This is a genomic window from Undibacterium pigrum, assembly GCF_003201815.1.
GTDB classification, from domain to species: Bacteria; Pseudomonadota; Gammaproteobacteria; order Burkholderiales; family Burkholderiaceae_D; genus Undibacterium; species Undibacterium pigrum.
In genome coordinates, this window is the sequence record NZ_QJKB01000001.1 from 922,743 (window position 1) to 980,413 (window position 57,671).

A 57,671-nucleotide genomic window follows, 5' to 3' on the forward strand; every position below is an offset into this window, starting at 1 on the left:
GATGAAACCATCTGACGCATTCGCCATGATGGCCCACCGCGAAACTGAGCGCGTTTCGATTGATGAACTTGAAGGTCGCGTTACGGCAATTCTGTTGACACCTTATCCACCAGGTATTCCACTGTTGATTCCAGGAGAACGTTTCAATCAGACTATTGTTGATTATCTGCGCTTCGTGCGCGACTTTAATGAACGTTTCCCTGGCTTCGAAACTGATTGCCATGGCCTGGTCAAAGCAGAAGTCGATGGCAAACGTGGCTATTTTGTTGATTGCGTTAAATCCACAGCAGAAGCCGGAAAGTAAGCAAGCCACTGCAATTTAGTTGTCAGATTTGTGTTTTGAAAAAGCACTTATTGTCAGAGAAAGATAATAAGTGCTTTTTATTATACAAAGGAGCAACATCGCACTTAATTTGCCCTGATTTTCGATATACAATCAGTCCGATACTTCACGTTACGGAAACAGGACATGGGTGGTGCATCAGGACTAATGCCAATCAAGCACGCAGAAATCAGCGTAGGTCAGGCCGTACCTTGGGCTATCTATGATGAGCAAGGTCATTTGCTGATGGCATCTGGTGTCAAGGTGGAAAGCCAGCATCAACTGGAAGGTTTGCTGGAGCATGGCTATTGCAATCCCGATGCCATGTGGGACACCATACCGTCGAAGATGACTCCCATTTCAAAACCTGTATCATCCCAATCAGCCTCTCCTGGCAGTAGCCCATCCGCGCAGGACGCGCATAAAGATGTGCTGATGGAACTGGACAGTGTGCGCTGGAATGTAGGTGAAACGCTATACCTGCAAGTCCATGATCACACCGCTGTACGCTACACCGTAAAATTGATCGGTTTTGTCAAAAATATGTCTATCATGGTGACTGCGCCTACGATGGATGGCAAGGCCGTCATCATTCGTGACGGCCAGACTTTTATCGTGCGCGCATTCCCAGGCAAAAAAGCGTATGCGTTTACGGCATCCGCAATCAAGTCGGTGTATTCCCCCCACCCTTACCTGCATATTTCTTACCCCAAACAAGTACGTTGCACCACGATACGCCAGGGTTCCCGTGCCACGGTTAAAATTATTGCCTCATTGACCATTGGCGACCCTGAACAAACCGCAGCAGCAACCATAGGCGACCTCAGCATGGGCGGCGCATCTGGTGTCATCAAAAAAGCGGTTGGCAAAAAAGGGGACGTAGGTGTCATCAAATTCAAAGTCAGTGCTGCTGGCAATGACGAATATTTAAGCCTGAATGTGATCTTGCGCTCACAAGCTCCGACTGAAAATGGACTAGAATACAGACATGGCTTTGAATTTATTGATGTTACAGCCCAGTCCAAGCTCATCCTTTCTGCCTTCGTTCACCAAACCCTGGCTGAAATGGATTAAGGCAAAACTTTTCAGGGAAGCAAGTGGATTGCCGCTTGCACAAGCCTCTGAATTGATTGGCAATATCAATCATTTAAGTTAATTACATCTGCTTACTTTTTAAGCAGCATATGTGCCCTGCCTCACCGTTTGTTACACTTTATGGTGATTGATGCCTGAATGCTTGGATTAGAATTCACTTTCCCAAACGAAATTTACTGGGAACGTCTATTAGGAGTCCCCATGTCAATTCTCAGGCTCACCGCACTCAAGCAATTCTTGATTGTCTTCTCCGTTTTCGCACTCAGCTCTTGTGGCGGTGACGAAAAAACCAGTGCATCCACCGCACCCTCCGGTGCACCAGCACCTGCCCCTGTTTCAGCATTACGGCGCTTGTTCGCACCTGCGCCCAACATCAGCAGCACTGTGACGACTTTTAATGGCAATCGCTCCAATTACACCATTACCAACACCAGTTCTGGCTACACGGTGAAAGACAATGTAGGAACTGATGGTACGGTCAATCTTGATGCCACTACCCAGCAGTTGGTGTTTAAGGATGTGTCAGTCAATCTGCAAATTGCCAGCCTGGCTTCCAGCATTGCAGCCAGTGATTTAAATGCGATCATAGAACTGTATATTTCCTATTTCAATCGTGTACCAGATGCTAATGGACTCGCCTACTGGATTAATCAATTCAAGAGCGGTGTATCAATAGACAAAATAGGCGAATCCTTTTACATTGCCGCCATTCAGGACGCTGCGCTGACAGGCTATGCGCCCAATGCCAACAATGTCGATTTTGTGACCAATGTCTATCGCAATGTGTTGAGCCGCACACCACCAGACAAGGCTGGCCTGGATTACTGGACGGCCGGTCTGGCCAACGGGACGGTAACACGCGGCATCGTGGTGCGCTCCATGCTGATTGCGACGCATGGCTATGCGGGTGATCCCGTGTATGGCTGGGTAAACAGCCTGTTCGAGAATAAGGTAAGTGTTGCCAAGAACTTTGCTATTCAGCAAGGCTTAACCTATTTGCGCACAGAAGATTCCATCACCAAGGGCATGGCACTTGCATCTACTGTCACGCCTACAGATACCAGCATTGCCAATGGTTTGATACAGGCACTGGTTGGCTTTCAGTCCAGTAATGCGAATGCCCCCACCCCTGCTCAGGCTTCCCGCTTTCTTGCGCAGGTCAGCTTTGGTGCAAATAATGCTGAGATCAATAGCCTGACCAGCAGTAGCTACAGTGCCTGGATAGACAAGCAGTTTGCCATGCCGCAGAAGCTGCATCGCACTTATATGGAGACACAAGCCGCAGGCTTTATCAATGGTCTGAAAGACCTCAGTCAGAATAATTTCTTTGAATCATTCTGGCAGCAGGCGATCAAGGGCGATGACCAGTTAAGGCAACGTGTCACCTTTGCCTTGTCACAAATATTTGTGGTCTCCTTCCAGGATAGCAATGTCGCCAACTATCCACGCGGGGTTGCCAGCTATTACGATACTCTCGGAGCCAATGCATTTGGCAATTTCCGCAATTTGCTGGAGGCTGTCAGCCTGCACCCCATGATGGGCACTTATCTGACTTCATTGCGCAACCAGAAGGAATCCGGCACCCAGGTGCCAGATGAAAACTATGCGCGCGAAGTCATGCAGCTCTTCACCATAGGGCTGTATCAATTGAATCAGGACGGCACTTATGTCCTGAGCGGCGGCAAACCTGTAGAAACCTATGGCATCCCCGACATCACTGGCCTGGCCAAGGTATTTACCGGCTGGAGCTGGGCTGGCCCTGACAAGAGTGATACACGCTTCTTTGGTGGCAATGCAGACGCCAACCGCGAATGGCTGCCTATGCAGAGCTATCCAAAATACCATTCCGTGAGTGCCAAGACTTTCCTGGGTGTGACCATACCTGCGCAGTCACCAGCCAATCCTGAGGCCAGTCTGAAAATTGCCCTGGATACACTTTTCAACCACCCCAATGTAGGCCCATTCATTGGCAAACAGTTGATACAGCGCCTGGTCACCAGCAACCCCAGCCCACAATATATTTCCAGGGTTGCGGCGGCATTCAACAACAATGGCTCTGGTGTAAGGGGCGATATGCGTGCAGTCGTCAAGGCAATTTTGCTGGACAACGAAGCGCGCAATGATACGACCCTGGCTTTTGCCAACACTGGCAAACTCAGGGAACCTGTACTGCGATTGGCGAACTGGATGCGCGCATTCAATGTGGTTTCGACTTCTGGCCGTTTCCTGATGACCAGCACGGATGATCCGTTGAGTGGCCTGGCTGAGACTCCGATGCGCTCACAAACAGTTTTCAATTTTTACCGTCCAGGATATGTACCGCCCAACTCAGGCATCGCCAATGCAGGCCTGGTGTCACCAGAAATGCAAATTACCGGCGAAACGTCCGTGGTAGGCTATCTGAACTTCATGCGCGATGTCATTCCAAACGGAACGGGCTCGTCACGCGATGTCAAAGCTGATTACACCAACCTGATCGCATTGGCGGCAACGCCAGATCAGTTAATCGACCAACTGAATTTGACATTGATGGCCAACCAGATGAGCAACGGTTTGCGTAGTCAGATTTTGACAGCGGTCAATTCCGTCACCATACCGACCAACAACACAGCCAACGCAGATGCAGCGAAAAAGAACCGCGTCTATTTGTCAGTCTTCCTGACGATGGCGTCACCAGAATATCTGGTACAGAAATAAACGGAGTCCGACATGACTAAAGTTAATGCTTCACGCCGCGAATTTTTGCGTGTCTCTACTGCTCTGGGTGCGATGGGTGCTGCTGGTAGCGCCAGCCTGCCTTTCGCCCTGAATCTGGCAGCCATGGGCTCTGCAGCTGCACAAACTTCATCGGGCGGCTACAAGGCCCTGGTGTGCCTGTTCCTGTACGGTGCCAATGATCATGCAAACACCATATTGGCAACGGACACGACATCGTGGAATCAGTACACCACAGTGCGAACCACCAATGAGGCTGGTTCAATAGCCCTGCCTCCTGCAGGTAATAGTGGTGGTGTACTGCCTATCAGCCCGACCACGACACAGGCTGGTCGCAGTTTTGCACTACATCCTCAACTGGGGCCATTGAAAACCTTGTTTGACGGTGGCCGCGCAGCCATCATCAGCAATGTAGGTCCATTGATCGTACCCACTACACTTGCACAGTACAAGGCTGCAAGCGTACCCATTCCTCCCAAGCTGTTTTCTCACAATGACCAACAATCCTTGTGGCAAGCATATGCGCCGGAAGGTGCAATTTATGGCTGGGGTGGTCGCATGGGCGATATGCTGGCTTCCAGTAATGCCTATCCGGTATTTACAGCAATATCAGCTTCCGGTAATGCAGTTTTCCTCGCTGGCCGCACAGTTAATCAATATCAGGTCAGCGGCTCCGGTGCAGTGCCTATTGGTGGTTTAACTGGCACCTTGTTTGGCTCCAGTGCAGCCGGCAACCCCTTGAAAAACATCATCGCTTCGGACAGTGCCAACCTGTTTCAGAAAGAACATGCCGCTGTCACCAACCGCTCCATCAACGCGCAAAGTCTGCTCAGTCCGGCAATGGCGCCGGCTGGCGGTACTGGTGTACCCAACCCCACCACATACACCAATCCAAATACAGGCAATCAGGCCACTAATGGGCTGGCAACGCAGTTACAAACCATCGCCAGGATCATCGCTGGACGCAGTACTCTGGGCGCACAGAGACAAGTATTTTTTGTTGCTCTGAATGGTTTCGATACACACGATGCACAGCGTACCGCCCATGCTGACCTGATGGCACGACTTGCTCACGCACTCAGCTACTTTGATGGCGTTATGGGAAATCTGCAAGGTACGGACATGCGCAAGCAAGTTACCCTGTTTACGGCATCCGACTTTGGCAGAACATTTACCAGCAATGGGGATGGCACTGATCATGGCTGGGGCTCACATCACTTTATCGTGGGTGGCGCAGTCAAGGGCAACAATATTTATGGCGAGTTCCCAGTCACCGGACTCAAGCACAATCTGGATGTAGGTTCAGGCAGCCTGCTCCCACAAATTTCTGTTGATCAGTATGGTGCAACACTGGCGAACTGGTTTGGCTTGAGCACAACACAGATCAATGATGTTTTTCCCAACATCGTGAACTTTTCAAATCGCAACCTGGGATTTATGGCGTAGTCCACAATGCGGCACTGCGCGCCTGACAGCGTGCAGTGCCGTAAATCAAAATATCGATCTGGCTGTCAATGTTGTGAAACGCTCCAGAGCATAAGTGCCTGCCAGCGAATTACCGGTTGCATCCAATCCCGGCGACCAAACGGCCACCGCCAGCTCACCTGGCACCAGCGCCAGAATGCCACCACCTACTCCACTCTTGGCTGGCAAACCCACACGATAAGCAAAGTCCCCTGCCGCATCATAGGTGCCACAAGTCAGCATCAATGCATTCAGACGTTTGGATGAACTTGCATCAAGGATTCGCTGCCCACTCCAGGGCACGCTGCCATGATTAGCAAGGAAGCCACCTGCCTTGGCCAATTCAGCACAAGTCATGGTCAGCGAACATTGACGGCAATAACTGTCGATGACGGTCTTGACCGGGTTGTGCAGATTGCCAAAATCTTTCATCAAATGCGCGATCGCATAATTGCGATGTGCAGTCTGACGTTCAGACTGGGCAACCGCCATATCAAAATCGATGGTGGGTTCGCCCGATATGGTTCTGGCAAACTGCTGGACTGCAATGTCTGATTGTACAAAGCGGGCCGACAAGATGTCAGCAATGACCAGAGCACCGGCATTGATGAAAGGATTGCGTGGCTTGCCACGTTCATATTCCAGCTGCACCAGGGAGTTGAAAGGATTGCCGGAAGGCTCACGCCCTACCCGCTCCCAGATCGCATCCCCCTCACGGGAAAACGCCAGCGCCAGCGCAAACAGCTTGGTGACGCTTTGCAATGAGAATTTTTGCTGACTATCACCAATACTATAGGTGCTGCCATCCAGGCAATACACAGCCATACCAAAATGCTGTGTCGACACTTTGGATAACTCAGGAATATAGGAAGCTACTTTCCCTTGAGACAATAAAGGCTGGACTTCAGCAAAAATAGTCTGAAGTATGGCTGCGTAATCCGGCTGCATGAATTTCTTGTATCGAGTCTTGGATTCAGTCTTGAATTCAGGTTTTCGGCAAAGTTACGCCAACTTGGCCCTGATATTTGCCGCCACGGTCTTTGTAGGATGTTTCGCAAATTTCATCACTTTCAAAGAACAAGACCTGAGCACAACCTTCACCTGCATAAATCTTGGCTGGCAATGGTGTGGTATTTGAAAATTCCAGCGTCACATAACCTTCCCATTCAGGCTCGAACGGCGTGACATTAACGATAATGCCGCAACGCGCATAAGTGGACTTACCCAGGCAGATGGTCAATACGCTGCGTGGAATACGGAAATATTCCATCGTGCGAGCCAGCGCAAAAGAATTTGGTGGAATGATGCAAACATCACCTTTGAAATCGACAAAAGATTTTTCATCAAAATTTTTGGGGTCAACAATGGTGCTGTTGATATTCGTGAAAATCTTGAATTCGTCGGCGCAGCGTATATCGTAACCGTAGGAAGAAGTGCCATAGCTGACAATGCGGTTACCATCACGTTCACGCACCTGACCCGGTTCAAACGGCTCTATCATGCCGTGTTGCTCTGCCATGCGGCGTATCCACTTGTCTGATTTGATACTCATATACCTCTCCTGCCAAATTAATATTGGCGCGATTTTACGCGAAAACAGCTATATCTAATATGGAATTAGCTCTTGAAAATACAAACAAATTCGATGAAATTTCTGCTAAGGAGCTGTCATGACAGGCTGCCGTCAATTCGCAACCCCGCCAGGTATGCGACCTGACAGCAGAAATTGTTAATTAAAAAGTCATATCAATTTCATGCAAGCTTTTGATTTTTCAGAAGAATTTCCTTATCGCCGCGCAAAACCAGCCGCTTTCCGGTACAATTCCGCCAATGAACGCTCAGCCTAAAAATCTATTCTCTTTTCCTCGCTTCCGCCCTGAAGTCGGTGGAAAAAATACTGCACCCTTCCTCCCCATGTCACGCGCCGAAATGGATGCGCTGGGATGGGACAGTTGCGACGTTATCCTCGTCACTGGCGATGCCTATATCGACCACCCCAGCTTTGGCATGGCCCTGATAGGTCGCTTGCTGGAACATCATGGCTTTCGTGTTGGCATCATCAGCCAGCCAGACTGGCAGTCTGCCGACGCCTTCCGCGCTTTAGGCAAACCCAATCTGTATTTTGGCGTCACTGCTGGCAATATGGATTCTATGGTGAACCGCTACACCGCTGACCGCAAAATACGCTCTGAAGATGCCTATACGCCAGATGGTGACCGCACCAAGCGCCCTGACCGTGCCTTGGTGGTTTATGCCCAACGCGCCCGCGAAGCTTACCCAGATGCCAATGTCGTCGCCGGCAGCATAGAAGCCAGTTTGCGTCGTATTGCGCATTATGATTATTGGTCTGACAAGGTAAGGCGCTCCGTCCTGCCTGACTCGAAAGCCGACATCCTGTTGTTTGGCAATGCCGAACGCGCCCTCATTGACCTGACGCACCGACTCGCTCAGGGTGAAGCGATCAAGGACATCCGCGATTTGCGCGGTACTGCCTTCATGACACCAAAAGGCTGGTTGCCAGACGAAGAATGGACAGAAATCAACTCTGTCAAAATTGATACTCCGGGTAAGATAGAAGCGCATACTGACCCGTATGCCATGGTGCCCGAAAAAGAAGCAAAATGCGCCACGGGCGATGCGCCTGCGACTACTGCCGTCTCTGCGGAAGCCAAGTCTGAAGTCAAAGTCGAAACCAAGGCCGACGTTGTGCAGTTACAAGCCATACGCATCATGAGCCGTGAAGAACGCCAGCTCATGCTACGAAATAAGCAGCACAAGTCCGTGATACGCCTGCCTTCCTTTGACGAAGTCAAGGAAGATGCTGTCCTGTACGCCCACGCCTCGCGCGTATTCCATCTGGAAGCCAATCCAGGCAATGCCAAGGCACTGGTGCAAGGCCACGGCGACCGTGATGTCTGGCTGAACCCGCCACCGTTGCCACTGGCTATGGATGAGATGGATGGCGTGTATGACCGCGCCTATGCACGTGCGCCCCACCCTGCTTATGGCAAGGCACGCATACCAGCCTGGGAAATGATACGTTTCTCGGTGAATATCATGCGTGGCTGCTTTGGTGGCTGTACTTTCTGCTCCATTACCGAGCATGAAGGCCGCATCATACAGAGTCGCTCCGAACCTTCAATTTTGCGCGAGATAGAAGAAATCCGCGACAAGGTCAAAGGCTTTACTGGCACCATCTCTGATCTGGGTGGCCCAACAGCCAACATGTATCGCTTGGCCTGCAAGGACAAGAAGATAGAAGAATCCTGTCGCCGCCTGTCCTGCGTCTACCCAAGCATCTGCTCAAACCTGGGCACAGACCACAGCAAACTGATTTCGATTTACCGCAAGGCACGTGCCCTGCCCGGCATCAAGAAGATACTGGTCAGCTCTGGTCTGCGCTATGACCTGGCAGTGCGCTCACCTGAATATGTCAAAGAGCTGGTCACTCATCACGTCGGCGGCTTATTGAAGATCGCGCCTGAACATACTGAAGCTGATACTTTGTCCAAAATGATGAAGCCCGGCATAGGCAGTTACGATGAGTTCAAGGCCATGTTCCAGAAGTACTCGAAAGAAGCCGGCAAGGAACAGTACCTGATCCCTTACTTTATCGCCGCCCATCCGGGCTCTACCGATGAAGACATGGTGAATCTGGCTGTCTGGCTCAAGAAAAATGATTTCAAGCTGGACCAGGTGCAAACCTTCATGCCTACTCCTATGGCGCTGGCAACCACCATGTACCATACGCGCAAGAATCCGCTGAAGAAAGTGACAGCTGATTCTGAAGTGGTAGAGACTGCACGCTCTGGCAAGATACGCAAACTGCACAAGGCGCTGCTGCGCTATCACGCACCAGAAAACTGGGAAATCATTCATGAGGCTCTGGTACGCATGGGCAGACGCGACTTGATAGGTAGCGGGCCCAAACACTTGATCCCACTGCGTCAGCCACATATCCCGATTACCATCGATGAAAGTGGTGTCGCCAATGGCAAGCGCGTAGCTGCACCAAGGATTGATACCTTTGGCAAAAAATCGTATGCACGTGCTGCTGCAAATGCAAAAACAACACCTGGCAAACCTGCAGCTGCCAGTTCTGCACGACCGGCATTGGCCTATAAGTCAGCAAAGCCTAAAGCTGCACCCAGCAAGACAGGCAGGCGCTAGCAAATTAACAAGCAACAATGTTCTGCAATAAATGAAAGCTGTGTTGGCCCGCACCGGACTACACAGCTTTTTTTCAAGCTGGCCCTTTTCATGTTCTGCCACTGATGTAGAATCAAATCATCACTTGCCACCAAATCCAGGTCATCAACACCACAGGGAGGAAGTATGAAACACATGAAAACAGTATTAATACTTGAGCATACTGAAGAGGTTTTCGACAAGCTCACCTGTGATGTCTGTGGTGCAGAATCCAAATGGGATGAAAACTGGGCGGCCAAAGAGCATGAAAAGTCCATCACCACCCTGCAGCTGGAAGAGGAAGAATCTTTCCCTCATGGTGGCCAATCTACCCAGACGCAATACCATATATGTCCATCCTGCTTCAAAACTCACCTGGCAAAGTGGATGGAAAGCCACAGAGAGTCGAAGCCTACCGTCACCAACTCTGTCTGGTAACGATAAGCGTGCTGTACTAACGATCACTTTTGGCAAGTAATCAATAAACCCTGACAAATCTGTCGGGGCTTAGTCGGAATTTAATATCATTTAAACATATCCACGTGAGCAAATTACATCAAGCGTCCTGCAGCAAGGTATAATGCAAGGTTTGATTGCATTAGAAAAGTATAAAATCATGGAAGCTGAACGCCTCAATAGCCTGTCCGCCCTGCTCGCCGACCTGACAGTCCGCGAAGCCGAACTCCGGAGGTATCTTTGACTTCGATATCAAGTCAGAGAAACTAGAACAAGTCAACGCCGAACTGGAAGACCCTGCCGTCTGGAATGATCCCAAACGCGCCCAGGAACTAGGCAAAGAAAAAAAATCCCTGGAAAACGTCGTCAATACGCTCGTCAAAGCGGATAGCGGCCTGCGCGACGCCAATGACCTGTTCGCCATGGCGCGTGAAGAAAATGATGACGACACACTGGAAGCCATAGAAGTCGACGCGCAAGCTTTGCGCGAACTGGTGGAAGGCATGGAATTCCGCCGCATGTTCAACAATCCTATGGACCCGAACAACTGCTTTATCGATATCCAGGCTGGTGCTGGTGGTACTGAAGCACAGGATTGGGCATCCATGCTGTTGCGTCAATATTTGCGTTATTGCGAACGCAAGGGCTTCAAAGTCGAAATCATGGAACAGTCTGACGGCGATATCGCTGGTATCAAGACAGCCACTTTGAAAGTGGAAGGTGAATATGCCTATGGCTTCCTGCGTACTGAAACCGGCGTACACCGCCTGGTACGCAAGTCACCATTTGATTCCAACAATGGACGCCATACTTCTTTCTCCAGCCTGTTTGTCTACCCTGAAGTAGATGACTCGTTTGAGATCGATATCAATCCAGCAGATGTGCGTACAGATACTTACCGCGCCTCTGGTGCCGGTGGTCAGCATATTAATAAAACCGACTCTGCCGTTCGTTTGACGCACGGCCCTTCCGGCATCGTCGTCCAATGTCAGAATGACCGCAGCCAGCACAGGAACCGTGCAGAAGCATGGGAAATGTTGAAGGCCAAGCTGTTTGAGCTTGAGTTGCGCAAGCGCATGAGTGAAAAGCAGAATCTGGAAGATTCCAAGACCGATGTCGGCTGGGGTCATCAAATTCGCTCTTATGTACTGGATCAATCCCGCATTAAGGATTTACGCACGAATTTTGAATCAGGCAACACCAAGGCAATTCTGGATGGTGACCTGGATGAATTCATCGCGGCATCCTTAAAGCAAGGCGTGTAATTATTTTGTACAGTGCGCAGGCGACTGCCTGCGCAGCCTTAAAGAATCAAAACCCGCAGGCCAGATGCCTGCCCTCCCTTAGGGAAAATTATGTCTGATATCAATAACACGACAGCAGGTGAATTGCCTGTTGATGAAAACTCCATCATCGCCGAACGTCGCGCCAAACTTGATGCTATCCGCTCTAAAGGCGTAGCATTTCCCAATGATTTCCGCCCACAACACAAGGCAGCGGAACTGGCAGAGAAATACAGCGCAATGAGCCGCGAAGAACTGGAAGCACTGAATATTGAAGTCAGTGTCGCTGGCCGTATGATGCTGAAACGTGAAGCTGGCAAAAAAGCCGCCTTCGCGACATTGCAAGATGCTTCAGGCATCAAGGCTGATGGCCGCATACAGTTGTATGTCACCACGGACAAAACCGGCGAAGCCGAAATGGAAGCCTTCCGTCACTATGACCTGGGTGATATCCTGGGCATAGAAGGCGTACTGTTCAAAACAAAAACTGACGAATTGACAGTCAAGGTCACGACCTTGCGCATGCTGACCAAGTCCCTGCGCCCATTGCCTGACAAATTTCATGGTCTGGCCAATCAGGAAACCAAATACCGTCAGCGCTATGTCGACCTCATCATGAGCGAAGACACGCGCCGCACCTTCAAGGCGCGCACGGCAGCCATGAACTCTATTCGCACATTCATGAACAGCAATGATTTCATGGAAGTGGAAACGCCAATGCTGCACGTGATACCTGGCGGCGCTGCTGCCAAGCCTTTCATCACCCATCACAATGCGCTGGACATGCAGATGTATTTGCGTATCGCACCTGAGCTGTATCTGAAGCGCCTGGTAGTCGGTGGCTTTGACCGCGTGTTTGAAGTGAACCGCAACTTCCGCAACGAAGGTGTATCACCACGCCACAATCCAGAATTCACGATGATGGAATTCTATGCGGCCTATGTCGATTACAAATGGCTCATGGACTTTACTGAACAAGTCATCCGCAAAGCCGCTGAAGATGCACACGGCACAGCCGTATTGACCTATCAGGGTCGCGAACTGGATTTGAGTAAGCCTTTCCAGCGTCTGACTATCGTTGGCGCCATCAACAAATACGCACCAGGCTATACCGATGAGCAATTGCATGATGCAGAATTCATCAAGAAAGAACTGTTGAAATTTGGCGTCAAACCTTTCGCTACAGCCGGTCTGGGTGCATTACAACTGGCCCTGTTTGAAGAAACTGCCGAAGCACAATTGTGGGACCCGACTTATATCATTGACTACCCAGTCGAAGTCTCGCCACTGGCACGTGCCTCTGACACAGTTACTGGCATCACCGAGCGCTTTGAGTTGTTCATGACAGGTCGTGAAATCGCCAATGGCTTCTCGGAATTGAATGACGCAGAAGACCAGGCAGCGCGCTTCCAGGCTCAGGTTGCGGCAAAAGATGCGGGCGATGAAGAAGCCATGTACTACGACGCAGATTACATCCGTGCTCTGGAATATGGCCTGCCACCGACTGGCGGTTGCGGCATAGGTATAGACCGTTTGATGATGTTGATTACTGACTCACCTAATATCCGTGACGTGATCCTGTTCCCGCATTTGCGCCGGGAAGATTAATAATTGACATAGTCAAGCATAAATAACGAAGGGACTGTAAAATTTGCAGTCCCTTTTGTTTTTTGCCATCTTCTGCTATTAAGTAAATCTCTGCCATGCCACCAGTCCACCCGCTTAAAAAACTCCTGAATTACGCCAAGGCCTATAAGAAAGATTTTCGCCTGGCGACCATTTATTCGATATTAAACAAATTCTTTGATGTCCTGCCAGAGGTTTTGATTGGTGTCGCAGTCGATATCGTCATCAATGGCGACAAGAGTTTTTTGGCAAAGCGGGTGCTTGGCGGTTTCGGTATTACCGACACCTGGCATCAACTGATGTTCCTTGGCGCGGTGAATGCACTGATCTGGGCTGGTGAATCCTGGTTTGAATATCTGCTGTCCATCAAATGGCGCAAGCTGGCGCAAAACCTGCAGCATGATCTGCGCCTCGATACTTACGACCATGTGCAAAAGCTGGAGATGGCTTATTTTGAAAACCAGCGCACTGGCAATCTGATGTCCATCCTCAATGAAGATATCAACCAGATGGAACGTTTCCTCAATGGCGGTGCGAACCAGATCATCCAGGTTATCTGCTCTTCCATCATGGTTAGTGCAGTGTTTTTCACCTTACAACCATCTCTCGCAGTTATCTCCTTATTGCCAGTACCGTTGATATTGATAGGTGCATTCTGGTTTCAAAAACGCCTGGCACCACGCTATTCTGAAGTACGTGAAGCGGCTGGCGATGTCAGTGCCCGCCTGAATAATAATTTACTAGGCCTGGCAACCATCAAAGCCTTTGCGACGGAGACTTTTGAAAAAAATCATATCGCCGAGGCAAGCAATACTTATCGCGAGGCAAACAGCAATGCAATTGCCATCAGTGCTGCTATCACACCTGTCATACGCATGGCGATTCTGGCTGGCTTTACCGCAACCCTGGTCTACGGTGGTTGGCTGACTTTGCAGGGCGACCTGGCTGTCGGCGCTTATTCTGTATTGGTGTACCTGACGCAGCGCCTGCTGTGGCCCATGACAGGCCTGGCAGAAGTCGCAGACATGTACCAACGTTCAATGTCCGCCATAGACCGCGCCATGGGCTTGCTGGATACCAAAATCAATATCCCCTACGAAGGCAAACATGTTGCACCTTCACAGATCAAGGGTGAGCTGCAGTTTGACAAGGTTGATTTTGCTTACGGCGACCAGAAAACCTTGCAGCAAATCAGCTTGCATATTCCAGCTGGGAAAACGGTTGCCTTTGTCGGTTCCACAGGTTCAGGCAAATCAACATTGGTTAAATTGCTTTTGCGCTTCTATTCTGCACAAGCTGGGAAAATCACTCTGGATGGCACGGAGATCAATGATATCAACCTGCAAGACCTGCGTCGCTGCATAGGTTATGTTGCGCAAGACAGTTTCCTGACCGATGGCACGATAGCAGACAATATCGCCTATGGCATGCAGGATGCTGATGACGCATCCATCAGGGATGCCGCACAAGCAGCCGAAGCCATGGAATTCATTTCAAAGCTGCCACTGGGTTTTGCCACACGCATAGGTGAACGCGGACAAAAACTGTCTGGCGGCCAGCGCCAGCGCCTGGCACTGGCAAGGGCAATTTTGAAAAATCCTCCTATACTGATACTGGACGAAGCCACCAGTGCCGTCGATAATGAAACCGAAGCAGCAATACAGCGCAGCCTGGATGTTGTCAGCCGCAACCGCACCACGATCGTCATCGCCCATCGCTTATCTACAGTACGCCAGGCAGATTGCATACACTTGCTGGAAGCTGGCAATATCATGGAAAGTGGCACACATGACGAATTGCTGGCATTGGATGCTGGTTATGCAGCCCTGTGGCGCTTGCAGACTGGTGAACGCGCTCATGTATAATTTGAGTGGGCACCAAAATTAGAAAATGTAGATAGTTGCCTATTTAACTTTGTTTTTCATACTGGATTAAAATTCAGTGCTACTCTTACAATATGGGAGAGTATAAAGCATGAAAAAATCACTGACGACAGGCTTGGCTGCCGCTTTAGTCACCTTGCTGGGGGTTACATCCTACCAGGCTATCGCCTATGTCACACAGGCGCAGCCCCCAAGTACAAGCGCAGTCAATTTGCCAGTAAAACCTTTTGAAGTTGATCCCTCCTGGATCAAGGAAGGCAAGCCCAATTTCCGTGCGGCAGAGTTTTTCAAATCACACGATGGCGAAACCAGCTCAGGCATTTTTGAATGCGATGGACCATCTACTTTTGAATGGCATTACCAGCTTGATGAAAGTATCTACGTGCTTGAGGGTGGCGTAGATATTGAATATGAAGGGAAAAAGTTTTCCCTGAAGCCGGGTGATACCGTGCTCTTCCGCGCTGGCACGACAGCACTCTGGCACGTACCTAAAGGCATACGCAAGAGCTGGACTCTGCATGATGCTGGCAAACCCGCACGCGGGCTTGCCAGCTTACTTAAATGAGTTCATTTAAACCCAAATAAGCACAGCAATAAGCTGACAACCGATCAGGAAATAGCCTTCGCCAGTGCCAGCGCACTAAGGAAGGCATTTTCCACCTTGCCTGCACCTTCAAGGCCGGCAGCAAACCAGTCGCCGCAAACACCTATGCCCTGCTTGCCATTCCACAAAAAATCAGAATCCACTGGCTTTACTGCCTCGGCATAGCGCCAGCGATGTACAACAGCATGGATAGGTTGTATCCATGAACCGGTGGCTTCATGGAAAGCCTTGGTCAGTTTTTCTTTAACCCTTTCATCATCATCTTCCAGATGCTCGATGCTCCATGCCTGGGTAGCATGACAAACCCAGCGTTCGCCAGCCCTGTGTAAAGGCTTGGCATCATCATGTGCTATCCAGCCAAGGCGGGAATTATTAATCCATGCACCGTCATAAGGTAGATCCAGTGAAGTCTGAAAGCCCAGCATCAGCGTCCAGCATGGAGCCAAGTGGGCCTGCTTGGCCTGTTTGGCCAGAGCTGGAGCTACGCTCAGCAGGGGTTCTGCCTGGTCGGCTGGAATAGCCAGTATCACTGCGTCAAACGGCCCGGCAGTTGCCGCGATTGGTACCGTGGCTGAACGGATGGACAGCAGCCATTGCTTGCCATGCGCTTCCAGGGAACTCACATGTTGCTCTGCACGCACGTCCAGGCCGTGCGCCAGTTGCTTGCCCAGCGAACTCATGCCAGGCACAGCAATATAACGCGTACCACTGCGCCCTGCTGGCTTACTGTTGCCAGCTTCTAGCGTTGCCAGCTTGGCCGTCCAGGGAACGACCCAGCCAAATTTTTTCCAATCTGCAATTTCTTTTTTGAAGCGGTCCGAGCTAGCGGTGAAGTATTGCGCCCCATGATCAAAACCGCCTAACTCTGTGTGCCTGGTACTCATGCGGCCACTGACGCCCATGCTCTTTTCGTACACAGTGACATGATGACCCTGCGCCTGCAGCTGACGCGCAACTGTCAACCCTGCTAATCCGGCACCAACAACAGCGATATGCATATTATTTTCCTTATATAGCGTCCAAACAGACAATAAAAAACGCCCGCTATACAAGCTTGCGGGCGTCAATTGGTTTAGTGCATATTGATATCTACTTTAGGAACAGCGTTCTCACGGCCATGCAGGCTGGCGCGGCGTGCTGTACAGTCAGGGATGCTGCCTCTGACCAGACGCAACACCCTGCAAACCCGGGAATCAAGTTCGCGCGGCATGACTTTCATACGACGGGGGCCGTACAAGCCTGGCTTTGCTGTGCAACTGTCTGGCTTCATTCGCTATCCTGAAATAGAGATCAAGGTACTGTAATCAATCCATTGCTTCAATGACTTCAGTCACTGGTGATGTCAATGATGATTACTGCTCATTTTCTTCAACCGGCCAGTCGCGAATATAGGCTTTCAACATCTTGTTCTCAAAGCTTTGCGCCTCCAGTACAGCCCTGGCTACGTCATAGAACGAGATCACGCCCAGCAGGGTTTTGGCATCCATGACAGGCAGGTAACGTGAGTGCTTCTCCAGCATCATGCGGCGCACTTCATTGACTTCAGTTTCTGGAGTCACGGTGAGCGGATGATCATCCATGTATTTGCGTACCGTACCAGTGCCCAGCGAGCCCTGGTTTTTATGAATTGCACGTATGACTTCACGGAAAGTCAGTATGCCAACCAGATCGCCGTACTCCATCACGACCAGAGAACCTATGTCTTTCTCTTCCATGACGCTGACGGCTTCGGTGATAGGGATATCAGGTGTGATCGTGAAAAGGATATTACCTTTCACTTGAAGTATCTCTGAAACTTTCATGATGCCCCTCCTCTTATACATTTATGTGGACCTTCATTGCAATGTATCGCAAGCCTTGCAAAAAATCCAGCATGTAAAATATTTTATTCTCGAATTCACCTGCATTTTGCATGCTTGGCATCAGCGATGGTAGCATTGCTGCCTCACAATATGGAGACTCTCACCAATGAGCGGCCCTAAATACCACGGCTTTGATACCCTGTCCCTGCATGCAGGCGCTACGCCTGATCCAGCCACAGGCGCACGTGCCACCCCTATTTACCTGACATCCTCTTTTGTATTCAAGGATTCAGATCATGCTGCATCGCTTTTCAATATGGAAAGAGCGGGCCATGTCTATTCACGCATCTCCAATCCCACCAATGCTGTTTTGGAAGAAAGAATTGCAGCACTCGAAGGTGGGGTTGCCGGCATTGCCGTTGCCAGTGGGCAAGCTGCCATGCACCTGGGCCTGACAACCATAGCCGGTGCAGGTTCTCATGTGGTTGCGTCGCGCGCCTTGTACGGCGGCTCGCAAAACCTGCTGGCCTATACGATGAAGCGCTTTGGCATCGAAACGACTTTCGTGGACCCGCGTGATCTGGATGCCTGGCGTGCTGCGATACGCCCGAATACCAAGGTGCTGTTTGCCGAAACACTGGGTAACCCGGGACTGGACGTGTTGAACATCCCCGCAGTTGCAGAAATTGCGCATGAGCATCATTTGCCGCTGATGCTGGACTCGACCTTTACCACACCTTATCTGCTGAAACCATTTGATCACGGTGCTGATCTGGTGTTCCACTCGGCTACCAAGTTCCTGTGCGGCCATGGTACGGCCATAGGGGGCTTGCTGGTTGACGGAGGCACGTTTGACTGGCAGGCAGCCTATGAAAAGACAGGGCGCTTCGCTGAACTCTGCGAGCCTTATGATGGCTTCCATGGCATGGTATTCAGCGAAGAGTCAACAGTCGCCGCATTTTCACTCAGGGCCAGGCGTGAAGGTTTGCGCGACTTTGGTGCCTGCATGAGCCCGCACAATGCCTTCACTATTCTTCAAGGTATAGAAACCCTGGGCATGCGTATGGACAGGCATGTGGCGAATACCCGCAAAGTAGTCGAATTTCTGGTAGCGCATCCGGCAGTCGATTCAGTTTCCTACCCTGAGCTGGAAAATCACCCTGACTATCAACTGGCAAAGACCTTGTTACCCAAAGGTTGCGGTGCAGTATTTTCATTCAATATCAAAGGTAACCGCGCCGCCGGACAGCGCTTTATTGAATCGCTGAATATTTTTTCTCATCTGGCCAATGTCGGCGATGCCAAGTCCCTGGCCATCCATCCAGCTTCAACCACGCATTTCCGCGTGCCTGCAGAGCAGTTGCTGGCTTCTGGCATTACCGAGGGAACCATGCGTCTGTCGATAGGACTGGAAAATGTCGAAGACCTGATTGAAGACCTGTCACGTGCTCTCAAAGCTGCACAGAAAGGAGCCTGAGATGTTATTTAAAGTCAATGGCCAGACAGTCTATTGCTATACCGGTGGCAAGGCTTACAATCCTGTCCTGCCTACGCTGGTGTTCATCCATGGTGCACAAAACGATCACTCGGTCTGGGGCTTGCAGACCCGCTACCTGGCACATCACGGTTTTAATGTGCTGGCAGTCGACTTACCCGGCCATGGCCGCAGCAAAGGGCAGGCACTGACCAGCGTAGAACAAATGGCAGACTGGCTGCTTGCTTTGCTGGATGTAGCAGGCATAGCGCAAGCCACGCTGATCGGACACAGCATGGGTTCCCTGATCGCACTGGAGAGCTGCTTTAAAGCGAACTCACGTGTCAGCAAGCTCATCATGGTTGGTACAGCCTACCCCATGAAAGTATCCGACACTCTGCTTAATGCCGCCCGTGATGAAGAGCAGACCGCAATTGATATGGTGAATATCTGGTCGCACACTTCCATTGCACATAAGCCATCCTGCCCTGGCCCAGGGTTTTATGTCATGGGTGTCAGTCAGCGCCTGATGCAGCGTATTTCTGCCATCAATCCTGACAAGGTTTTTTATACTGATTTTGCTGCGTGTAACGCCTATGCCAATGGCGAAGCAGCCGCGCAATCAGTGAGCTGCCCCAGCCTGTTCATACTCGGCAAAAAAGACATGATGACACCAGCAAAGGCCAGCCTGACCTTGAGCAAAGCCATCGCAAACAGCCAGCAAAAGATCATAGACAATTGCGGCCATTCATTGATGTCTGAACAGGCAGATCAGGTTTTGACGGCCATTCACGATTTTGTGAAGGCATAAGCGGTGATGGCAATGAATCTGGAAAGCTGGGCCTTGTTTACAGCCACGGAGGCAGCCTTGTCGCTGTCGCCAGGCCCTGCAGTCATGATGGTGGTTGCCTATGGCATAGCCAGGGGTTGGCGCACATCTCTGTTTGTCACGTTGGGCATATTGACGGGTAATGCGATTTACTTTGCAGTATCGGCAACAGGCATAGGTTCGCTGATACTGGCTTCGCCACAAGTATTTATGGCGATTAAATACCTGGGTGCGGCTTACTTGGTCTATCTTGGTTTATCTGCCATCTTTGGCAAACCGTCGCCATTGACTATATCCAAACTGGATGGTGTAGCACTCAGTGGCAGGAAGATATTCAGCAGCGCGTTGATGCTGCAATTAATGAACCCTAAAACCCTGTTAATGTTTGTGGCGATATTGCCGCAATTCATAGACCCCAGGGAACCAGTAGGTGTGCAGATGCTGATACTGGCAGCCTGCTCCATCATCCCTGAATTTTTTATTCTGTTGGGTTATGGCATGCTGGCCAGCAAAGCCAGTCACTGGGCGACGCAGGAAAGGTATGCAGTGATTACAGAAAGAATAGCCGGCACTCTGGTAGCAGGTGCCGGCATCATGGTTGCACTGGTTTAGGGGTTGTTGCGAAATTAACCTGGCGTTGTTGCGCCTCCTGAATGTAAAACCCGGTACTAAAGTACTGTCTGCGTCGGCGACGCCTAGCCATCTTAATTTCGCAACAACCCCTTCGTTTTTAATTTTTATGCATGCACAGGCAGGCGCTGGTTCAGGCTTGCCAGGTAATCTGCCCTGAAGCGGCGCAAGACATAGTCTTTGTAATTGTCATGCTTCAAGCTATCCCAGGCTTCTACCCTGCCTTTGCTGGATTTATCTTTTGCTGCCGCAAGCACTTCCGGACTTAACTCCAGATTGGCATCCGTCATCATTTCATAGCCATACAATTGCATGAATTCTTTGGTCAGGCTTTCTATGACTTCAATTTCCTGCATACTCAGTTGCTGCTTGAACTTGTCCTTGTTGGCCATGACAGGCGGGAAGCGGTTGGTTGCCCACAATGCCGACATCTGTGATATTTGCTGTGCTTCGCTGGAGTGAGTCACATCCAGCATTTCAGGCAAGAATTGTATGTCAAAGAATTGACAGATGGCACGCAGGACCGTTTCCTGGTTACTCAGGAAATCTTCATACCTTATGGTCAGCACTCTATCGGGATGACGCTGGATAATATCGCGCGATAACTGATGAGCTTCCAGCCATGCAAGCGCATTCAGTGTCGAATCATAGTCATGAATGATGGCCTTGTTCATCGAAGCAACCTGCGCCCGGGGGTCCCTGACCACATTCAGGAACAACATATTCGGGAACAGTTGCAATAACTCTTCTGCATAGTGCACGCTATCGAGCGACTTATCCATGACGATACTGGCATGGTGATGCTCACCTGTGCGCAATAATAATTCCCACAATATTCTGTGTACGCTGCGTTGGTCATTCTTGATAGATTCAAATACATCTACCGGATCAAACACCATGCCCTTCCATTTCACCATGCTGGCGGCTTGCAAGCCAACCACATCAACGACCAGCCTGAAATAAGACTCGTCATCACTCAGATCACCATAACGCGGTACCAGAGGCATGAAGTCAACGATATGCAGGGGATAAGGCGAATAAAATTCCTTGTTGTTATTCAGACGCAGACGCAAGGCATGGCTGCCACAGCGACGCAAGGGTATCATCAGGACAGGAGTCGGGCGTTTTTTAGAAGCAGCCGTTTTTTGTACGCTGCTTGCACTATCTGATTCTGCCATGATGTTCTCCTCATACTTGAAGGTAGGAATATGGAAAACCGCTCACATCTCATTTAGCTCATTCAGCTTAATTAAGCTCATGTGAGGCTGAGTTGAGGCATTCCCATTTTCTCAAAATAAGCCATAAAAGCTTGCACAAAACTATCCACTTCTGATGCTGCTAAATTGTTGATACCGCCCGCGCCACGCCGTCCACCGCCAGTAGCAAACGCAGAACAGAATTGACTGGCGGGACAATTTTCTGCATCACCTGAACGTATGCTGACGACATAACTGCCATCTGGTTTTGCTGTCAGCACCGCGAATGATTTTCCAGGTTCTTCCTGTGTCAATTGATTTGCCAGAATGCCAGACACCCGCCTGGCCCAGGCTTGGGCAGGCAGGATATAGATGGATGTCAATTCACCTTCTCTGTCAGCACGCAAGCCTTGCATGAATGCCATGTCACTGGCATAGGCATTACGCAGCACTGCAAATTGCGCAGCATTATGCAAAAAATCAAAAGGGTTTGCATAATCATGTACTGCGCTGTATAAAACCGCAGGGTGAAAATGCAAATCATCTACCGACTCGCCATAGGCGTTGTAGTTGAGCAAAATACCCAGCTCCTGCAATTGATCACATTGAGGCCTGCTCAAGCCGCCTTCATGTGCCAGGGCGGTAGCAACAACTGGCAAGTTATCGCCGTAAGCCGCTACAACGGCCCATTGCCAATATTGTCCGTCCAGATAACGATTCACCAGTATGCTGCTGCATACATCAGCAGCCATATCGCAATGCAAGTACAGGCGCTCGTGTTCAAATGCCTGTGCAGCATTGTGATGATCGAAGTAAGTGATTTCTGCACCAGCAGCGAGATGTTTGCGCAATGCTGCAATATTGCTGTCGAGAGAAATATCCAGCACGGTCACCCTGTCACCGGGTCTGGCGACAAAACGGCTCAACAAATCAATATCGCGTTTGGCACCTGTGATCAATTCTGCGCTGACTGCTTGTGCCAGCCTTAGCTGATGCAAAGCGCAAATACCATCGGCGTCACCATTGAACACATCATAGGCTTGCACTGTATTATTAATCTCTGCTGACATGAATTTTCCGCTATTTTCCGTTATTTGATATAGCATAATCCTATCAAATGCCTGTAGAGTTTTTCCGCAGCCTCTTCTATGGTGTGTTGTTCGGAATTGATTTCCAGGTCAGGGTCCAGTGGCGCTTCATAAGGAGCCGAGACACCTGTGAATTCTGGTATTTCTCCCCTGCGTGCCTTGGCATACAGGCCTTTGGGGTCACGCCTCTCACAAACGATGCCCGGTGTGCTGACATGCACCTCGACAAAACGCTCCAGGCCTATGATTTCTTTCGCCATGGCGCGGTCATCACGAAATGGTGAGATAAATGCGGTGATGGCTATCATGCCGGCCTCATTCATGAGATGCGCAACCTCGGCTGCCCTGCGTATGTTTTCGCGCCTGTCATGGGCAGAGAATCCGAGATCACTATTCAAGTGATGGCGCAGATTGTCACCATCCACTACGAAACAGCAGTGCCCTCTTTCCAGCAATATCTTTTCCAGTGCATAGGCAAGCGTAGACTTGCCAGCACCGCTCAAGCCCGTCAGCCATAAAGTCGCAGGGCTCTGCCGCATCAAGCGTTCACGTGCACTGGAATTGACGACACCATAATGCCATTTGATATCCACCCCGCTGTTGTGCGGAGTCTGCACAAAGCGTCCAAATTGCGTTCTGCGCTCCACCCTTACAGGTGTCTGCTCAGCTTGAGGTTTGTCTTCCAGTATGCTCGTATTCGCTTGCATGAATTACTCCTGGCATCCAACAACACAATAAATGAATTAGCTCATTAAAACTCTTCCCAATCAGCATTGCCTGATTGAGGATTACTATTGGCATTCGCTACACGTTTGATCTGTTTCACCGCCCCCTTGTTTGCGGGTGCGGCTTTTTTGATCAAAGGGACAATTTTTTTATCTGCAACAGCAGGTTCATGCCATGCAGGCTGGACAATTTTCTCTGTCGTTAACTGGAAGGTACTGACCAGTTGAGATAAATCATCTGCCTGGTTTTGCAAGGCAGTAGCTGCCGCTGCCGCTTCTTCTACCAGGGCAGCATTTTGCTGGGTGACATCATCCATCTGTACGATGGCTTCATTGATCTGTTCTATACCAGCAGTTTGTTCCTGGCTGGCCAGCATGATTTCACTCATGATGCCTGTGACGCGTTTGATACTGACGACTATTTCATCCATGGTCACACCAGCCTGATCTACCAGCTTGGCACCTACTTCCACCTTGGTGACAGAATCATCGATCAAATGCTTGATCTCGCGGGCAGCTTCGGCTGAGCGTTGCGCCAGGTTTCTGACTTCTGTCGCAACCACGGCAAAACCACGGCCTTGTTCACCAGCACGGGCAGCCTCTACAGCCGCATTGAGCGCAAGTATATTGGTCTGGAAAGCAATGCCATCTATAACACCAATGATGTCGACAATTTTGCGCGATGAAGTATTGATGGAACCCATGGTATGAACAACCTCAGACACGACCGTGCCTCCCTTAATTGCGACGTCCGAGGCAGATTGCGCCAGGATATTGGCTTGCCTTGCGCTATCGGCATTTTGCTTGACGGTAGAGGTAAGCTCTTCCATGGACGATGCTGTTTCTTCCAGAGAACCCGCTTGCGCCTCAGTACGGGAAGACAAGTCCATATTGCCTGAAGCAATTTGCCGCGATGCGGTAGCAATCGTGTCAGTGCCTGAACGTACCATGCCAACAATGTCAGCCAAACCTTTTTGCATTTCATACATCGCATGCATGAGGCTGTGGGTATCTTTATCCGCCAGGCGAATGGGTACAGACAAATCACCTGCGGCAATTCTCTCGGCAATTTGCACGGCATAGCGTGGCTCGCCTCCCAGTTGTTTCAACAAGCTCTTGACGATGAGCCAGGCTGCCAGCATGCCGACGAATAAGGCAGCTGCGCCAAACATATACATGAGTTTTTTTGCATCGTTGTAATCTTGCTGTGCCTGGGCAATGGCTGCAGAATTTTGCTTCTCTTCGTCAGAAATAAAATCATTCAGCAAGTCCCACCATTTTTTTTGTACAGGACGAAATTCAAAGCGCAGTAATTTATAAGCTTCTTCACCCTTTTTTTGAACACCGAGATCAGCACCTTTGGCAATAAATGGCTCAGACAGCTTTGCCTGATCACGTATTTTTCCTAATAAAGCAAGCTGCTCAGGTGAAGCATTTGGATCAGCCTTCAACATCTGAGTAAGTTTATCTTCAGCTTCAGTATATTTTTTTGTTTGCGCAGCGATCCTTTTTACTTCGATCTGGATTTCTGCTTCATCTGACAGGAGAATGAGATTACGCAAAGCCAGGGCCCGCTCAGTCACAGTCAGGTACATGGTGGATGCGAGTTTGGACTGTACATTATTGACGTTGGCGATTTCCTCCAGACGCTGATGCATCTTCGCCATATACGCTATCCCCAACAGCAGGACAACTAGAAGCAAGCCCAAAACCAAGCCAAAACCAGTGATAAGACGGGTTGAGACTTTCGAATTCTCGATGTTCATGATTCCCCCAAAACGTTGTCAGCTAATTTAATTTTTGACTTGTTTGAATAATCAGGGCTTGCATAAGTTTGTTCGACAAACTTATATTGCCACATAGAATTTAATGCCACAAGGAAATTATTAAAGATTGTGTCTTTTGAATAAAGCTTTTAATATCAAATACTTATGTCATTAAATATAACTATCGCGCGACTAAAGTCAGTAGCAAAAATCGTATATAGTTATTTATTAAATGCATATCAACTTGAATAATAGTAGATGTTTTTGCAATGTCAATATTGCAAATTATTATTTACAACAGGGTTTGCGGCTGCGGCAAACATATTGATAAATCATTTGAATATTTTTTAAGCTCACAGACTACATATGGCCTAATATGGAAAAACAAAACCGTCTGCTCAAAGACAGCAAAGAAAACAAAAGGACACAATCATGGCAGAGAAATACAAGGAGTTTTCAGCGTTCTATGTTTTCTACCTGACAGAACACAGCAATAAGACTTGCCGACAATTGCACTTTCTTGGAAGCAGCCTGGTGATCATGTGTATAGCCATATTTATCATCACGGGTCAGGCTGTTTATTTACTCGCAGCACCCGTCTGCGGTTATGGCTTTGCCTGGCTAGGCCATTTTGTTTTTGAAAAGAATCGCCCGGCCTCCTTCAAACAGCCTTTGTTTTCTTTCATGGGGGACTGGGTCATGTACTGGCAGTTGCTGAGCGGGAAAATCGGTTTTTCTCAGCAAGATGATGTGCATAAAGCCTAGGGTGCCTGGCAAACTTGTACACTTGAACTGAAGGCACAGCCCAGGCATAAATCTGGCCGTGCTTGCGATCAATCATGCGAAATGATAGGCCATGCTGACATGGGGAATGCCAGCCTCTTCAAAAATCTCGCCATCGCGGGTATAACCCTCTTTAAGATAAAAATTCTCTGCTGACTGTTGCGCATTCAAACGCACAACCTGCTCTCCTCTGGCTTGCGCTTCTTTCATCAAGGCACGCAAAATCTTTGCCCCCACACCCAGACCGCGCGCAGTTGCCAACACGGCCATGCGGCCTATATGTGCATCTGGCAAGAGACGGCCTGTTCCCACTGCCTTGCCTTCAGCATCGTAGGCAACCGCATGCAAGCATTGCGCATCTGCGGCATCCCACTCCAGTTCTGCCGGGATTTTTTGCTCGATGACAAACACTTCGTAGCGTATGGCCTGGGCATCTTTTTGCAGCGTAGCCCAGTCGGCGATAACCAGGCGGAGGTTTTCAGTATTCATGTTCGGGTATCAGCGGGTGCATGCGTTTCAAAGGATGAAATTATCGCACGCCATTCCTCAGAGACGGCAACTGCCTTGCGTTTTTCTGTATCGGCATAGACATACACCAGCTCCCCGGATATCAGATGGTTTTCACCAAGATAGATTTCGAGGATGAACTGCAGAGAAGACCTGCCTATGCTGGCACAACGCACACCAATATCGAGTTCATCATCAAACCTGGCTGGCGCCATATATTCAATAGTAGATTTACGGGCAAACAATTCCTTGCCCTCGCCTGCCTGTGTGATTACGTTCGGTAAACCGGTGGCGCGCCAGTATTCGGTGAAGGCGACATCAAAATAATTGAGGTAATTGCCATTAAAGACAATGGCTTGCATATCTACCTCAGACCAGCGCACCCGCAATCGATGAAAGAAAGCAAAATCTGCTTTTGCCATAATCCTTAACTCTGCAAAAATTGACGAATAAGACGGTTAACACGCTCAGGTTGTTCGTGGATGACCCAGTGTGAACCTTCAGGAATGCGCTGTATCTGGATATCATCGACAAAATTCTCAATACCGTCGAGCAAGGTCTTGGGTAAAGCCTTATCATTTTCACCCCAGATGATACGAGTTGACACTTTCACCTGAAAATCAGCCGGGTTCAGATTCAATTGCAAAGGCCCTGGATTTTTCTCTGTAGGCGGGTGTAATGGTGACGCGCGATAATAATTGACACCACCAGTCAGACCACGCGCCCAGCAAGCATGATAAGCCGCCTGAGTCTCAGCATTAAACCATGCCGCCTCGCCCTGCCCCATGCCATTGAAGAAGCCATCCATGAGCGCAAAATCATCTTTGGCAAGAGCTTCTTCTGATCCTGGATTGCGCAACCAGTTCATGTATTCGCTGGAAGCCTTTTGCGCAGGGTCAGTCGCCAACGCCTGCATGAACAGATAAGGGTGTGGTGAATTGATAATGATCAGCTTTTCAAACAAAGCAGGCAGCGCAATAGCCATATTCCAGCATACCGCACCACCCCAGTCATGCGCGACGACCGTGGCTTGCTGGTAGCCCAGATGGGCGATGAGCAAACGCAGGTCATCAACGATATGCCTGGCCTTGTAGGCAGCAACATCAGCAGGCATATCAGACAGATTGAAGCCGCGCAGATCCGGAGCCACGGCAAAATAATCCTGTCCAAACTCAGCCAGTTGTGCCGACCATTCATACCAGAACTCTGGAAAGCCATGCACGAACAAGATCAATGGCCTGCCGCGCTCACCCGCACTGGCAAAATGCAGACGGGTTCCATTATCCAGTGTGGCAAACTGATTACTTAGTATTTCTGCTGTCATTGATGCTTCTCCCTGATGCCTGTAAAGTGATGATTAAGCCTTCAACTTGGCTCTGAGCATGTCACGGATATGCGGCGCTGCCTTGTAAGGATCACCTGGGTTGCGCTGCAGGACGATATCTTCCATGCGTTCCTGCACATTACCCAGGGCACCGGGATGAGAGAAGATGTAAAACTTTTCGTCAGCAATTGCCTTGAAGGTGTTTTCAGCCACTTCTTCTGCCGTTACTTTGCCAGAATTCACGGCCTTGTCTGACATGGCCTGTGCTGCTCTCTGGCTGGCGGTTGGTGCAGAACCTGGCACATCTTCAGGGCGGTTTCTATGCGATTGTGAAATACCGGTAGGCACAAAATAAGGGCACAACACAGAGGCACCTATCGGTGCTTCTACCAGCTTCAAATCCTGGTACAGAGATTCGGAAAGAGACACTACCGCATGCTTCGAGACGTTATATACACCCATGGTCGGCGCATTGAGCAAGCCAGCCATGGATGCCGTGTTAACTATATGCCCTTCAAATTGCGGGTCTTTCTTGGCGCATTCAAGCATGAGGTTGGTGAAGATGCGTACGCCGTGAATGACGCCCCAGAGATTGACACCAATCACCCAGTCCCAGTCAGCCTGGGTATTTTCCCAGATCAGGCCACCGGAACCGACACCGGCATTATTGAATACCAGATGCACGGCACCAAATTTTTCCATGGTGGCGTCAGCCAGCGCTTGAACCTCTTCTGCATGTCGTACATCGCAACGCATGGCCAGTACTTGTGCCCCTTGCGCTTCCAACTCTGCCTTGGTTTTGTCCAGGGCATCTTGCTGCACATCAGCCAGCACCAGCTTCATGCCCAGGCGTGCGCCGATAATTGCAAATTCACGGCCAAAGCCGCTGGCACCACCGGTGATTACGGTTACTCTGTCTTTGAATACTTTCATGTTGTCTCCTGTATGTGATTTATTAAATTTATTTGTTTTGGATTAATTTATTTTGCGCGTTTCATCTGGAAGCCTACACGTGGAAAGTGAACGACCACAGTCCCCGCTCTGTCGTCATCACGACGCACGGCCAGTTCATTTTCACTGGCGATAACCAGTTCACCGACTACCGGGTCGAGCGCATAATCAGTCGGCATGATGGCAACCTGCTCGCCCAGCGCTATGCCATGGCTGTCAACAAAATTGCGCTCTGCTGTGTCAAAGTCTTGCGCGTTCTTGGCGATCGCCAGTGCTTCTGCGCTGCTCAGAGCTTCAGACTGGTGATGGCCGAAGGCAGCAACCCGACCCATCCACTCCAGCAGCTTTGGATAAGCATCAAAGACAGGATTGATTGCTGGAGCCAGTCGTATCAGCCACAAAGCCTGATAGACAGAAAAGTCAGCAATACTGGCTTGCGCACCCAGCAAAAATGGCGCATTGCCATTGAGCATATTTTCCAGGCGACTTAAGTATGCTAAAAGTTGCCCTTTGGCTTCACCCATGCTGGTGCGCGGCATATTGCCACGCATGGTGGCACGGTCTGCACTGAATGCCTGCAATTCTTCTGCACTGATATTACCGAATATGGAAGGAATAGCTGCAGGCTGGAATGCATAGGGGATTGCTGTCCAGAACAGCGTAGTATCAGCCCATTGCGCCAGGGTGCGCGCAAGACCATTGACGGCAACCGGATAGAGAGAAGCTGCGGGCGATCGTTTTTCCAGTACCTCGGCAATCAAAGAAGTATCGCAATAAATATCCCCGCCAATTTGCAGTATTGGCGTGCGGCGATAACCACCCGTCAATGCCGTTACATCCGGCTTGGGCATGATGATAGGTACCGTTACAGACTTCCAATTCAATTGTTTGAAACCGAAAATCAGGCGGATTTTTTCTGAAAATGGAGATACTGCAAAATTGTGAAAAATAAGATCGGACATGGCTGCTCTGTGCTCTTTAGGTTTATACGTTTAACTCAAATCAGCTTTACCAACTGCTTGCCGAAGTTCTTGCCTTTCAGCAGCCCAATGAATGCCTCTGGCGCAGCTGCAATGCCTTCAGCAACAGATTCGCGGAACTTCAGCTTGCCCGTAGCAACCAGGCCTCCCAGCTCTTTCAAACCTTGCGGCCACAAATCCATGTGTTCAGAGACGATAAAGCCACGCATGGTCAAACGCATGGTCAGGAATGCCCGGGCATTCTTGATGCTCAGTTGCTCACCGTTATAACCAGCAATCAAACCGCACAGGGCGATACGGCCAAAGGGATTCATGCGTGCCAGGCTGGCGTCAAAGATTTCACCACCAACGTTTTCAAACACGGCATCAATGCCATCCGGTGTTGCGGCTGCCAGATCTGCTTCCAGATTACCTGCCTTGTAATCGATACAGGCATCAAAGCCCAGTTCATTGACAACGTAAGCGCATTTGTCTGCGCCACCGGCTATGCCAACCACGCGGCAACCGAGTTGTTTTCCCAGTTGACCAACCACACTGCCCACGGCACCGCTGGCAGCAGACACCACGATGGTTTCGCCCGCCTTGGGTTGCATGATCTGGGTCAGGCCATACCAGGCTGTCAGGCCAGGCATGCCGACTGAACCCAGATAGGCCGACAGAGGGATATGCGTGGTATCGACCTTGCGCAGCAACAAGCCATCAGATACACCCATTTCTGACCAGCCCAGCATGCCTATGACCTTGTCACCGACGCTGAATTTGGCATTCTTGCTGGCGACCACTTCACCCACGGTGCCGCCTATCATGGTTTCGCCTATGACTTGCGGGGCGGCATAGCTCTTGGCATCTTCCATGCGACCACGCATATAAGGATCCAGTGACATGTAGTGATTACGCACCAGTAACTCGCCATCCTTGAGTTCTGGCACAGGCAAGGTCTCAAGCCGGAAATTTTCTGGCACAACCTGGCCTTTAGGTCGGGAAGCCAGCACGATGCGTTGGTAAGAAGCTGGGGAAGCAGTAGTCATGATTTACTCATTTCATCAAGTGATTTGCCAAAGCCTGGAAGGCGCGGTAAGTGACAGGGTCAGTCGCGCCATTGGCGGCAATGGGATGGGAAGAAAATTTGACGATGACCATCTCGGCCACCGGGTCTATATAAATACGTTGCCCATGTATGCCACGGGCTTCAAAGGTCTGGTGACTGTTATGCCCTACCCACCACATATTACGGTAGGAATAGCCGGGCAAAGTCACATAGCCAGCCTTGGCAAATTTGGCGGGATCAGCGCCCTTGCGTATATCTTCTACGGCAGCAACCGGTATGATTTGCTGCCCATTGAATTTGCCATTCAGGCGCATCATTTCGCCAAAGCGTGCCATATCGCGCAGGGTCAGATTCAAACCACCACCGCCCTGCTCGGTACCTACACTATCCACAGAAAAATAGGCGTCATTCTCAGTGCCCAGTTTTTGCCAGATACGCTCAGACAAGAGATCAGATAAATTTTGTCCGGTAGCGCGCTTGACTATCCAGGCCAGCACTTCAGCATTCACGGTCTTGTAAGCAAAGGCTTCATCATGCTTGCCTTCCTTTTTCAATTTCACCAGGAAATCATAAAAAGTTTTAGGCCCGTCATAAGTTGGCGCTGTCGGCAGCAGGCCGCCTGACCTGGCGTAATCCCAGACTTCAGCTTTGGGGTCTGCATAATTTTCAGAGTACTGCACACCTATGGTCATATCCATGACCTGGCGTACGGTGGCATCACCATAGGCAGTGTCTTTGAGTTCAGGAATATATTGCGTAACTGGCGCACTTGGATCAAGCTTGCCTTCCGCAGCCAGAGTCGCAGCCAGCGTACCGACAAAGGACTTGGTGACCGACATGGCGATATGCGGCACATAGGTTTTGGTAATACCAAGGTAACGCTCGTAGACTATTTTGCCCTTATGCAGCACCAGTATGCTGTCGGTATAAGTGCGGGCCTGCATATCGGCCCAGCTTATATCGCTGCCTTTTTCATCTGCAAACCGCAATTTATCGAGATCAAGCAAAGCTACCGGCAAAGCCGAAACAGGCCCTGCACCATGCCAGACATTGCTGGTAGGCCCCAGTTCACGCCCATGAGAAAATGACCAACGGGTACGGGGGAACTGGTAATTGCTGCCATTGGCAAACTTGATGAGCTTGTCAGGTGCTGGTGGGAAGCCCTGCATCCAGCCCATTTTTTGCGGGTCACTTGCCTCAGCATCAGGCAAGGCAGTTTGTGCCGAAGACATGCTCATGAAAGGTCCACCGAGTAAAGCTAAGAAAAGAATTGCAAAGCGAGTCTGCTGCATGTTTGCCTCCATTTATTTTTTCTTGGACTTGCAGAAACGACGTCAATTTGTTAATCAGTCACTACCATAAAGTTTTTTCATATTTTCGCCAGACTTCAAGCGTCGCAAGTATTTGAAAGTACCCATGGCTTTGGCAATGAGCTTGTCACCATTCCAGACCTCGCCCTCGCAAAAACACATGGTGGTGGATTGATGGAAAGCCTTGCCACGCGCCTCCATGCGCCCACCTGGCACACCTCCTGGCTGCAGAAAAGTGGTTTTCATTTCTACCGTGACGACGCCTTTGAGGTCGCTGCTCATAGATCGGCCAGCCATGGCCATGACCACATCAAGCATGGTCATAATCACGCCGCCGTGGGCAATTTGCCAGCTGTTCATGTGGCGTCCAGTCAAATCCAGCGCAAGACGAGCCTGGCCATTTTCCATTTCAAGAAATTCGACGCCCAGATCATGCAAAAAAGGATTCAATACCGGTGTTGGTTGCGCAATGGGAAGCGCAGCAGTAAACGTGGCCTCTGTCATACAGCCGATACCCCGCCATCCACTGCCAGAGTCTGGCCAGTAATGTGCTTACCGGCGTCACTGGCAAACAACATGGCTACGCCCTTCAAATCTTCATCATCACCTATACGCTGCAAAGGCGCTTCTTTGGCGAGTTTTTCTTCGCCCAGGTTTTCCAGTATGCCCTTGGTCATTTTGGAAGGGAAAAATCCCGGTGCAATCGCATTGACGGTAATGCCATGCACACCCCATTCACCGGCCAGAGTGCGGGTGAAGTTGATGACGGCAGCCTTGGAAGTATTGTAAGCAATGGTCTGCATGGTCCCGGGCGCATTGCCAGCCAGACCAGCGATAGAGGCTATATTGATGATGCGGCCATACTTACGCGGTATCATCGAACGCTTACCAACTGCCTGTGAGATCAAAAAAATACTGCGAATATTCAGATTCATGACCTTGTCCCAGGCATCAACCGGATAATCTTCTGCCGGAGCGCCCCAGGTAGCGCCTGCGTTATTGATAAGGATATCGATATGTCCCAGACGGGCCAGTGCCTCGTCCACGAGTGGTTGCACTGCCGCTTCTTTCGACAAATCAGCCGCAATTGCGCTGGCATCTATGCCGCGGCTTTTCAGGTGAGCAACGGCTTCATCAAGGTCAGATTGCTTGCGTGAAGACAGTACCACTTTGGCCCCCTGCTCACCCAGTGCTTCTGCCATTTGCAAACCCAGGCCACGTGAACCACCGGTAATCAGGGCCGTCTTGCCATGCAAGTCAAATAATTGTTGTACGGTGCGAATTGCTGTAGTCATTGCTTGTCTCCAGTATGTGCGGCTACCACCTGTCTGCACGCAGACAGGAAGGGTATCGTGTGATTTATGTAGGTTTGATTATGTCAAGACTGTGGTTCAGAACCAGGCATCCTGCATATCGAAAGTCGTCATATCGATATTCGACAGCAAATCCAGTTGCGGATGGACGCGTGGCAATTCCCAGTGGAAGAAGTATTTACAAGCCTGCAGCTTGCCAGCGTAGAAATCAGCATCGTGGTGATTTTCTTTATTCAGGCATAAGGTAGCCTGTTCCAGCCACATCCAGGCAACCACGGCATGACCAAATACTTCAAGATAGGTTGAGGCATTTGCCAGGGTTTTGTTGGTATCACCCACCCCATGCAATTGCTGGGTTACGCTGGCCAGTCTTTGCAGAACACGTGCCAGAGATTTGGTATAGGCCAGCAATTCAGGATGTGCAGCAGCTCTCGCCAGGGTTTTGTGCATGATTTCACCCAAGGCTTCCAGTGCAGCACCTTCTTGCATGACGACCTTGCGGCCCAGCAGATCCAGCCCCTGTATGCCGTGCGTACCTTCATGAATGGGGTTGAGACGATTGTCGCGGTAAAACTGTTCTACATTGTATTCCCGAGTATAGCCATAGCCACCATGTACCTGTATCGCCAGGTTATTCGCTTCCAGACACCATTGCGAAGGCCAGGATTTGGCGATGGGTGTCAGTATCTCCAGCATCTGAGCAGCATGTGTACGCGCTTCTGGTGATGGCGCAGTACGCTCTTCATCAACCAGGCGGGCGCAAAACAAATTCAATGCCAGGCCACCTTCAACATAGGCTTTTTGTGCCAGCAACATGCGCTTGACATCGGTATGCTCAATGATGGGCACTTGCGGTGCCGCCGGGTCTTTGTTCAAGGGCGCACGTCCCTGTGGGCGGTTACGGGCATAATCCAGCGAGTGCAGATAACCAGTATAACCCAGCATGACTGCTCCCAAGCCTACTCCTATGCGCGCCTCGTTCATCATGTGGAACATGTTTGCCATGCCGCGATGCAAAGTGCCCACGAGATAGCCTATCGCACCAGCCTTGCCCTGGGGTTTGAATTTACCTTCGCCAAAATTCAGCAGGCAATTGGTGGTGCCGCGATAACCCATTTTGTGATTCAGGCCAGCCAGCACTACGTCATTGCGCTCCCCCAGGCTGCCATCTTCGTTCACCAGTTTTTTGGGTACGATGAAAAGTGAAATGCCTTTGACACCAGGTATCAGCTTGCCATTTGCATCCGGCACTTTGGCCAATACCAGGTGCACGATATTCTCGGCCAGCTCATGTTCGCCAGCGGATATCCACATCTTGTTACCGGTCAGCCGGTAAGTGCCATCTTCCTGCGGCTCTGCCCTGGTAACAATATCAGACAGGCTGGAACCAGCCTGAGGCTCAGACAAACACATGGTGCCAAAGAAACGGCCTTCCAGCATGGGTTTGACGAAGGTTTCTATCTGCTCAGGTGTGCCGCATTTGAGCAAAGTATTGGCATTGCCTATGGTCAGGAAGGGATAAGACGCAGTCCCTACATTCGCCCCTTTGAAGTAGGCAAAACCGGCTTTCTCAACGACGCAGGGCAATTGCATGCCACCGACATCAAAGTCTTGCCCTGCAGCCATCAGGCCAGCTTCGCAAAATGCTTTCAGGGCTGTCTTCACTTCAGGAATCATGTGCACTTCTTCACCATCGAAGTGCGGCTCCTGCTGGTCATTTTTTTTATTATGGGTAGCGAACAGGTCTGTCGCTATCTGTTCGCAGGTATCAAGGGCGGCATTGAAAGTTTCGCGACTATGGTCGACAAAACGTGGCCTTTGATTCAGTGATTCTACGTTCAGCCATTCATACAGCATGAATTCGAGATCACGGCGGGAAAGAATTTTAGATTGCATGGCTTTATCAGGATAAAAAAGATGAAACACCCATTTTGCTCATACCGCATGGAAACAGCATGCAGTATGAGCACCCTACATGCATCCAGCTTAAACTACTTCAAACAAGCCTGCAGCGCCCTGGCCACCACCAATACACATGGTGACCACAACATATTTAGCACCACGGCGCTTGCCTTCGATCAGTGCATGGCCTGTCAGGCGTGCACCTGATACGCCATAAGGATGGCCCACGGCAATCGCACCACCATTGACGTTTAATCTATCCATAGGGATGCCGAGTTTATCTGCGCAATACAAGACTTGCACGGCAAACGCTTCGTTCAATTCCCATAAACCGATATCCTCAACTTTGAGGCCAGCTTTTTTCAACAATTTTGGAATGGCAAAAACCGGGCCTATACCCATTTCATCTGGCTCGCATCCTGCAATTGCAAAACCACGGAAAATACCCAATGGTTGCAAGCCCTTTGCCTCAGCCAGTTTGCTGTTCATCAAAATGGCAACGGAGGCACCGTCAGAGAACTGGCTGGCGTTACCAGCAGTAATCACACCACCCGGTACTGCGGTACGGATTTTGGAAACGCCTTCGAGCGTGGTATCTGCACGTATGCCTTCATCTGCAGAAATGGTGACTTCTTTGGTAATCAGCATGCCAGTTGCTTTGTCAGCGACGCCCATGACCGTCGTCATCGGCACGATTTCGGCATCAAACAAACCCGCAGCCTGGGCAGCGGCAGCACGCAACTGGCTTTGTACACCGTATTCATCCTGACGTTCACGCGGAATGCCATAGCGCTTGGCGACGGTTTCTGCTGTTTGCAGCATAGGCCAGTAAACTTCCGGCTTATGTTGCTTCAACCAGGTTTCAACGATCATGTGGCTATTGGCTTCGTTTTGTACGCACGAAATAGACTCGACACCGCCTGCCGCATAGACATCACCTTCACCAGCAATAATTCTTTGTGCTGCCAGGGCGATAGTCTGCAAGCCAGAGGAGCAAAAACGATTAACCGTCATGCCAGCAGTAGTTACCGGGCAACCTGCACGCAAAGCGATCTGACGGGCGATATTGCTGCCAGTTGCACCTTCTGGTGTGGCACACCCCATGATGACATCTTCCACCTCGCCCGCTTCAATCTTTGCACGGGTAATGGCTGCATTCAATACATGGCCACCCATCGTGGCACCATGCGTCATATTGAAAGCACCTTTCCAGGATTTTGCAAGGCCAGTGCGGGCGGTAGATACGATAACTGCGTCAGACATGTAGATCTCCTGATTAATATAAGTATGTGTACAGGCTGGGACTGCTGATACCATCATAAGTAGTAATTTGCTCTTTGCAAATCAACATGCAGGAACAAACTTCCATAGCCCTGTCTTGCCTGAACCGAATTGCCTGAATTAAAAGCATATAGATCAAGCTCAAAAACTAGAATATCACATTTTAGTACGACCGTTCGTAAATTTATTTCATCTGATTCCAGTCTTGGATATTGCGCTTCTTTACATATTCAAGATAGCTCTTTTGTAAGTTTCTGTAAGTTTCGAGCAAGCAAGCCGTAAGTTTCGGCTTGCACACTTTGCTTGCAATAAAAATTATGTCGGAAATGTGATTGTGCATTTTTTGACCATTTTTTTAGCACACTTAAAATATACTTAAAAACAGGAGACAAGCATGGCGACAGCACCTATCGCAACGTCAGGCGGCATGACGGCAGAAGAACGCAAGGTTATTTTTGCTTCTTCGCTGGGAACCGTCTTTGAATGGTACGACTTTTATCTATACGGCTCACTCGCATCCATTATCGCCAAACAGTTCTTCGCTGGCACAGACCCTAATACCGCCTTCATTTTTGCATTGCTGGCGTTTGCAGCAGGCTTTATCGTACGTCCCTTCGGCGCACTGGTTTTCGGTCGCCTTGGTGACATGATAGGTCGCAAGTACACATTCCTGGTCACCATCCTGATCATGGGTGCATCTACCTTCTGCGTGGGCCTGCTACCTAATTATGCAACTATCGGTATCGCGGCACCGATCATCCTGATCACTTTGCGCATTTTGCAAGGCTTGGCACTGGGTGGTGAATATGGTGGTGCAGCGACCTACGTGGCCGAACACGCCCCACATGGCAAGCGCGGTGCTTTTACTGCATGGATACAAACCACTGCCACTTTGGGCCTGTTCCTGTCACTGATGGTGATTCTTGGCACACGCATGGCAATTGGTGAGGACGAATTTGCCAGCTGGGGCTGGCGCATCCCTTTCCTGGTTTCTGTTTTCCTGCTGGCTATTTCTGTATGGATACGTCTGTCCATGAATGAATCTCCAGCCTTTGCGAAAATGAAAGCCGAAGGCAAAACTTCCAAAGCGCCTTTGACTGAATCATTTGGTCAATGGAAAAACCTGAAGATTGTTATCCTTGCCTTACTGGGTTTGACAGCTGGCCAGGCCGTGGTCTGGTACACGGGTCAATTCTATGCTCTGTTCTTCCTGCAGCAAACGCTGAAAGTAGACGGCCCGACTGCCAACGTGCTGATCGCAGCATCCCTGGTGATTGGTACACCATTCTTTATCGTGTTTGGCGCATTGTCTGACAAAATTGGTCGCAAACCTATTATTTTGGCTGGCTGCTTAATTGCAGCACTGACCTACTTCCCTATCTTCAGTGCACTGACACACTATGCCAACCCTGCACTGGAAACTGCATTGAAAAATGCACCTGTCGTGGTAACTGCAGACCCAGACGATTGCCAGTTCCAGTTCAACCCTACAGGTACGAAGAAATTCACCTCTTCATGCGATATCGTCAAGGCTAAACTGGCTGCAGCTTCAGTCAACTACTCTAATGAAATTGCTGCCGCAGGCACAATCGCCTCTGTTAAAGTTGGTGACAAAGTCATCGCCTCTTACAACGCCAAAGGTTTGCCAAAAGACGAAGCAACTGCAAAAGACAAGGCTTTCTCCAAAGACCTGGCTGAAGCAATCAAAGCTGCTGGCTACCCTGCCAAGGCTGACCCTGCTCAAATCAACAAGCCTATGGTTCTGGTTTTGCTGATTATCCTGGTTCTGTATGTGACCATGGTCTACGGTCCTATCGCTGCCATGCTGGTAGAAATGTTCCCAACCCGTATACGCTACACCTCCATGTCCCTGCCTTACCATATCGGTAACGGCTGGTTCGGTGGCTTGCTGCCTACCACGGCATTTGCCCTGGTCGCCTTCAAGGGTGATATTTACTACGGCTTGTGGTATCCAATCATCATCGCACTGGCAACGTTTGTTATTGGTCTCTTGTTCATCAAAGAAACCAAGGACAATGATATCTATGCGGCTGACTGATAGTAATCACGATTAGTACGTATAAGTAAGAAGCACAAAAGCCCGCCCGTCAAAATGACGGGCGGGCTTTTTCAGTATGGTGATTTACAAAGTTTACAAAGAATAATGCATAGTCAAACCAGCCTGCCCCGCCGCCACTTTCAATTGTGCATCACTACCCACTACCAGGCTGGCGCGGGTTGAGACATGACCGAATGGCAGACCAGTAATTACTGGCACATCAATCAGGCTGCGGATATAGGTGAGCATGGCATCGAAGTCATAGCCATTGTCATGCACGGCCAGTTTGTAGGCAGAAAAATTGCCGAGTATGATGGCTTTTTGCTTGTTCAACACACCAGCAAAATGCAGCTGCAGCAGCATACGTTCTATACGGTATGGGTGCTCGCCTATGTCTTCCAGGAACAATATGCCATCTTCAACTTCTGTCCAATATGGTGTGCCGACTGCATGCGTCAGCATGGCAAGATTGCCGCCCCATAATTTACCCTGCACATGTAAGTCTTGAGTCGCATCAGTTTCAAATTCAACAAAATGCGTGGTGTTGCTGACGCAAGTCTTGAATTGTTGCAGCGTATATTCAACCGGTTGCTCACGTATGTAATCGTCACATAGCATGGGGCCAGCGATACTGATGCGGCCACGCGCCAGCATTGCCAGGTGTACCAGAGTGAAATCACTATAGCCTACGAAGCATTTGCCACTATTTGCCAGCAAATCAAAGTCGATAAGCGGCATCAGTCTTGACATGCCATAGCTGCCACGCAGTGCCATGACTATCTGCACGTCCGGATTCTGCGCTGCTTCATGAATTTGCCTGACGCGCTCCACATCGCTCGCACCAAAGCGCTGGAACCTGGCATCAGGCTGATAATAACTATGCACCTTAAAACCTTGCCCGGCCAGACGCTGTAAACCACGTTCAATCAAACTGTCGTCCAGAGGTGCTCCGCTGGGGGCAATAATGGCGACTCCGGTTTGCGTGTTTTGTTCTGACATATTGTGCTTCAGTCTTATGTAGGGGATGAGCTTTCAGTAGCTGATAGCTTTTTTTGTAACGCAGCAGCACGCCTGTGAGCAAAAAAATCCTTCAGCAGGCTACTGCATTCGTCTGCCAGGACACCGCTGCTTACCTGGGTGTGATGATTCAATTGCCCATGTTCGAACACGTTCAGTAAAGAGCCGGCAACACCCGTCTTGGGGTCACTAGCTGCATAGATGACACGCGCCAGGCGGGCGTGCATCATTGCTCCTGCACACATCATGCAAGGCTCAAGGGTAACGTAGAGTTCACATCCTGGCAGGCGGTAATTACCTATTAGCTCAGCCGCTGCGCGCAGGGCCATGATTTCGGCGTGGGCGGTGGGATCGTGTTTGCCTATGGGGCGGTTATAGCCGCTGGCGATGATCACGCCATCTTTGACGACTACAGCACCAACCGGCACTTCACCTTCATTCCAGGCCAGCCGCGCTTGCTGGTAGGCTGCCTGCATGAACTGGACATCACGCAGGCTCTGCTGGTTCTGCTCACCTTGCGGCGGCAGATTTTGCTCGTCAGCCATTATCCGTCTATCTCTGCCCAGCAATTTGGAGTTTCATAGAGAGTGACCTTGGTCAGTTCCAGGGTGCGGCCAAATCTGCCGTGATAGACCACCTTCAAAATATCAAAGGCGATCTTGGCGAGATTTTCTACCGTCGGTACGCGATCTATCACCACAGTCTTGTGTCCTGGCAGCTTCTCCAGGAAATTCTTGATGATGTAATCCTTCTCATAGACGATAAAGGAATGGTCCCAGAGATTGACCAGATGCTCATTGGCCAGCGCCTTGATATCACCAAAATCCATGATCATGCCGTTATCCGACTCGCCATCCTTCTGGACAACCTCGCCTGTCAGGGTAATTTGCAGGGTATAGCGGTGACCGTGCAAATTGCGACACTGGCTGCCGTGATCGGGAATACGATGGCCTGCATCGAATTCCAACTTTCTGGTAATCGTTAACATGAAAACTCAAGGAATCTGTAATAGTTTATGGGTTTGCAAACTCAGCTTCCATTGTGGATGCTGCTTGCAGAATTCAATTGCGAGACGCAAATTATCGTCTCTTAAAGGGCCATCCATGGCTTGTACAAAGTAATGTTCAAAATCAAGATTTGCATATGCCGCCATATCCTGACCAAATTGCGGAATCACCACTTTGAGCTCACTACCCTTGCGCACGACCAGCTCGGAACCCATTTTAGGGCTGACGCAAATCCAGTCCACACCTTCAGGCACAGGCAATGTGCCATTGGTTTCTATGGCAATTTCAAAGCCCACTGCATGCATGGCTTCAATCAGCGCAGCATCAAGTTGCAACAAAGGCTCACCGCCGGTAAATACCACGTACTTACTGGCAGTATAGGATACTGGCCACAAAGCGTTGATAGTCGCAGCCAGGGCTTCGGCCTGCTTGAACTTGCCACCACCCTCGCCATTGGTACCAACGAAATCGGTATCACAAAACTGGCAAACCGCAGTTGCCCTGTCCTCTTCGCGCCCTGACCACAAATTGCAGCCAGAAAAACGACAAAACACCGCCGGGCGCCCGGCATGATTGCCCTCGCCCTGTAGAGTATAAAAAATTTCTTTGACGCTATAAGTCACGTCTTATTCCCGCATGATTGTCAGCAGCGACTTTGAAGGCTGCACAGGCAAGGCTTTTGACAAAGCCGCTCTCTTTTACACTGCATGAAAAATGCAGTATATGAAATTTAGTGCGTTTTTGGAACGCAAAAGGGAAACATGATACCACGGAGTGGCATATTGGCCTTCTTACTTCAGTGAAACTCAGATGTAATCCAGCCAGTCTTCTTAAAAAATTATCAAAAAAATATAATTTTTACTAAATGACCCACGATTTGCCCAAAAACCCATGAGAAAACGCGAAGTCGACTTACCTGGACTTACGCTCTGAAACTAAAATGCTTGCAAGCTCATTTGCAGTGTATTGCTTTGTACTGACAATTGCTGCTCCAGCATTATTTCGCAAATCGAGCCGCGCACCTCCGTCTCCAGAGCGGGAAATCGTAATGTTTGAACCATCCTTTGCAGTTACTACGTGAGGCACATCAAGGCCTTGCCGATCGACATCAGTTAATTCAAGATTAAATTCAGTGGTAACGATTTTGACAGGGTCTGGAGATTGAGCTGAACCGCGAGAATAGGTATTTGCTACCCCATTTACTAAATAGGAATATGAAAAAGTATTTGGATTACGATATCCACTGAGGTAGCCGCCATTTAATTCCTGATCCTGAGTATCATCAGCCATGCGGTATTTCAGTTTTTGAAAAGTTAAACTCTGCTGGAAGAAAATCCCAATAATGTTACTGTCGAGTATGCCAGAAAAAATAACCCCCTTCGGAGTCGCACATTGATCAAACTCAAAACGGATAGAACCAAAATTCTTGATTGTGCCGCCGTTAGGGCAAGCGATAGTCGCCGACGCTGACCAGTCTGCAAGTGAGCGAAAATCAAGAAGTAGCTGCATTTCCTTCACAGTGCGGTACTGCTCCAGCAAATAAGTTGCAAACACCCGATCAATATTACTGACATTTAGCTCCTTCACGATCACCGGCTCAACGGGCGCATTACCTTGGCTACCACCGCCGCAAGAAGCAAGCGCGCAGCAGATGAGAGCTGACAGACTGAATTTGTGGAGTATGGCCATAGAATTAGTGTAGTGATCAAAAACGTATGAATTTAAGGCCCGGCCAGATCTGCACAAAACTGCTCTAACATTGTTGCGCCACCTAGTCGCAGATATGTGCTGCCTGCAGTAATGCGCTCGAATACAGCTTTTACGCGCAATTTCGAATAGTATAAATTATATCAAAATACTATCACATATAGATAGATTGACCACTTTTTTGATACTGGATATTGCCAGACCAAAATGGCAAAAGCCCGCATGACGCGGGCTTCCGGGGTGTTTCGTGCTTTCAGTTGCCTGACGTTGCCAGACCTAAGATCATTCCCACTCTATCGTCGCAGGCGGCTTGCCTGAGATGTCATAGACTACGCGATTGATACCACGCACCTCATTGATGATGCGGTTTGACACTTTACCCAGCAGCTCATGCGGCAAATGTGCCCAATGTGCTGTCATGAAGTCCTGGGTTTGTACGGCGCGTAAAGCAACCACGTATTCGTAAGTGCGGCCATCACCCATGACGCCGACGGATTTGACTGGCAAGAATACAGCAAATGCCTGGCTGGTAGCGTCATACCAGCTTTGCAGTTTTTCTGCATTCGGGTCAACCATTGTATTACGCAGCTCTTCGATGAAGATTGCATCAGCGCGGCGCAGCAGGTCGGCAAATTCTTTTTTCACTTCGCCAAGGATACGCACACCCAGGCCAGGACCTGGGAAAGGATGACGATAAATCATGCTATGCGGCAGGCCGAGTGCAACGCCCAGCTTGCGCACTTCATCCTTGAACAATTCGCGCAATGGTTCGAGCAACTTCAGGTTCAAGGTGTCTGGCAAGCCGCCGACATTGTGGTGACTCTTGATGGTGTGCGAGCCTTTTTTGCCTTTGCCAGCGCTTTCAATGACGTCAGGATAGATGGTGCCCTGCGCCAGCCATTTGGCATTACTCAACTTGCCGGATTCAACCTGGAAGACTTCAACAAATTCGCGGCCTATGATCTTGCGCTTGGCTTCCGGATCAGAAACACCGGCAAGGTGCCCCATGAACTGTGCAGTTGCATCAACATGGATGACTTTAACACCCAGGTTGTTGGCGAACATTTCCATGACCATCTTGCCTTCATCAAGACGCAGTAAACCATGGTCTACAAATACGCAAGTCAGCTTGTCGCCGATGGCGCGATGTATGAGAGCTGCAGCAACGCTGCTGTCAACACCTCCAGACAAGCCGAGGATAACTTCATCATCACCAACCTGGGCACGGATGGAAGCAACTGCTTCCGAGATGTAGTCAGGCATGTTCCAGTCAGATTGACAACCGCAGATTTCATGCACGAATCGACTGAGGATTGCTTCACCCTGCAGTGTATGTGTGACTTCTGGATGGAATTGCACGGCGTAAAAACGACGCTCTTCATCTGCCATGGCGGCGATCGGGCAATTATCTGTGGAAGCCATCAGTTTAAAACCTGGTGGCATTTCATTGACCTTGTCGCCATGGCTCATCCACACCTTGAGCATGCCGTGACCTTCAGAGGTAACAAAGTCATTGATCTCTTTGAACAAGGCTGTATGGCCGCGGGCGCGTACTTCGGCATAACCAAATTCACGTACCAAGCCATTTTCAACCTTGCCACCGAGTTGTTCGGCCATGGTTTGCATGCCGTAGCAAATACCCAGCACAGGTACGCCTGCTTCATACACAGCCATAGGTGCGCGAGGCGTGTCGCCTTCTGTCACACTGCTTGGGCCACCCGACAAAATAATGCCAGCTGCGCCGTAATTTTTGATGAATTCATCGCTGACATCATAAGGATGAACTTCAGAAAAAACACCTGCATCACGCACGCGGCGAGCGATCAACTGCGTGACTTGGGAACCAAAATCAAGGATAAGAATTTTTGAGTGCATAAATCAAATTATCATGTCAGGTTGCGCAGGCGTGGCCTGGACAACACAATTGTTTCCTGCATTTCTGGCGGAAAGCAGGGCTTTTTCTGCAAGGCTAACTAAGGCTTCCGGCTCTACATCCGGAAAAATATCTGTCGATGCAGTACCGGCACTGATGGTTAAGGCTGTATCCACGGAATCGATACTTTCCGGGTGCATGAGGACTGAAGCACGAATACGCTCACCCACTGCAGTGGCCACCAGATGTGAAGCACCCGGCAAAACCACCAGCAACAGATCAGTGCCAAAGCGCCCCAGCGCATCGAATGGACGTACGCAAGAGCGGATGCGACTGACGGTTTTTACCAAAATCATGTCAGTCGCGGCAACCCCGTGCACCTCACGCAAATGCTCCATCTGATCAACACTGGCAATCAGCAATGCCAGTGGCTTCATGGCTTTGGCGCAGCGCTCCATCTCCAGCTTAAGGGAGCGTACGATGGCGGATTTATTCCATGTCCCTAACAACGGGTCTATCAGTGAATCGCGCTTCAGATTGCGGTTTTGTTTAATGACTTCGAGCTGGCTTTGATACAAGGCACCAAAAGCCATCTCACGCTCAGCCATGGAAGCTAGATCAGACAGCGATTGCCGCTCTTCATCACCCAGATCACGAGGTTGGTAATCAATCAGGATAACGCTACCTATGAGCTGATTGGTGTGATCGAAAATGGGATTAGATGCAAAAAAACGTATTTGAGGCTCACCCGCTACCAGCGGGTGCTTGCCCAGATGCTCATGCAAACGCAAATCAGGTATGACCAGAATTTCGTCTGCAGGTGGTATGGAGTCACTAAATGCGGCCTCCATATTGGTGATGGAATGTACCAGATGCTCAAATCGCGGGACAAGCTGCCCAAGACTGATGAAACAGTTGGCCACATTGAACAACTTGATACCAAGTCGCTCAAAGCGGCCCAGGCGCAATTCCATCCGCTCTGAAACCATGCGTTCAAAACCCGAACTGACCGGGGTCGTCGTAGTTGGACTGGAACGATCTAGGTTCGTTGACATACCAATCTCCGGGCATCCTCAATTCGGGTCATGCATCCCTCTTAGTCAGCGCGGTAATTTGGCGCTTCTTTGGTAATTTGCACGTCATGGACATGTGACTCACGCATACCTGCAGAAGTAATTTCGACAAATTCAGACTTGGTATGCAAATCATCGATAGTCGCACAACCACAGTAACCCATAGACGAACGTACACCACCGACCAGTTGATACAGGATGGCCAACACACTGCCTTTGTAAGGCACACGGCCTTCAATACCCTCTGGCACCAGTTTGTCTGCATTGTTGGCAGCATCCTGGAAGTAACGGTCAGCTGAACCATCGGCCATCGCACCCAGGCTACCCATGCCGCGATAAGACTTATAGCTGCGTCCCTGGAACAGGATCACTTCGCCTGGAGCCTCTTCAGTGCCGGCAAACATACTGCCCATCATGACTGTAGATGCACCGGCAGCCAAAGCTTTGGAGACGTCACCGGAAAAACGTACGCCACCGTCTGCGATACAAGGAACGCCAGTGCCTTTGAGCGCATTGGCCACATTGGCAATTGCCGTAATTTGCGGCACACCAACACCAGCGACGATACGGGTAGTACAGATAGAACCAGGGCCGATACCAACCTTGACAGCATCTGCGCCATGCTCAACCAGCGCCAGGGCTGCTGCTGCAGTAGCAATATTGCCACCGATGACTTCAATATGGGGGTAATTGGTTTTAACCCAACGTACACGATCCAGCACACCTTTAGAATGGCCATGTGCAGTATCTACAACAATGACGTCAACACCGGCTTTTGCCAGCAGGTCGATACGTTCTTCATTATCAGGGCCGACACCAACAGCTGCACCTACGCGCAGTTTTCCTTGTTCATCTTTGGATGCAAAAGGATGCTCTGTTGATTTTTGGATATCTTTAACAGTAATCAGGCCGCGCAACTCAAATGCCTCGTTGACTACCAGCACGCGCTCGAGACGGTGCTTGTTCATCAGGCGCTTGGCCTCTGCCAGATCTGCTGTTTCATTGACGTAGACGAGTTTTTCACGTGGCGTCATCTTGGCGCGCGCTTCTGCGTCAAGTTCTTCCTCGAAACGCAAGTCGCGGTTGGTAATAATACCAACGACAGTCTTGCCTTCCACGACAGGGAAGCCGCTGATGCCGTGTTGCTGTGACAGGGCAATGACTTCGCGGATTTTCATGCCAGGCGGGATGGTGATAGGATCACGCAATACGCCGGATTCAAAGCGCTTGACCTTGGCAACTTCGCGGGCTTGCTCTTTTGCCGTCAAGTTTTTGTGAATAATACCGATACCACCTTCTTGAGCCATGGCAATTGCCAGGCGCGCTTCGGTGACTGTATCCATCGCAGCTGATACCAGAGGTATATTCAGATTGATGTTGCGAGTCAATTTAGTCGCAAGTGAGGTATCTTTAGGGAGTATGTTCGAGTATGCAGGGACGAGTAGCACGTCATCGAACGTGAGTGCTTTTTGGAGTAAACGCATAGTATTTCCTATAGGCGCAAAACCGAATTATACAGAAAACTTGCGAAGTCGTCTTGCTCCGTGTAAAACTCTCAAATAATTACATGTTTCTTGAAAGCACATTATGTCTATTTCACGCCTTGCCTGCTCCATTTTGTTGACGACTATGTTCTGCGCCAGCGCTCAGGCGCAATATGTCTGGCTCGATGAAAAAGGTAGTAAGCAGTATTCGGATATGCCGCCACCGAAATCTGTCCCGAAGAACAAGATACTGAAAGCACCTGGTGGAGTACCAAAACCAGTGGCAACTGCCTCAGAAGAAAAACCTGCATCCTCTGCCAGTGAAGCATCTGCCAAACTTGAGAAACCAGTAACTACAGCAAGCAAAAACGAAGATTTCAACAAGCGCAAAGCTGAACAGGCAGAAAAAGATAAAAAAGCGGAAGAGGAAAAGACAGCCGCCGCAGACAAGGCAAAAAATTGCGAAAGAGCGCGCGGCTACCAACAAACTCTGAATTCCGGGGCGCGCATCAGTCGCACTGACAAAAACGGTGAAAAAAGTTATTTGACAGATGCCCAGCGCGAACAAGAAGCCGCTGATGTGAAAAAAGCCTTGGCCGGCTGCTAATAAAACATGCTCAGAGTAAGCGTTATTAGTTCTGAGCCTGCTTTTTAGCTCTGCGCCTGCGCGCCTCCATCGGATCAGCGATCAGGGGGCGATAGATTTCCACTCTATCCGCTGCGTGTATAGTTGTATCCAGAGCCTTGAGTTTGCCGAAAATGCCCACCTTAAGGATGGAGACATCAATTTCTGGATGCATCTGTACGATGCCGCTTTGCTGTATTACTTGTAGTATGCTTGCATCAGCGGCAACTTGCAGATCCAGCAGACTGGTTTTATGAAGTCCGGCATAACAGACTTGAACCTGTATTCTGGCATGCTCAGCCATATAAAGCCTCGGCACGAGCGCAGAATGAATCAACAAAGCTATTGGCGATCTTGGAAAAAACCGGACCGATCAAGTGCTCAAGCAGTTTACTGGAAAATTCATAATTCAGCTCAAATTCAATCTTACAGGCATCAGCTCTTAACTCGGTGAATTTCCAGCCGCCGGACAATTGTTTGAAAGGCCCGTCAACCAGATTCATCGCTATTGAATGAGGCCGTTGATTTTTATTGCGAGTTGTAAAATGCTGTTTTAAACCATGATAATTAATAGAAATAGTAGCAACCAATTCGTCATCAATGCGCTCGGCCACTTTTACTCCACCACACCACGGTAGAAACTGAGGGTAATTTTCAACTTGATCAACCAAAGCAAACATTTGCTCTGTGCTGTAAGCTACGAAAACTGTTTTATGTACAACTGCCATCAAGAAGAACCATTTGGTAGAATCACAGGTTCGCATTTTAACCGAGTCGCAGTCAGTACCAAAATGCATTCATGCATTTCCACACTCTAAATTGATCAATTTTCATCCTACATGAGCATCGCTGATAATAAAAAAGCATTCCACGATTACTTTATCGAGGAACAATACGAAGCTGGCATCGTCCTGCAAGGCTGGGAAGTCAAAGCCATACGCGCTGGTCGTGCGCAGTTGAAAGAGGCCTATGTCATTGTCAAGAATGGCGAAATCTTCTTGTTCGGAGCCCATATTGGCGCCCTGCCGACTGCCTCCACTCACATTCACCCCGACTCTGTACGCACACGTAAATTATTGTTAAATGCAGCAGAAATCAGCAAACTGATAGGCAAAGTCGAGCGATCAGGCTACACCATGGTGCCACTGAATTTGCACTTTACCAAGGGGCGTATTAAATGCCAGATAGGTCTTGCCAAAGGTAAAAAGCAACATGACAAGCGTGATACAGAGAAAGAAAAAGACTGGCAACGTGAGCAACAAAAAATTATGAAGCAGAACCGACGTTGATTTTGCAGAGGAAAAAGAAGGGGTTAACGAGCAGGCTTATATAACTCATGGCCAACATCCTGGATCTGGCGACGCAAGGCGCGTCGCTCTTCTGGAGTCAGGCGATTGGATTTCTGGGTTTCATCCGCTGCGCCACAAGCACGTTCACCTGCGTGACGCAGATCACTACAGCGTTCAAGTAAACTGTTTTTTTCGCCCCGCTTACTGAGCTGCCTCTCACGCGTCTTGTCGACCTTGCGAGCATTCTCATCTTTATGCTGTACGTTAGCACCGTTGAAACGCCCCCAGAGACTTGTACCTCCGTTACTGCGATTACCGTCTGCCATTGCGCTACCAGCCATCACCAGCGACAACATCAGGACAGAAATTTTTTTGTACGGTATATTCATCGACTTGAAAAAGAATGCTCTTGCAGCAGAAAAAGCAGATGATGCAAGCTAAGGATACAAACGCACTAAGGCGGACTGCAATTCTATGCGCAAAGCTATTGCCTTGCTAGCCTCATCTGCATTGAATTTAGTTTACGATAGCGGCATTAAATACGAAGACCCTTTCAGTAAAGTATGTAACAGTTTGTAATCAAGATTATTAAATTTGTTTGCAAGCCCTGTCGATGCCAGTAATATTAAGCCCATGAACACTACACCCCCTACAACAGACTCCACAAACACCAGCTCCAGCAGCCCAAAGGCTAAAATCCTGGTTGTCGATGACGACCTTCGCTTGCGCGATTTACTGCGCCGCTATCTGACCGAGCAGGGATTTCAGGTCGTCAGCGCCGAAAACGCTCAGGCCATGAATAAACTCTGGATACGCGAACGCTACGATATGCTTGTGCTTGACCTCATGCTTCCTGGTGAAGATGGCCTCGCAATATGCCGCCGCCTGCGTGGAGCTGGCGATAAAACGCCCATCATCATGCTGACGGCCAAAGGTGAGGAAGTTGACCGTATTATCGGTTTGGAAATGGGTGCCGACGATTACTTGCCTAAACCTTTTAGTCCTCGTGAGCTGGTAGCCCGCATCAATGCGGTACTCCGTCGTAAAGCTCCGGATGAATTGCCAGGGGCACCTTCTGATGGCCCACAGACCTTTGCCTTCGGTGACTTTGTGCTCGATCTTGGTACACGCACGCTAAAAAAACACAATGAAAACATCTCACTGACGACAGGTGAATTTTCTGTCTTGAAAGTTTTTGCCCGCCATGCCCGTCAGCCATTGTCCAGAGAAAAACTCATGGAACTGGCACGCGGCCGTGAATATGAAGTATTTGACCGCAGCCTGGACGTACAAATTTCACGCCTGCGCAAACTGATAGAGCCTGATCCAAGCAATCCACTTTACATACAAACAGTATGGGGACTGGGCTATGTGTTCATCCCTGATGGTCAGTCGCATTAATATTTTTTGTTTACTTCTTATTTATTGTTTTTCTGATCAATCTTGAATGCGTGACTATCTGAACGGTCTGGAATGGCTAAAAAGCGGACTGTTCTGGCGCACTTTTTTCATGCTGGCTGCACTGGTAACAGCCAGTATGATTGCCTGGATGTCGAATTTCCGCACCCTGGAAACCACTCCCAGGGCACAGCAACTGGCAGCGCAGATAGTCTCCATAGTCACCATTACGCGCGCCGCCCTCGCCCACTCAGCACCGGAAAAACGCCAGGAACTCTTGCGTGACCTGGCGACGAAAGAGGGCGTGCAAATTTACCTGCTGGAAGACAGCGACCGCGTCGAAGAACCTGAACTCACGCCGTTTTTTCTGGAATCCAGCCCTTTGATGAAGAAGGGCCTGGGCAACAACACTCGCTTCGCCAGCCAGATCAATGGTATCAGTGGCTTCTGGATCAGTTTTGATATAGAAGATGATCATTATTGGTTGAGGCTGGAACAAAGCCGGCTCGATCCGCCCATAGGCCAGCAATTGTTGAGCTGGGCTGTACTGACCCTGTTTTTAACTTTACTGGGCGCGGCAATTATCTCCAAATTGATTAATGATCCTTTATCCCGCTTGAGCAATGCAGCTCGTGCGGTTGCAAAAGGCAAGCAGCCACCGCCGCTACCGCAAAAAGGCCCTAAAGAAATTCGCGAAACCAATTTGAGTTTCAACAGCATGATGGAAGATCTGGTCAGGATAGAATCAGACCGCTCCATCATTCTGGCAGGTATCTCGCATGACTTACGCACCCCGCTTGCGCGCATGCAGCTTGAAGTGGAAATGGCAAACTTGAGCGATGACGCCAGAACTGGTATGCAATCTGACCTTCAGCAAATGGATGACATCATCAGTCAGTTCCTCGACTATGCCAAACCGCTGGACAAGGTAGAGTTCGAACGCATCAACATCAGCGAAGTCATGCAACAAGTGATTGATGAAGCTTTCCGCTTCCAAAATCTGCGTCTGCGCACTGCCATTACGCCAGATATCCATGTCAACGGTAACCTCACCGAACTCAAGCGCTTGTTCAATAACATCGTAGAGAATGCCTGTCGCTATGGCAAAACCTCTGGCTCCCCCGTCATTACTCTCGATGTCCAATGCTCACGCAAAAACAAAGACCGCAAACTGGGAATACAAATCAGTTTTCGCGATCACGGTTTAGGTGTACCAGAACAAGACCTGGTCAGGCTATTACGCCCATTTACTCGTGGCGACGCCTCTCGCAGCCAGGCTAATGGTTCCGGCCTTGGTCTGGCAATCGTCGATCGCATCATTAAAAGCCATGGCGGCAAATTGCGCATCTACAACCATGCTGAAGGTGGTTTCGTGATTGTGATCGCGCTGCAAGAATCAAAGGAAGCTTGAGTCCTTACACGTAGACGCACTTAGTCAAAAATTCCAACACACGTATAAGGTGGCAAAGCCGCACGTCAACATGCAGACCGCTGATGGCAGAAATGTACCAGGAATCCATATCGCCATTCAATATGGTGTCATCCAAGGATGCAAAGGCTAGAATTTTCGAGCCTGATTGACGCTAGCTGCCAGCGTTTTTCATAAAATTTTTACCCATAAAAAATGCCGCGCAATTGCGCGGCATTCTGGTTCAGAACAGCTTAAGCTTAACGATTACCTGCCAAAGCCAGTTGTGTAGCAGCAGTTTTACTACCCTCTTCCGCCTGAGCTGGAGTAGTGTCAGCAGGAACAGCCAACTCGTAACTCATGTGTAAGCCAGTATCCACTTTTTGCACTGGTGCCACTTGTTCTAGCGTAGCAGTTTTTTGAGTGACTGCACGCGAAGCTGCCGTACCGTTTACAGCAAAATTACTGAAACCGGCAAAGCCTGCAAAACCAGCACACAATAACAAGCCAGCAATGACCGATGGGCGCAGGCGGAAGCGTTTTTGCACTTCACCTTGCTGAACAGTAGCATCATAAGCCACGGCGATTGGTGCTGCTGCCAGCATTTGCTCAACCTGTTGACGCCATTCTTCCGATGTTTGTCTATTGCTCAGCAGTTTGCTGATCAATGCCTGGGCCAGTTGTTCAGCTTCCTGATGTTCAGCTTCCAGCGTTTGTTTTGCCATTTCTGCCTCAGCTTGCAATTCTTCTTGCTGTTGCTGTATTTGCAGTCTGTTTTGCTCTTGCCATTCTCTGGCCGATGCCAGCGCTTGCTCAATAAAAGCCTGGGCTGCAGCTTGTTGCTCCGCACGTTGTTGCAACATGGCTTGCAGTTCTGCTTCGTCGGCTGCCTGTTTTTCCAAATGCGCTTGCAAGGCTTTTTCGTCTGCGATGCGTTTTGCTGCAGCATCTGCCAGTGCCTGTTGTTTTTGCTGGGTTTGTGATTCAACCGCTATCAATTGCTGTTGCAGTTCTTCTTGCAATGTTACTTCCAATGACAATTGTTCTTCGAGTTTGGCTTGCAAGGCACTTTGCTCTTCCATACGTTTGGCGATAGCTGTATTAAGCGCGTGTTCTTTCTCCAGCCTTTGTGCTTCAGCCGCTTCCAGTTTGGATGCCAGTTCAGCCTGCAATACTGTTTCTACTGCCAAGGCCTGCTCAGCTTGCTTGAGCAAGTCATTCTCTTTCTCTGCACGTGCAGCGAAGCTTGCGGCCAAAGCTTGCTCTTTTTCCAGTCGCTGCATTTCGGCGACTTGCAGTTTTGAAGCAAGTTCAGCTTTCAATTCTGCCTCTGCTACCAAGGCTTGCTCGGCGTGGGCCAGCAGTGTGTTTTCTTCTTCAACAAGTGCGGCGATAGCTGCGGCCAAGGCTTGTTCTTTTTCCAGTCTCTGGGCTTCCAGAGTTTCAAGCTGGCTTTCTTCCAGTAATTTGGCACGCAATTCTGGCAACGCTTGTTCGTCAGCAGCGATTTGCAGGGCTGTGGCCTCTGCGATCTCACGTTCCAGCGCCAGCTTTTCCTGTTCCAGCGCATTGGCGATCAGCAGTTGTTCCGCGCGTTGTTTACTTTGTTCTGCCAGCTCTGATTCCAAACGTACGCGTTCTTCTGTCGCATTAATGACCAGACGCTCGGCTTCCATTTTTTCTTCAATGAGGCGCAAGGCATCCTGTGTCATTTGCAAGCTATCCATCTCCATCTGTTTTTGCTGCTGGATGGTGATGATTTCGCGCTGTGCCAGTTCTGCACGTTGTTGCTCTGCTTGTTGCAGGATGAATAATTCTTCCGCGCGAGTCTGTGCTGCTTCAGTGGCTTGCTGCTCGGATATTGCCAGTGCATTTGCCAACTCAGTTGCTTCTTTTTCGCTTTGCAACCTGGCCTGAATGGCGACATTGGCATCTTGCTCAGCATTGGCGCGAATTTCGCACAGACTCAGATATTCTTGCTCAGCCAGTTTGCGTTGTTCTGCTTCTCGCGCTGCTTTTTGTTCTGCAGCCAGTTTTTGCTGTACCAGGCTCAATGCTTCAAGCTCACTGGAAGCGCGCTGGTTTTCAGTCATGGTCAGCGCCTCTGCTTCGCGCAATCTGGTTTCTGTCGCTTCTGCTGCCAGACGCTGCGCTTCAGCATGTTCAGCGGAACGTGCCAGCAAGGCCTGCTCAGCATTTGCCAGGCGCAAGGTAGCTTCCAGAGCTTCTTGCTCTTTATAAGCACGTTCGCTTGCAGCTTCTGCAAATTCACGTTCTATTGCCAATTTGGCTTGCAGTGTGATTTCTGCTGATTCTTCCTGTTCCAGCTTGGTTTTCAGTTCAGCGCTGATTTGCTGTTCAACAGCGATTTTTTCCTGACTGGCACGGCTCAACTCCAGCAGCAAGGCGGTTTTTTCTTCGAGTGCGACAGCTGCCTGACGCTTGATCAGTGCTTCCTGAGCCGCTTGTGCCAGCCATTGTTTTTCGGTTTCATTGAATTTTTCTGCCAGTTCGCGCGCCTGTGCTTCAGCAGCCTGACGCTCAGTGATCAATTTGTATTGCGCTTGTTCTGCCACCAGGCGCGCTTCTGCTTCTGCAGTAGCTGCCAGCTCTGCCTGTTGCTTGGCTGTCAGGCTATCCAGTACGGCTTGCTCCGCAGCGATACGTTGCTGTTGTGCAGCCAACAATTCCTGCTCTTGTTGCAAGCGTTGTGCCAGCAGTTCAGCCATCAGGCTTTGCGCGTCAGCATGAGCAGCCAATTCCTGGAACAGGGCTTTTTCTGATGCCAGGGTTGCTTCAGTTGCGGCACGAATGATTTTTTCTGCACGGGCTCGGGCTTCAGCAAATTGCTGTGCTTCGGTTTCACTGGACAAGCGGCTTTGTACGTCTTCATGCGCTTCTTGTTCTGCCTGCAATCTGGCCGTTGTGGTATTTACCAAAGCCTGATCATCTGCCAGACGCTGTTGCAAGACAGCGTCAAGTTCAGCAACTTTTTTATTCTTTTCAATGACCAGTTCGTGGGCTTTATGCTGGCTGGCAGCATAGGCTTGCGCCTGGATTTGCAATGCCTGCTCAGCTTGCAATTTGGCCGCTGTCAATTCATTGGCTTCTTGCTCTGCCCTGGCCCTAACGGCTGCAGCCTGTGCATGTTGCTGCTCTGCTTTTGCTCTGGCAGTGGCGGCTTCTGTGGCAATTTTTTCTGCTGCCAGTTTTTCTGCCGCTGCTTTTGCTTCCAGTTCAGCTGCTTCAGCTTTTTGTTTTTCCAGCCTGGCTTGCTCTTCCAGCGCCAGGGCAGCCTGTTGTTGAGACTTTGCTTTTCCTTGCTCAAGCTGCGCCAACTGGGTTGCAGCTTTTACCCGTGCTGCTGCAGCAGTGGCTGCTTGTTGTTCAGCTTTGGCTTGCTGATTGTTTTGTTCCAGCAGTTTTTTCTCTTCTGCTACTTTGCTTTCCATGGCAGCACGCAAAGCTTGTTCAGATTGCAGACGGGCCAGATGCTGGTCACGTTGTTCCTGCTCTACTGCTGCCTTGGCTTGCAATTCTGCTGTCAGGCGTTTTTCTGCTTCCAGTTTTTGCTGAACGAGGTTCAGGGCTTTTTGCTCTGACTCTGCACGCAAGCGCAGAGTCTTGCCCAGCTCTTCGGCTTCAACAGCCTTGGTTTGTGCCAGGACCGCAGATTGTTTTTGCAGATCTGCATGTTCCTGCATTTTTTGCAGGCGTACTTGTTCTGCTGCGATCATGGCTTGACGCGCTGCACGAGCTTCTGCTTCTTGTTGCTGGCGCGCATTCAATACGCTGGTATGCTCACGATCAGCATGGGCACGGGCGATGACTTGCTCTGCTGCTGCTTTTTCAGCTTCCAGTTTTTCCTGAGCTGCTCTTGCCGCCTGCTTTTCTGCTTCCAGATGCATTTGCTCTGCGCGCGCCATTTCTGTGGCTTGATGGCTAATCAGCAAAGCGACCTTGGCTGCCTTACATTGGGCATCTTTTTGCAGCGCTGTTTGTTCCAGAGTGTTTTTTTCTGCATCAAGAGTGGCTTCCAGCGCCAGTCTTTCTTCGCGCTCGGCTTGCTCCCTGGCAGCGGCAATTGCCTTGGATTCTTCTTCTGCACGCAGCCTGGCTTCAGCCTCTTGCTGGGCGGCCTGTTCAAGTTGCAGTTTTTCCTGGGTTGCCTTCAGCACTTGTTGCACTGCGTTGGCACGGCGACGCTCTGCCTGTAGTTTTTCTTCCTGAAGTTCCATCGCTTTCACCTCATCATTAGTGCGTTGCTGTTGGACGCGCAGAAGTTCGCTGGCATCTTGATTTTTCCTGGCAGCGGCTGCGGCCATTTTTTGCTGCAATTCCACCTGCTCCATGGTTTTTTCCAGACTCAGTTTTTCTGCTACACATTCTGATTCCTGAGCTATACGACGGGCATGCTCTGCCTGTTCTTGCATACGCAAAATTTCTGCATGTGATTGTTCTGCTTCAGCCAAGGCTTCTGCTTCTTCTATCATTTTGCGTTCAGCAAGCAATTTCTCTTGCAATGCGGCGGCGGCTTTTTGCTCTGCTTCAGCGCGCATTTTTTCAGCCATCATCAATTCCTGGGCTTTTTTGGCTTTATCTGCGGCTGCCAGGTTGGCGCGTTTCAGCAATTCAGCCTGGAATGCAGTAGCACTCAGAGCTTGTTGTTCAGAATCGGCTTTTTCACGGGCATCTTGCACAGCCTGTTTTTCAATCTCCATGCGCTCTTTAGCCAGATTGGCGGCACGGTGCTCTTCGGCGACACGTTGACGGGCATTGTCGGCAGCTTCCTGCTCAGCCAGGCGGCGTTGACGGGCTTCTTCTGCCAGTACTGCTTCTGCATTCTGTCTTGCACGGGCTTGCAGGTCGGCTTGCTGTTCGTTTTCTATACGCGTCATGGCAGTTGATTGCAATTCGCGCTCTGCGCGTATGCGTGACTCAGTCACCATGCGGATTTTGTCTTCTGCTTCACGACGGGCCTGTGCAGTCGCAGCGGCAATTTTCTCTGCCTGTTCGCGCTTGTTAGCAGCAATACGCAAGTCTTCTTCCGACTGCATGCGTAACTGTATCGCTTCTGCTGCCTTTCTTTCAGACTCCATTCTGGCCTGTGCGATTGCCTCTTGACCTTGCTCCAAGGCAACGCGAGCCAATGCATCTTCACGGGCACGCAACTCTACCGGTGCGCGATTGATCGCATATTCCAGCGCCATGGCTTCTGCCTGGTCACGCTCTTTACTGATTTGCAGAGATTCGCTGCGGACTTTGGCCAGCATTTCTGCTGTTTCACGAGCTTCACGGTCGCGTTTTTCACGTTCGCGTGCCAGTTCTGTGATACGGGCATCAGCGCGGGCGCGTTCTTCTGCCTGTTGGCGTGCAGATTGTGATGCGGCAAAGCGTTCTGCAGCCCAGTTGCGAGCATTGGCAGTTTGCGTTGCCAGTTTTTCTGCTTCTGCATGGGCCTGGGAAGCTAGTTCTGATTCGGCCTTGAACTGGTGCTCGGCTTTTTCTATGGCTTGTTGTTCGAGTTTGGCGCGTTGTTCTGATTGTTCACGGGCCCGTGACTCTATCAGCGTACGTTCTTGCAGATTCCTGGTTTCTTCGGCGGTGGCCGCGATCCTGGCTTCGCTGGCCGCGCGCGACTGGCGTTCTGCCATCAGTTTTGCCTGTGCGCCGGCGATAGCTTCTTGTTCCAGTGCCAGTTTGCGTTGGGCCAGTTCGGCGGCTTCTGCCTCGGCCTGCGCCCTGGTTTCTGCCAGTGCCCTGGCTTGGGATTCTGCTTTCAGCCTGGTCTCAGCGGCTACGGTGGCTCTGGCCTCCGCCTCCACCCTGGCGATGGCTTCACGAATACCTTTCACATCGATGCGGGTATTGGACTCAATTGCCTCTTCTGGTGGCAAATAATCGTCCTTGCGATCGCCATGGCGATCGAGGGAGTAGTCTCCCAGAGATAATTTATTTAACAACGCCTGATTGCTGTCCATTTATGCACTCCTGATCTGATAGTCGTTCACCGTCATCGCGGGCCCTGCCATGCCGGAACTTCTTATACTGGATTATCAATCAAGAAAAATTTGACGATGGCTGGAGCAGAAGTGGAAAAACACCTCAATTCCTGATTTATCCGTTTCCCTTAATGCTTGCTGGGACGTAAAATAGCGGTCAACTCAACATTGCCGGAGAATTACC

General features: G+C 49.9%; 51 protein-coding genes (1 of these 51 only partly in view). 19 read left to right on the top strand and 32 right to left on the bottom strand.

Annotated features, from left to right (window positions below):
* The 4 genes from DFR42_RS04055 to DFR42_RS04070 form a co-directional block, all read left to right on the top strand.
* Positions 1–304, top strand: partial view of an arginine/lysine/ornithine decarboxylase gene (locus tag DFR42_RS04055; protein ID WP_110253637.1) — the 3' end only. It extends 1,967 nt beyond the left edge of the window; 304 of the gene's 2,271 nt are visible here — the last part of the coding sequence; its start codon lies off the left edge, out of view; it ends in the stop codon at positions 302–304.
* A 186-nt stretch (positions 305–490) separates the two neighbouring features.
* A complete protein-coding gene (locus tag DFR42_RS04060) occupies positions 491–1,396 on the top strand; it encodes a flagellar brake protein (protein WP_170133406.1) in 906 nt (301 codons plus the stop codon).
* 222 nt (positions 1,397–1,618) lie between these two features.
* Positions 1,619–4,114: a DUF1800 family protein gene (locus tag DFR42_RS04065; protein ID WP_170133407.1), complete on the top strand. Its 2,496-nt coding sequence runs from the start codon at positions 1,619–1,621 to the stop codon at positions 4,112–4,114.
* Positions 4,115–4,126: 12 nt separating this feature from the next.
* Positions 4,127–5,578, top strand: a complete 1,452-nt coding sequence (locus tag DFR42_RS04070) for a DUF1501 domain-containing protein (protein ID WP_110253640.1) — start codon at positions 4,127–4,129, stop codon at positions 5,576–5,578.
* Between the two features lie 45 nt (positions 5,579–5,623).
* Here the strand turns inward: DFR42_RS04070 and DFR42_RS04075 are convergent, their stop codons facing one another.
* Both DFR42_RS04075 and dcd read right to left on the bottom strand, forming a co-directional pair.
* A complete protein-coding gene (locus tag DFR42_RS04075; RefSeq protein ID WP_110253641.1) occupies positions 5,624–6,544 on the bottom strand; it encodes a glutaminase in 921 nt (306 codons plus the stop codon).
* Between the two features lie 37 nt (positions 6,545–6,581).
* On the bottom strand, positions 6,582–7,148 hold the full coding sequence (gene dcd, locus DFR42_RS04080) for a dCTP deaminase (protein ID WP_110253642.1): 567 nt from the start codon (positions 7,146–7,148) through the stop codon (positions 6,582–6,584).
* Between the two features lie 278 nt (positions 7,149–7,426).
* On the opposite strand from dcd, the gene DFR42_RS04085 reads away from it, so the two are divergent.
* From DFR42_RS04085 to DFR42_RS04110, 6 genes are all read left to right on the top strand, one after another.
* Entirely contained in the window at positions 7,427–9,766 is a 2,340-nt protein-coding gene (locus DFR42_RS04085; protein ID WP_110253643.1) for a YgiQ family radical SAM protein, read from the top strand.
* Between the two features lie 165 nt (positions 9,767–9,931).
* Positions 9,932–10,222: a hypothetical protein gene (locus DFR42_RS04090; protein WP_170133408.1), complete on the top strand. Its 291-nt coding sequence runs from the start codon at positions 9,932–9,934 to the stop codon at positions 10,220–10,222.
* Between the two features lie 178 nt (positions 10,223–10,400).
* Positions 10,401–11,505, top strand: a protein-coding gene (prfB, locus tag DFR42_RS04095) for a peptide chain release factor 2 (protein ID WP_110254228.1) whose coding sequence is annotated in 2 segments (ribosomal slippage) — positions 10,401–10,481 and positions 10,483–11,505 — 1,104 coding nt in all. Because the reading frame shifts where the segments join, the coding sequence is not laid out codon by codon here.
* A gap of 90 nt (positions 11,506–11,595) precedes the next feature.
* A complete protein-coding gene (gene lysS, locus DFR42_RS04100; RefSeq protein WP_110253645.1) occupies positions 11,596–13,131 on the top strand; it encodes a lysine--tRNA ligase in 1,536 nt (511 codons plus the stop codon).
* Positions 13,132–13,226: 95 nt separating this feature from the next.
* Positions 13,227–15,014 (top strand): ABC transporter ATP-binding protein, encoded by a 1,788-nt coding sequence (locus tag DFR42_RS04105; protein WP_110253646.1) that lies wholly within the window; start codon positions 13,227–13,229, stop codon positions 15,012–15,014.
* Positions 15,015–15,123: 109 nt separating this feature from the next.
* Positions 15,124–15,597: a cupin domain-containing protein gene (locus DFR42_RS04110; RefSeq protein ID WP_110253647.1), complete on the top strand. Its 474-nt coding sequence runs from the start codon at positions 15,124–15,126 to the stop codon at positions 15,595–15,597.
* A gap of 44 nt (positions 15,598–15,641) precedes the next feature.
* Here DFR42_RS04110 and DFR42_RS04115 read toward each other — a convergent pair whose 3' ends face one another.
* From DFR42_RS04115 to DFR42_RS04120, 3 genes are all read right to left on the bottom strand, one after another.
* A complete protein-coding gene (locus tag DFR42_RS04115; protein WP_110253648.1) occupies positions 15,642–16,634 on the bottom strand; it encodes an NAD(P)/FAD-dependent oxidoreductase in 993 nt (330 codons plus the stop codon).
* 74 nt (positions 16,635–16,708) lie between these two features.
* A complete protein-coding gene (locus DFR42_RS28950) occupies positions 16,709–16,906 on the bottom strand; it encodes a hypothetical protein (protein ID WP_146218783.1) in 198 nt (65 codons plus the stop codon).
* Between the two features lie 82 nt (positions 16,907–16,988).
* Positions 16,989–17,438 (bottom strand): CBS domain-containing protein, encoded by a 450-nt coding sequence (locus tag DFR42_RS04120; RefSeq protein ID WP_110253649.1) that lies wholly within the window; start codon positions 17,436–17,438, stop codon positions 16,989–16,991.
* Between the two features lie 166 nt (positions 17,439–17,604).
* On the opposite strand from DFR42_RS04120, the gene DFR42_RS04125 reads away from it, so the two are divergent.
* Genes DFR42_RS04125 through DFR42_RS04135 form a run of 3 tightly spaced genes read left to right on the top strand, consistent with a single transcriptional unit; the run spans position 17,605 to position 20,353 of the window.
* Entirely contained in the window at positions 17,605–18,915 is a 1,311-nt protein-coding gene (locus DFR42_RS04125; protein ID WP_110253650.1) for an O-acetylhomoserine aminocarboxypropyltransferase, read from the top strand.
* A 1-nt stretch (position 18,916) separates the two neighbouring features.
* Positions 18,917–19,723: an alpha/beta fold hydrolase gene (locus DFR42_RS04130; RefSeq protein WP_110253651.1), complete on the top strand. Its 807-nt coding sequence runs from the start codon at positions 18,917–18,919 to the stop codon at positions 19,721–19,723.
* A 12-nt stretch (positions 19,724–19,735) separates the two neighbouring features.
* Positions 19,736–20,353 carry a LysE family translocator gene (locus tag DFR42_RS04135; RefSeq protein WP_211324145.1) on the top strand — a complete coding sequence of 206 codons (618 nt, stop codon included), beginning with the start codon at positions 19,736–19,738 and terminating at the stop codon, positions 20,351–20,353.
* Positions 20,354–20,478: 125 nt separating this feature from the next.
* Here DFR42_RS04135 and DFR42_RS04140 read toward each other — a convergent pair whose 3' ends face one another.
* From DFR42_RS04140 to DFR42_RS04155, 4 genes are all read right to left on the bottom strand, one after another.
* The gene (locus DFR42_RS04140) at positions 20,479–21,549 is read right to left on the bottom strand and encodes a sulfotransferase family protein (protein WP_110253653.1); all 1,071 of its coding nucleotides are present in this window, start codon (positions 21,547–21,549) and stop codon (positions 20,479–20,481) included.
* Between the two features lie 77 nt (positions 21,550–21,626).
* Positions 21,627–22,637, bottom strand: coding sequence for a hypothetical protein (locus DFR42_RS04145; protein ID WP_110253654.1), 1,011 nt, complete (start codon positions 22,635–22,637; stop codon positions 21,627–21,629).
* Between the two features lie 20 nt (positions 22,638–22,657).
* Positions 22,658–23,362: an adenylyl-sulfate kinase gene (cysC, locus tag DFR42_RS04150; protein ID WP_110253655.1), complete on the bottom strand. Its 705-nt coding sequence runs from the start codon at positions 23,360–23,362 to the stop codon at positions 22,658–22,660.
* Between the two features lie 44 nt (positions 23,363–23,406).
* On the bottom strand, positions 23,407–25,146 hold the full coding sequence (locus DFR42_RS04155) for a methyl-accepting chemotaxis protein (RefSeq protein ID WP_110253656.1): 1,740 nt from the start codon (positions 25,144–25,146) through the stop codon (positions 23,407–23,409).
* A gap of 432 nt (positions 25,147–25,578) precedes the next feature.
* Here DFR42_RS04155 and DFR42_RS04160 point away from each other — a divergent pair, with 432 nt between their 5' ends.
* Entirely contained in the window at positions 25,579–25,911 is a 333-nt protein-coding gene (locus DFR42_RS04160; RefSeq protein WP_110253657.1) for an Mpo1-like protein, read from the top strand.
* Between the two features lie 72 nt (positions 25,912–25,983).
* Here DFR42_RS04160 and DFR42_RS04165 read toward each other — a convergent pair whose 3' ends face one another.
* The 11 genes from DFR42_RS04165 to DFR42_RS04215 form a co-directional block, all read right to left on the bottom strand.
* Positions 25,984–26,418, bottom strand: coding sequence for a GNAT family N-acetyltransferase (locus DFR42_RS04165; protein ID WP_110253658.1), 435 nt, complete (start codon positions 26,416–26,418; stop codon positions 25,984–25,986).
* Positions 26,415–26,858 carry an acyl-CoA thioesterase gene (locus tag DFR42_RS04170; RefSeq protein ID WP_110253659.1) on the bottom strand — a complete coding sequence of 148 codons (444 nt, stop codon included), beginning with the start codon at positions 26,856–26,858 and terminating at the stop codon, positions 26,415–26,417. Before DFR42_RS04170 ends, DFR42_RS04165 begins: the two co-directional genes overlap by 4 nt.
* Positions 26,859–26,863: 5 nt before the next feature.
* On the bottom strand, positions 26,864–27,760 hold the full coding sequence (locus DFR42_RS04175; protein WP_110253660.1) for an alpha/beta fold hydrolase: 897 nt from the start codon (positions 27,758–27,760) through the stop codon (positions 26,864–26,866).
* Between the two features lie 33 nt (positions 27,761–27,793).
* The gene (locus DFR42_RS04180; protein WP_110253661.1) at positions 27,794–28,693 is read right to left on the bottom strand and encodes an SDR family oxidoreductase; all 900 of its coding nucleotides are present in this window, start codon (positions 28,691–28,693) and stop codon (positions 27,794–27,796) included.
* 47 nt (positions 28,694–28,740) lie between these two features.
* Positions 28,741–29,673: a glutathione S-transferase family protein gene (locus DFR42_RS04185; RefSeq protein ID WP_110253662.1), complete on the bottom strand. Its 933-nt coding sequence runs from the start codon at positions 29,671–29,673 to the stop codon at positions 28,741–28,743.
* A 35-nt stretch (positions 29,674–29,708) separates the two neighbouring features.
* Positions 29,709–30,719 carry an NADP-dependent oxidoreductase gene (locus tag DFR42_RS04190; protein WP_110253663.1) on the bottom strand — a complete coding sequence of 337 codons (1,011 nt, stop codon included), beginning with the start codon at positions 30,717–30,719 and terminating at the stop codon, positions 29,709–29,711.
* A 7-nt stretch (positions 30,720–30,726) separates the two neighbouring features.
* Positions 30,727–31,977 carry a serine hydrolase domain-containing protein gene (locus tag DFR42_RS04195; protein WP_245936821.1) on the bottom strand — a complete coding sequence of 417 codons (1,251 nt, stop codon included), beginning with the start codon at positions 31,975–31,977 and terminating at the stop codon, positions 30,727–30,729.
* Positions 31,978–32,085: 108 nt separating this feature from the next.
* On the bottom strand, positions 32,086–32,553 hold the full coding sequence (locus DFR42_RS04200) for a PaaI family thioesterase (protein ID WP_110253665.1): 468 nt from the start codon (positions 32,551–32,553) through the stop codon (positions 32,086–32,088).
* Positions 32,550–33,332, bottom strand: coding sequence for an SDR family oxidoreductase (locus DFR42_RS04205; RefSeq protein WP_110254229.1), 783 nt, complete (start codon positions 33,330–33,332; stop codon positions 32,550–32,552). The genes DFR42_RS04200 and DFR42_RS04205 overlap by 4 nt, the downstream gene beginning before the upstream one ends.
* 108 nt (positions 33,333–33,440) lie before the next feature.
* Positions 33,441–35,258, bottom strand: a complete 1,818-nt coding sequence (locus tag DFR42_RS04210) for an acyl-CoA dehydrogenase (protein WP_110254230.1) — start codon at positions 35,256–35,258, stop codon at positions 33,441–33,443.
* Positions 35,259–35,348: 90 nt separating this feature from the next.
* The gene (locus tag DFR42_RS04215; RefSeq protein WP_110254231.1) at positions 35,349–36,527 is read right to left on the bottom strand and encodes an acetyl-CoA C-acyltransferase; all 1,179 of its coding nucleotides are present in this window, start codon (positions 36,525–36,527) and stop codon (positions 35,349–35,351) included.
* Between the two features lie 412 nt (positions 36,528–36,939).
* On the opposite strand from DFR42_RS04215, the gene DFR42_RS04220 reads away from it, so the two are divergent.
* Positions 36,940–38,604, top strand: coding sequence for an MFS transporter (locus tag DFR42_RS04220; RefSeq protein WP_110253666.1), 1,665 nt, complete (start codon positions 36,940–36,942; stop codon positions 38,602–38,604).
* 93 nt (positions 38,605–38,697) lie between these two features.
* Here DFR42_RS04220 and DFR42_RS04225 read toward each other — a convergent pair whose 3' ends face one another.
* The 8 genes from DFR42_RS04225 to guaB all read right to left on the bottom strand — a co-directional run bounded on the left by DFR42_RS04225 (position 38,698) and on the right by guaB (position 46,765).
* On the bottom strand, positions 38,698–39,603 hold the full coding sequence (locus DFR42_RS04225; protein ID WP_110253667.1) for an LD-carboxypeptidase: 906 nt from the start codon (positions 39,601–39,603) through the stop codon (positions 38,698–38,700).
* 14 nt (positions 39,604–39,617) lie between these two features.
* Complete coding sequence (gene tadA / locus DFR42_RS04230; RefSeq protein WP_110253668.1) at positions 39,618–40,166, bottom strand: tRNA adenosine(34) deaminase TadA; 549 nt, start codon at positions 40,164–40,166, stop codon at positions 39,618–39,620.
* Positions 40,166–40,609 (bottom strand): 6-carboxytetrahydropterin synthase QueD, encoded by a 444-nt coding sequence (queD, locus tag DFR42_RS04235; RefSeq protein ID WP_110253669.1) that lies wholly within the window; start codon positions 40,607–40,609, stop codon positions 40,166–40,168. Before queD ends, tadA begins: the two co-directional genes overlap by 1 nt.
* Before the next feature lie 6 nt (positions 40,610–40,615).
* Entirely contained in the window at positions 40,616–41,251 is a 636-nt protein-coding gene (queE, locus tag DFR42_RS04240) for a 7-carboxy-7-deazaguanine synthase (RefSeq protein WP_110253670.1), read from the bottom strand.
* 289 nt (positions 41,252–41,540) lie between these two features.
* Entirely contained in the window at positions 41,541–42,317 is a 777-nt protein-coding gene (locus DFR42_RS04245) for a hypothetical protein (protein WP_110253671.1), read from the bottom strand.
* Positions 42,318–42,617: 300 nt separating this feature from the next.
* Complete coding sequence (guaA, locus tag DFR42_RS04250) at positions 42,618–44,210, bottom strand: glutamine-hydrolyzing GMP synthase (RefSeq protein ID WP_110253672.1); 1,593 nt, start codon at positions 44,208–44,210, stop codon at positions 42,618–42,620.
* Positions 44,211–44,213: 3 nt separating this feature from the next.
* A complete protein-coding gene (locus tag DFR42_RS04255) occupies positions 44,214–45,263 on the bottom strand; it encodes a GGDEF domain-containing protein (RefSeq protein ID WP_110253673.1) in 1,050 nt (349 codons plus the stop codon).
* A 41-nt stretch (positions 45,264–45,304) separates the two neighbouring features.
* Positions 45,305–46,765 carry an IMP dehydrogenase gene (guaB, locus tag DFR42_RS04260; RefSeq protein ID WP_110253674.1) on the bottom strand — a complete coding sequence of 487 codons (1,461 nt, stop codon included), beginning with the start codon at positions 46,763–46,765 and terminating at the stop codon, positions 45,305–45,307.
* A gap of 103 nt (positions 46,766–46,868) precedes the next feature.
* Here guaB and DFR42_RS04265 point away from each other — a divergent pair, with 103 nt between their 5' ends.
* On the top strand, positions 46,869–47,372 hold the full coding sequence (locus DFR42_RS04265; protein WP_110253675.1) for a DUF4124 domain-containing protein: 504 nt from the start codon (positions 46,869–46,871) through the stop codon (positions 47,370–47,372).
* 25 nt (positions 47,373–47,397) lie between these two features.
* Here the strand turns inward: DFR42_RS04265 and DFR42_RS04270 are convergent, their stop codons facing one another.
* Together DFR42_RS04270 and DFR42_RS04275 are read right to left on the bottom strand one after the other, a co-directional pair.
* The gene (locus tag DFR42_RS04270; protein WP_110253676.1) at positions 47,398–47,694 is read right to left on the bottom strand and encodes an RnfH family protein; all 297 of its coding nucleotides are present in this window, start codon (positions 47,692–47,694) and stop codon (positions 47,398–47,400) included.
* The gene (locus DFR42_RS04275) at positions 47,687–48,118 is read right to left on the bottom strand and encodes a type II toxin-antitoxin system RatA family toxin (protein WP_110254232.1); all 432 of its coding nucleotides are present in this window, start codon (positions 48,116–48,118) and stop codon (positions 47,687–47,689) included. Before DFR42_RS04275 ends, DFR42_RS04270 begins: the two co-directional genes overlap by 8 nt.
* Before the next feature lie 111 nt (positions 48,119–48,229).
* On the opposite strand from DFR42_RS04275, the gene smpB reads away from it, so the two are divergent.
* Positions 48,230–48,679, top strand: coding sequence for an SsrA-binding protein SmpB (smpB, locus tag DFR42_RS04280; protein ID WP_110253677.1), 450 nt, complete (start codon positions 48,230–48,232; stop codon positions 48,677–48,679).
* A 23-nt stretch (positions 48,680–48,702) separates the two neighbouring features.
* Here smpB and DFR42_RS04285 read toward each other — a convergent pair whose 3' ends face one another.
* Complete coding sequence (locus tag DFR42_RS04285; protein ID WP_110253678.1) at positions 48,703–49,068, bottom strand: hypothetical protein; 366 nt, start codon at positions 49,066–49,068, stop codon at positions 48,703–48,705.
* 244 nt (positions 49,069–49,312) lie between these two features.
* Here DFR42_RS04285 and ompR point away from each other — a divergent pair, with 244 nt between their 5' ends.
* Together ompR and DFR42_RS04295 are read left to right on the top strand one after the other, a co-directional pair.
* Entirely contained in the window at positions 49,313–50,080 is a 768-nt protein-coding gene (ompR, locus tag DFR42_RS04290; protein WP_110253679.1) for an osmolarity response regulator transcription factor OmpR, read from the top strand.
* Positions 50,081–50,126: 46 nt separating this feature from the next.
* Entirely contained in the window at positions 50,127–51,488 is a 1,362-nt protein-coding gene (locus DFR42_RS04295; RefSeq protein ID WP_110253680.1) for an ATP-binding protein, read from the top strand.
* Between the two features lie 257 nt (positions 51,489–51,745).
* On the opposite strand, the gene DFR42_RS04300 is transcribed toward DFR42_RS04295, so the two are convergent.
* Positions 51,746–57,466, bottom strand: a complete 5,721-nt coding sequence (locus DFR42_RS04300; protein WP_110253681.1) for a hypothetical protein — start codon at positions 57,464–57,466, stop codon at positions 51,746–51,748.
* Positions 57,467–57,671 lie beyond the last annotated feature (205 nt).

What these genes read in the sequence shown, in the direction of transcription:
- DFR42_RS04295 (WP_110253680.1), top strand. Translation starts at nt 50,127, where the DNA reads ATGCGTGACTATCTGAACGGTCTGGAATGGCTAAAAAGCGGACTGTTC.
- DFR42_RS04200 (WP_110253665.1), bottom strand. Translation starts at nt 32,553, where the DNA reads ATGACAGAGGCCACGTTTACTGCTGCGCTTCCCATTGCGCAACCAACA.
- DFR42_RS04065 (WP_170133407.1), top strand. Translation starts at nt 1,619, where the DNA reads ATGTCAATTCTCAGGCTCACCGCACTCAAGCAATTCTTGATTGTCTTC.
- DFR42_RS04160 (WP_110253657.1), top strand. Translation starts at nt 25,579, where the DNA reads ATGGCAGAGAAATACAAGGAGTTTTCAGCGTTCTATGTTTTCTACCTG.
- DFR42_RS04275 (WP_110254232.1), bottom strand. Translation starts at nt 48,118, where the DNA reads ATGGCAGTTGTACATAAAACAGTTTTCGTAGCTTACAGCACAGAGCAA.
- dcd (WP_110253642.1), bottom strand. Translation starts at nt 7,148, where the DNA reads ATGAGTATCAAATCAGACAAGTGGATACGCCGCATGGCAGAGCAACAC.
- guaA (WP_110253672.1), bottom strand. Translation starts at nt 44,210, where the DNA reads ATGCACTCAAAAATTCTTATCCTTGATTTTGGTTCCCAAGTCACGCAG.
- cysC (WP_110253655.1), bottom strand. Translation starts at nt 23,362, where the DNA reads ATGCAAGCGAATACGAGCATACTGGAAGACAAACCTCAAGCTGAGCAG.
- DFR42_RS04085 (WP_110253643.1), top strand. Translation starts at nt 7,427, where the DNA reads ATGAACGCTCAGCCTAAAAATCTATTCTCTTTTCCTCGCTTCCGCCCT.
- DFR42_RS04090 (WP_170133408.1), top strand. Translation starts at nt 9,932, where the DNA reads ATGAAACACATGAAAACAGTATTAATACTTGAGCATACTGAAGAGGTT.
- DFR42_RS04060 (WP_170133406.1), top strand. Translation starts at nt 491, where the DNA reads ATGCCAATCAAGCACGCAGAAATCAGCGTAGGTCAGGCCGTACCTTGG.
- DFR42_RS04215 (WP_110254231.1), bottom strand. Translation starts at nt 36,527, where the DNA reads ATGTCTGACGCAGTTATCGTATCTACCGCCCGCACTGGCCTTGCAAAA.
- DFR42_RS04105 (WP_110253646.1), top strand. Translation starts at nt 13,227, where the DNA reads ATGCCACCAGTCCACCCGCTTAAAAAACTCCTGAATTACGCCAAGGCC.
- DFR42_RS04255 (WP_110253673.1), bottom strand. Translation starts at nt 45,263, where the DNA reads ATGTCAACGAACCTAGATCGTTCCAGTCCAACTACGACGACCCCGGTC.
- DFR42_RS04265 (WP_110253675.1), top strand. Translation starts at nt 46,869, where the DNA reads ATGTCTATTTCACGCCTTGCCTGCTCCATTTTGTTGACGACTATGTTC.
- DFR42_RS04185 (WP_110253662.1), bottom strand. Translation starts at nt 29,673, where the DNA reads ATGTCCGATCTTATTTTTCACAATTTTGCAGTATCTCCATTTTCAGAA.
- DFR42_RS28950 (WP_146218783.1), bottom strand. Translation starts at nt 16,906, where the DNA reads ATGAAGCCAGACAGTTGCACAGCAAAGCCAGGCTTGTACGGCCCCCGT.
- DFR42_RS04220 (WP_110253666.1), top strand. Translation starts at nt 36,940, where the DNA reads ATGGCGACAGCACCTATCGCAACGTCAGGCGGCATGACGGCAGAAGAA.
- DFR42_RS04115 (WP_110253648.1), bottom strand. Translation starts at nt 16,634, where the DNA reads ATGCATATCGCTGTTGTTGGTGCCGGATTAGCAGGGTTGACAGTTGCG.
- DFR42_RS04170 (WP_110253659.1), bottom strand. Translation starts at nt 26,858, where the DNA reads ATGGCAAAAGCAGATTTTGCTTTCTTTCATCGATTGCGGGTGCGCTGG.
- DFR42_RS04125 (WP_110253650.1), top strand. Translation starts at nt 17,605, where the DNA reads ATGAGCGGCCCTAAATACCACGGCTTTGATACCCTGTCCCTGCATGCA.
- DFR42_RS04225 (WP_110253667.1), bottom strand. Translation starts at nt 39,603, where the DNA reads ATGTCAGAACAAAACACGCAAACCGGAGTCGCCATTATTGCCCCCAGC.
- DFR42_RS04195 (WP_245936821.1), bottom strand. Translation starts at nt 31,977, where the DNA reads ATGAGCATGTCTTCGGCACAAACTGCCTTGCCTGATGCTGAGGCAAGT.
- DFR42_RS04165 (WP_110253658.1), bottom strand. Translation starts at nt 26,418, where the DNA reads ATGAATACTGAAAACCTCCGCCTGGTTATCGCCGACTGGGCTACGCTG.
- DFR42_RS04245 (WP_110253671.1), bottom strand. Translation starts at nt 42,317, where the DNA reads ATGGCCATACTCCACAAATTCAGTCTGTCAGCTCTCATCTGCTGCGCG.
- lysS (WP_110253645.1), top strand. Translation starts at nt 11,596, where the DNA reads ATGTCTGATATCAATAACACGACAGCAGGTGAATTGCCTGTTGATGAA.
- DFR42_RS04120 (WP_110253649.1), bottom strand. Translation starts at nt 17,438, where the DNA reads ATGAAAGTTTCAGAGATACTTCAAGTGAAAGGTAATATCCTTTTCACG.
- DFR42_RS04135 (WP_211324145.1), top strand. Translation starts at nt 19,736, where the DNA reads ATGAATCTGGAAAGCTGGGCCTTGTTTACAGCCACGGAGGCAGCCTTG.
- DFR42_RS04300 (WP_110253681.1), bottom strand. Translation starts at nt 57,466, where the DNA reads ATGGACAGCAATCAGGCGTTGTTAAATAAATTATCTCTGGGAGACTAC.
- queD (WP_110253669.1), bottom strand. Translation starts at nt 40,609, where the DNA reads ATGTTAACGATTACCAGAAAGTTGGAATTCGATGCAGGCCATCGTATT.
- DFR42_RS04130 (WP_110253651.1), top strand. Translation starts at nt 18,917, where the DNA reads ATGTTATTTAAAGTCAATGGCCAGACAGTCTATTGCTATACCGGTGGC.
- DFR42_RS04190 (WP_110253663.1), bottom strand. Translation starts at nt 30,719, where the DNA reads ATGACTACTGCTTCCCCAGCTTCTTACCAACGCATCGTGCTGGCTTCC.
- DFR42_RS04285 (WP_110253678.1), bottom strand. Translation starts at nt 49,068, where the DNA reads ATGAATATACCGTACAAAAAAATTTCTGTCCTGATGTTGTCGCTGGTG.
- guaB (WP_110253674.1), bottom strand. Translation starts at nt 46,765, where the DNA reads ATGCGTTTACTCCAAAAAGCACTCACGTTCGATGACGTGCTACTCGTC.
- DFR42_RS04110 (WP_110253647.1), top strand. Translation starts at nt 15,124, where the DNA reads ATGAAAAAATCACTGACGACAGGCTTGGCTGCCGCTTTAGTCACCTTG.
- DFR42_RS04270 (WP_110253676.1), bottom strand. Translation starts at nt 47,694, where the DNA reads ATGGCTGAGCATGCCAGAATACAGGTTCAAGTCTGTTATGCCGGACTT.
- DFR42_RS04075 (WP_110253641.1), bottom strand. Translation starts at nt 6,544, where the DNA reads ATGCAGCCGGATTACGCAGCCATACTTCAGACTATTTTTGCTGAAGTC.
- DFR42_RS04180 (WP_110253661.1), bottom strand. Translation starts at nt 28,693, where the DNA reads ATGAAAGTATTCAAAGACAGAGTAACCGTAATCACCGGTGGTGCCAGC.
- tadA (WP_110253668.1), bottom strand. Translation starts at nt 40,166, where the DNA reads ATGGCTGACGAGCAAAATCTGCCGCCGCAAGGTGAGCAGAACCAGCAG.
- DFR42_RS04070 (WP_110253640.1), top strand. Translation starts at nt 4,127, where the DNA reads ATGACTAAAGTTAATGCTTCACGCCGCGAATTTTTGCGTGTCTCTACT.
- ompR (WP_110253679.1), top strand. Translation starts at nt 49,313, where the DNA reads ATGAACACTACACCCCCTACAACAGACTCCACAAACACCAGCTCCAGC.
- DFR42_RS04175 (WP_110253660.1), bottom strand. Translation starts at nt 27,760, where the DNA reads ATGACAGCAGAAATACTAAGTAATCAGTTTGCCACACTGGATAATGGA.
- DFR42_RS04140 (WP_110253653.1), bottom strand. Translation starts at nt 21,549, where the DNA reads ATGGCAGAATCAGATAGTGCAAGCAGCGTACAAAAAACGGCTGCTTCT.
- DFR42_RS04155 (WP_110253656.1), bottom strand. Translation starts at nt 25,146, where the DNA reads ATGAACATCGAGAATTCGAAAGTCTCAACCCGTCTTATCACTGGTTTT.
- DFR42_RS04145 (WP_110253654.1), bottom strand. Translation starts at nt 22,637, where the DNA reads ATGTCAGCAGAGATTAATAATACAGTGCAAGCCTATGATGTGTTCAAT.
- DFR42_RS04210 (WP_110254230.1), bottom strand. Translation starts at nt 35,258, where the DNA reads ATGCAATCTAAAATTCTTTCCCGCCGTGATCTCGAATTCATGCTGTAT.
- smpB (WP_110253677.1), top strand. Translation starts at nt 48,230, where the DNA reads ATGAGCATCGCTGATAATAAAAAAGCATTCCACGATTACTTTATCGAG.